The organism is Bacteriovorax sp. PP10, from assembly GCF_035013165.1.
Lineage (GTDB): Bacteria > Bdellovibrionota > Bacteriovoracia > Bacteriovoracales > Bacteriovoracaceae > Bacteriovorax > Bacteriovorax antarcticus.
On the sequence record NZ_JAYGJQ010000001.1, the window covers coordinates 1,841,915 to 1,899,053 of the forward strand.

General features: G+C 38.6%; 56 protein-coding genes (2 of these 56 cut by a window edge). 23 read left to right on the plus strand and 33 right to left on the minus strand.

Annotation, left to right across the window (positions count from 1 at the left end; translation table 11 throughout):
- The 5 genes from SHI21_RS09045 to apaG form a co-directional block, all read right to left on the minus strand.
- A protein-coding gene (locus SHI21_RS09045) for a hypothetical protein (protein WP_323576036.1) crosses the window boundary here: on the minus strand, positions 1 to 1,148 show its 5' portion. 43 nt of this gene lie to the left of the window's left edge; 1,148 of the gene's 1,191 nt are visible here — the first part of the coding sequence; the start codon lies at positions 1,146 to 1,148; its stop codon lies beyond the left edge, outside the window.
- A 50-nt stretch (positions 1,149 to 1,198) separates the two neighbouring features.
- A complete protein-coding gene (locus SHI21_RS09050) occupies positions 1,199 to 1,942 on the minus strand; it encodes an amino acid ABC transporter ATP-binding protein (protein WP_323576037.1) in 744 nt (247 codons plus the stop codon).
- Positions 1,942 to 2,634 carry an amino acid ABC transporter permease gene (locus tag SHI21_RS09055; protein ID WP_323576038.1) on the minus strand — a complete coding sequence of 231 codons (693 nt, stop codon included), beginning with the start codon at positions 2,632 to 2,634 and terminating at the stop codon, positions 1,942 to 1,944. Before SHI21_RS09055 ends, SHI21_RS09050 begins: the two co-directional genes overlap by 1 nt.
- 5 nt (positions 2,635 to 2,639) lie before the next feature.
- Positions 2,640 to 3,419 (minus strand): ABC transporter substrate-binding protein, encoded by a 780-nt coding sequence (locus SHI21_RS09060; RefSeq protein WP_323576039.1) that lies wholly within the window; start codon positions 3,417 to 3,419, stop codon positions 2,640 to 2,642.
- Between the two features lie 65 nt (positions 3,420 to 3,484).
- Entirely contained in the window at positions 3,485 to 3,925 is a 441-nt protein-coding gene (gene apaG, locus SHI21_RS09065) for a Co2+/Mg2+ efflux protein ApaG (RefSeq protein ID WP_323576041.1), read from the minus strand.
- 202 nt (positions 3,926 to 4,127) lie between these two features.
- Between apaG and SHI21_RS09070 the strand changes: the two genes are divergently transcribed.
- A complete protein-coding gene (locus SHI21_RS09070; RefSeq protein ID WP_323576044.1) occupies positions 4,128 to 4,478 on the plus strand; it encodes a high-potential iron-sulfur protein in 351 nt (116 codons plus the stop codon).
- A 42-nt stretch (positions 4,479 to 4,520) separates the two neighbouring features.
- Here the strand turns inward: SHI21_RS09070 and SHI21_RS09075 are convergent, their stop codons facing one another.
- From SHI21_RS09075 to SHI21_RS09085, 3 genes are read right to left on the minus strand one after another with little or no spacing between them, the layout of a single operon-like run.
- On the minus strand, positions 4,521 to 5,171 hold the full coding sequence (locus SHI21_RS09075; protein WP_323576045.1) for a tRNA-uridine aminocarboxypropyltransferase: 651 nt from the start codon (positions 5,169 to 5,171) through the stop codon (positions 4,521 to 4,523).
- 6 nt (positions 5,172 to 5,177) lie between these two features.
- The gene (locus SHI21_RS09080) at positions 5,178 to 5,777 is read right to left on the minus strand and encodes a hypothetical protein (protein ID WP_323576046.1); all 600 of its coding nucleotides are present in this window, start codon (positions 5,775 to 5,777) and stop codon (positions 5,178 to 5,180) included.
- 4 nt (positions 5,778 to 5,781) lie between these two features.
- Positions 5,782 to 6,612: an endonuclease I family protein gene (locus tag SHI21_RS09085; protein WP_323576047.1), complete on the minus strand. Its 831-nt coding sequence runs from the start codon at positions 6,610 to 6,612 to the stop codon at positions 5,782 to 5,784.
- Between the two features lie 185 nt (positions 6,613 to 6,797).
- Between SHI21_RS09085 and SHI21_RS09090 the strand changes: the two genes are divergently transcribed.
- From SHI21_RS09090 to SHI21_RS09100, 3 genes are all read left to right on the plus strand, one after another.
- Positions 6,798 to 7,814: a 3-oxoacyl-ACP synthase III family protein gene (locus SHI21_RS09090; RefSeq protein ID WP_323576048.1), complete on the plus strand. Its 1,017-nt coding sequence runs from the start codon at positions 6,798 to 6,800 to the stop codon at positions 7,812 to 7,814.
- Between the two features lie 156 nt (positions 7,815 to 7,970).
- A complete protein-coding gene (locus SHI21_RS09095; RefSeq protein WP_323576049.1) occupies positions 7,971 to 9,269 on the plus strand; it encodes a S8 family peptidase in 1,299 nt (432 codons plus the stop codon).
- Between the two features lie 66 nt (positions 9,270 to 9,335).
- A complete protein-coding gene (locus SHI21_RS09100) occupies positions 9,336 to 10,175 on the plus strand; it encodes an RluA family pseudouridine synthase (protein ID WP_323576050.1) in 840 nt (279 codons plus the stop codon).
- Here the strand turns inward: SHI21_RS09100 and SHI21_RS09105 are convergent.
- The gene (locus SHI21_RS09105; protein ID WP_323576051.1) at positions 10,144 to 11,466 is read right to left on the minus strand and encodes an MATE family efflux transporter; all 1,323 of its coding nucleotides are present in this window, start codon (positions 11,464 to 11,466) and stop codon (positions 10,144 to 10,146) included. The genes SHI21_RS09100 and SHI21_RS09105 overlap by 32 nt on opposite strands.
- An 81-nt stretch (positions 11,467 to 11,547) precedes the next feature.
- On the opposite strand from SHI21_RS09105, the gene SHI21_RS09110 reads away from it, so the two are divergent.
- Complete coding sequence (locus tag SHI21_RS09110) at positions 11,548 to 12,351, plus strand: hypothetical protein (RefSeq protein WP_323576052.1); 804 nt, start codon at positions 11,548 to 11,550, stop codon at positions 12,349 to 12,351.
- On the opposite strand, the gene SHI21_RS09115 is transcribed toward SHI21_RS09110, so the two are convergent.
- Together SHI21_RS09115 and SHI21_RS09120 are read right to left on the minus strand one after the other, a co-directional pair.
- Positions 12,344 to 13,759 carry a cryptochrome/photolyase family protein gene (locus SHI21_RS09115; RefSeq protein WP_323576053.1) on the minus strand — a complete coding sequence of 472 codons (1,416 nt, stop codon included), beginning with the start codon at positions 13,757 to 13,759 and terminating at the stop codon, positions 12,344 to 12,346. The two genes, SHI21_RS09110 and SHI21_RS09115, sit on opposite strands and share 8 nt — an antisense overlap.
- A 3-nt stretch (positions 13,760 to 13,762) precedes the next feature.
- The gene (locus tag SHI21_RS09120; protein ID WP_323576054.1) at positions 13,763 to 14,683 is read right to left on the minus strand and encodes a TIGR01777 family oxidoreductase; all 921 of its coding nucleotides are present in this window, start codon (positions 14,681 to 14,683) and stop codon (positions 13,763 to 13,765) included.
- A 144-nt stretch (positions 14,684 to 14,827) separates the two neighbouring features.
- Between SHI21_RS09120 and SHI21_RS09125 the strand changes: the two genes are divergently transcribed.
- Positions 14,828 to 15,757, plus strand: a complete 930-nt coding sequence (locus SHI21_RS09125) for a MerR family transcriptional regulator (RefSeq protein WP_323576055.1) — start codon at positions 14,828 to 14,830, stop codon at positions 15,755 to 15,757.
- On the opposite strand, the gene SHI21_RS09130 is transcribed toward SHI21_RS09125, so the two are convergent.
- Positions 15,754 to 16,236: a glutathione peroxidase gene (locus tag SHI21_RS09130; RefSeq protein WP_323576056.1), complete on the minus strand. Its 483-nt coding sequence runs from the start codon at positions 16,234 to 16,236 to the stop codon at positions 15,754 to 15,756. The genes SHI21_RS09125 and SHI21_RS09130 overlap by 4 nt on opposite strands.
- A gap of 93 nt (positions 16,237 to 16,329) precedes the next feature.
- Here SHI21_RS09130 and SHI21_RS09135 point away from each other — a divergent pair, with 93 nt between their 5' ends.
- Both SHI21_RS09135 and SHI21_RS09140 read left to right on the plus strand, forming a co-directional pair.
- Positions 16,330 to 17,052: an ABC transporter ATP-binding protein gene (locus SHI21_RS09135; RefSeq protein WP_323576057.1), complete on the plus strand. Its 723-nt coding sequence runs from the start codon at positions 16,330 to 16,332 to the stop codon at positions 17,050 to 17,052.
- Positions 17,052 to 17,864 carry a hypothetical protein gene (locus SHI21_RS09140; RefSeq protein WP_323576058.1) on the plus strand — a complete coding sequence of 271 codons (813 nt, stop codon included), beginning with the start codon at positions 17,052 to 17,054 and terminating at the stop codon, positions 17,862 to 17,864. The genes SHI21_RS09135 and SHI21_RS09140 overlap by 1 nt, the downstream gene beginning before the upstream one ends.
- On the opposite strand, the gene SHI21_RS09145 is transcribed toward SHI21_RS09140, so the two are convergent.
- Positions 17,781 to 18,878 (minus strand): hypothetical protein, encoded by a 1,098-nt coding sequence (locus SHI21_RS09145; protein ID WP_323576060.1) that lies wholly within the window; start codon positions 18,876 to 18,878, stop codon positions 17,781 to 17,783. The genes SHI21_RS09140 and SHI21_RS09145 overlap by 84 nt on opposite strands.
- 111 nt (positions 18,879 to 18,989) lie before the next feature.
- Here SHI21_RS09145 and SHI21_RS09150 point away from each other — a divergent pair, with 111 nt between their 5' ends.
- Both SHI21_RS09150 and SHI21_RS09155 read left to right on the plus strand, forming a co-directional pair.
- Positions 18,990 to 20,759, plus strand: coding sequence for a carbamoyltransferase family protein (locus SHI21_RS09150; protein WP_323576061.1), 1,770 nt, complete (start codon positions 18,990 to 18,992; stop codon positions 20,757 to 20,759).
- The gene (locus SHI21_RS09155; RefSeq protein WP_323576062.1) at positions 20,746 to 21,141 is read left to right on the plus strand and encodes an SxtJ family membrane protein; all 396 of its coding nucleotides are present in this window, start codon (positions 20,746 to 20,748) and stop codon (positions 21,139 to 21,141) included. Before SHI21_RS09150 ends, SHI21_RS09155 begins: the two co-directional genes overlap by 14 nt.
- Here the strand turns inward: SHI21_RS09155 and SHI21_RS09160 are convergent.
- From SHI21_RS09160 to SHI21_RS09185, 6 genes are read right to left on the minus strand one after another with little or no spacing between them, the layout of a single operon-like run.
- Entirely contained in the window at positions 21,138 to 21,290 is a 153-nt protein-coding gene (locus tag SHI21_RS09160) for a DUF5989 family protein (protein WP_323576063.1), read from the minus strand. The two genes, SHI21_RS09155 and SHI21_RS09160, sit on opposite strands and share 4 nt — an antisense overlap.
- 16 nt (positions 21,291 to 21,306) lie before the next feature.
- Complete coding sequence (locus SHI21_RS09165) at positions 21,307 to 22,563, minus strand: ABC transporter permease (protein WP_323576064.1); 1,257 nt, start codon at positions 22,561 to 22,563, stop codon at positions 21,307 to 21,309.
- A complete protein-coding gene (locus SHI21_RS09170) occupies positions 22,556 to 23,227 on the minus strand; it encodes an ABC transporter ATP-binding protein (protein ID WP_323576065.1) in 672 nt (223 codons plus the stop codon). Before SHI21_RS09170 ends, SHI21_RS09165 begins: the two co-directional genes overlap by 8 nt.
- A 16-nt stretch (positions 23,228 to 23,243) precedes the next feature.
- Positions 23,244 to 23,804 carry a ZrgA family zinc uptake protein gene (locus tag SHI21_RS09175; protein ID WP_323576266.1) on the minus strand — a complete coding sequence of 187 codons (561 nt, stop codon included), beginning with the start codon at positions 23,802 to 23,804 and terminating at the stop codon, positions 23,244 to 23,246.
- 5 nt (positions 23,805 to 23,809) lie between these two features.
- A complete protein-coding gene (locus tag SHI21_RS09180) occupies positions 23,810 to 24,274 on the minus strand; it encodes a DUF3299 domain-containing protein (RefSeq protein ID WP_323576066.1) in 465 nt (154 codons plus the stop codon).
- A gap of 4 nt (positions 24,275 to 24,278) precedes the next feature.
- A complete protein-coding gene (locus tag SHI21_RS09185; protein ID WP_323576067.1) occupies positions 24,279 to 24,725 on the minus strand; it encodes a Fur family transcriptional regulator in 447 nt (148 codons plus the stop codon).
- A 116-nt stretch (positions 24,726 to 24,841) separates the two neighbouring features.
- On the opposite strand from SHI21_RS09185, the gene SHI21_RS09190 reads away from it, so the two are divergent.
- Entirely contained in the window at positions 24,842 to 26,203 is a 1,362-nt protein-coding gene (locus SHI21_RS09190; RefSeq protein ID WP_323576068.1) for a response regulator, read from the plus strand.
- On the opposite strand, the gene SHI21_RS09195 is transcribed toward SHI21_RS09190, so the two are convergent.
- A complete protein-coding gene (locus SHI21_RS09195; protein WP_323576069.1) occupies positions 26,204 to 26,944 on the minus strand; it encodes a MipA/OmpV family protein in 741 nt (246 codons plus the stop codon).
- Between the two features lie 184 nt (positions 26,945 to 27,128).
- Between SHI21_RS09195 and SHI21_RS09200 the strand changes: the two genes are divergently transcribed.
- The 3 genes from SHI21_RS09200 to topB all read left to right on the plus strand — a co-directional run bounded on the left by SHI21_RS09200 (position 27,129) and on the right by topB (position 31,339).
- A complete protein-coding gene (locus SHI21_RS09200) occupies positions 27,129 to 28,007 on the plus strand; it encodes a M48 family metalloprotease (protein ID WP_323576070.1) in 879 nt (292 codons plus the stop codon).
- 218 nt (positions 28,008 to 28,225) lie between these two features.
- Positions 28,226 to 29,107, plus strand: coding sequence for a hypothetical protein (locus SHI21_RS09205; RefSeq protein WP_323576071.1), 882 nt, complete (start codon positions 28,226 to 28,228; stop codon positions 29,105 to 29,107).
- A 90-nt stretch (positions 29,108 to 29,197) separates the two neighbouring features.
- A complete protein-coding gene (gene topB / locus SHI21_RS09210; RefSeq protein ID WP_323576072.1) occupies positions 29,198 to 31,339 on the plus strand; it encodes a type IA DNA topoisomerase in 2,142 nt (713 codons plus the stop codon).
- A 1-nt stretch (position 31,340) separates the two neighbouring features.
- Here the strand turns inward: topB and SHI21_RS09215 are convergent, their stop codons facing one another.
- Positions 31,341 to 32,609 (minus strand): acetyl-CoA hydrolase/transferase family protein, encoded by a 1,269-nt coding sequence (locus SHI21_RS09215; RefSeq protein ID WP_323576073.1) that lies wholly within the window; start codon positions 32,607 to 32,609, stop codon positions 31,341 to 31,343.
- A gap of 270 nt (positions 32,610 to 32,879) precedes the next feature.
- On the opposite strand from SHI21_RS09215, the gene SHI21_RS09220 reads away from it, so the two are divergent.
- Positions 32,880 to 34,622, plus strand: coding sequence for a hypothetical protein (locus SHI21_RS09220; RefSeq protein ID WP_323576074.1), 1,743 nt, complete (start codon positions 32,880 to 32,882; stop codon positions 34,620 to 34,622).
- Positions 34,623 to 34,673: 51 nt separating this feature from the next.
- On the opposite strand, the gene SHI21_RS09225 is transcribed toward SHI21_RS09220, so the two are convergent.
- The 9 genes from SHI21_RS09225 to SHI21_RS09265 form a co-directional block, all read right to left on the minus strand.
- On the minus strand, positions 34,674 to 35,759 hold the full coding sequence (locus tag SHI21_RS09225) for an AgmX/PglI C-terminal domain-containing protein (RefSeq protein ID WP_323576075.1): 1,086 nt from the start codon (positions 35,757 to 35,759) through the stop codon (positions 34,674 to 34,676).
- A 29-nt stretch (positions 35,760 to 35,788) separates the two neighbouring features.
- Positions 35,789 to 36,214: an ExbD/TolR family protein gene (locus tag SHI21_RS09230; RefSeq protein WP_323576076.1), complete on the minus strand. Its 426-nt coding sequence runs from the start codon at positions 36,212 to 36,214 to the stop codon at positions 35,789 to 35,791.
- Between the two features lie 57 nt (positions 36,215 to 36,271).
- Positions 36,272 to 36,883 (minus strand): MotA/TolQ/ExbB proton channel family protein, encoded by a 612-nt coding sequence (locus tag SHI21_RS09235; RefSeq protein WP_323576077.1) that lies wholly within the window; start codon positions 36,881 to 36,883, stop codon positions 36,272 to 36,274.
- 69 nt (positions 36,884 to 36,952) lie between these two features.
- The gene (locus SHI21_RS09240; protein ID WP_323576079.1) at positions 36,953 to 37,864 is read right to left on the minus strand and encodes a tetratricopeptide repeat protein; all 912 of its coding nucleotides are present in this window, start codon (positions 37,862 to 37,864) and stop codon (positions 36,953 to 36,955) included.
- A 5-nt stretch (positions 37,865 to 37,869) separates the two neighbouring features.
- Complete coding sequence (locus SHI21_RS09245) at positions 37,870 to 40,842, minus strand: tetratricopeptide repeat protein (protein WP_323576080.1); 2,973 nt, start codon at positions 40,840 to 40,842, stop codon at positions 37,870 to 37,872.
- A 42-nt stretch (positions 40,843 to 40,884) separates the two neighbouring features.
- Positions 40,885 to 41,142: a hypothetical protein gene (locus tag SHI21_RS09250; protein ID WP_323576081.1), complete on the minus strand. Its 258-nt coding sequence runs from the start codon at positions 41,140 to 41,142 to the stop codon at positions 40,885 to 40,887.
- A gap of 11 nt (positions 41,143 to 41,153) precedes the next feature.
- Positions 41,154 to 42,593 (minus strand): outer membrane protein assembly factor BamD, encoded by a 1,440-nt coding sequence (locus tag SHI21_RS09255; RefSeq protein ID WP_323576082.1) that lies wholly within the window; start codon positions 42,591 to 42,593, stop codon positions 41,154 to 41,156.
- Between the two features lie 29 nt (positions 42,594 to 42,622).
- Positions 42,623 to 43,342 carry an outer membrane beta-barrel domain-containing protein gene (locus tag SHI21_RS09260; RefSeq protein WP_323576083.1) on the minus strand — a complete coding sequence of 240 codons (720 nt, stop codon included), beginning with the start codon at positions 43,340 to 43,342 and terminating at the stop codon, positions 42,623 to 42,625.
- On the minus strand, positions 43,342 to 44,673 hold the full coding sequence (locus SHI21_RS09265) for a vWA domain-containing protein (RefSeq protein WP_323576084.1): 1,332 nt from the start codon (positions 44,671 to 44,673) through the stop codon (positions 43,342 to 43,344). The genes SHI21_RS09260 and SHI21_RS09265 overlap by 1 nt, the downstream gene beginning before the upstream one ends.
- Positions 44,674 to 45,055: 382 nt before the next feature.
- Between SHI21_RS09265 and SHI21_RS09270 the strand changes: the two genes are divergently transcribed.
- The 7 genes from SHI21_RS09270 (at position 45,056) to SHI21_RS09300 (ending at position 51,712) form a co-directional block, all read left to right on the plus strand.
- A complete protein-coding gene (locus tag SHI21_RS09270; RefSeq protein WP_323576085.1) occupies positions 45,056 to 45,244 on the plus strand; it encodes a hypothetical protein in 189 nt (62 codons plus the stop codon).
- Positions 45,225 to 46,664, plus strand: a complete 1,440-nt coding sequence (locus SHI21_RS09275; protein WP_323576086.1) for a protein adenylyltransferase SelO — start codon at positions 45,225 to 45,227, stop codon at positions 46,662 to 46,664. The genes SHI21_RS09270 and SHI21_RS09275 overlap by 20 nt, the downstream gene beginning before the upstream one ends.
- Before the next feature lie 20 nt (positions 46,665 to 46,684).
- Positions 46,685 to 47,023, plus strand: coding sequence for a CoA-binding protein (locus tag SHI21_RS09280; RefSeq protein WP_323576087.1), 339 nt, complete (start codon positions 46,685 to 46,687; stop codon positions 47,021 to 47,023).
- Positions 47,024 to 47,122: 99 nt separating this feature from the next.
- Positions 47,123 to 48,301, plus strand: a complete 1,179-nt coding sequence (locus tag SHI21_RS09285; RefSeq protein ID WP_323576088.1) for a hypothetical protein — start codon at positions 47,123 to 47,125, stop codon at positions 48,299 to 48,301.
- A gap of 85 nt (positions 48,302 to 48,386) precedes the next feature.
- Positions 48,387 to 49,547: a hypothetical protein gene (locus SHI21_RS09290; RefSeq protein ID WP_323576089.1), complete on the plus strand. Its 1,161-nt coding sequence runs from the start codon at positions 48,387 to 48,389 to the stop codon at positions 49,545 to 49,547.
- A 63-nt stretch (positions 49,548 to 49,610) separates the two neighbouring features.
- Positions 49,611 to 49,883, plus strand: a complete 273-nt coding sequence (locus tag SHI21_RS09295) for a hypothetical protein (RefSeq protein ID WP_323576090.1) — start codon at positions 49,611 to 49,613, stop codon at positions 49,881 to 49,883.
- A 140-nt stretch (positions 49,884 to 50,023) separates the two neighbouring features.
- Complete coding sequence (locus SHI21_RS09300; protein ID WP_323576091.1) at positions 50,024 to 51,712, plus strand: methyl-accepting chemotaxis protein; 1,689 nt, start codon at positions 50,024 to 50,026, stop codon at positions 51,710 to 51,712.
- On the opposite strand, the gene SHI21_RS09305 is transcribed toward SHI21_RS09300, so the two are convergent.
- Both SHI21_RS09305 and SHI21_RS09310 read right to left on the minus strand, forming a co-directional pair.
- Positions 51,709 to 53,049, minus strand: a complete 1,341-nt coding sequence (locus SHI21_RS09305; RefSeq protein WP_323576092.1) for a bacteriohemerythrin — start codon at positions 53,047 to 53,049, stop codon at positions 51,709 to 51,711. The genes SHI21_RS09300 and SHI21_RS09305 overlap by 4 nt on opposite strands.
- Before the next feature lie 199 nt (positions 53,050 to 53,248).
- A complete protein-coding gene (locus SHI21_RS09310; protein WP_323576094.1) occupies positions 53,249 to 55,111 on the minus strand; it encodes a hypothetical protein in 1,863 nt (620 codons plus the stop codon).
- A gap of 200 nt (positions 55,112 to 55,311) precedes the next feature.
- Between SHI21_RS09310 and SHI21_RS09315 the strand changes: the two genes are divergently transcribed.
- Complete coding sequence (locus SHI21_RS09315) at positions 55,312 to 57,054, plus strand: DUF6178 family protein (protein WP_323576095.1); 1,743 nt, start codon at positions 55,312 to 55,314, stop codon at positions 57,052 to 57,054.
- Here the strand turns inward: SHI21_RS09315 and SHI21_RS09320 are convergent.
- Positions 57,051 to 57,139, minus strand: the final stretch of a protein-coding gene (locus SHI21_RS09320; RefSeq protein ID WP_323576096.1) for a hypothetical protein. It continues 292 nt past the right edge of the window; only the last 89 of its 381 coding nucleotides appear in the window; its start codon lies off the right edge, out of view; it ends in the stop codon at positions 57,051 to 57,053. The two genes, SHI21_RS09315 and SHI21_RS09320, sit on opposite strands and share 4 nt — an antisense overlap.

A 57,139-nucleotide genomic window follows, 5' to 3' on the forward strand; every position in this document is an offset into this window, starting at 1 on the left:
CTTCCAGTCGAGTTCTGAAACGGTCCAAAGTGATTATAGGCCCATCCACTATAAAAGTGTGGAGTCACACAACGCTGCTCAAATGGTTTTAATTTTCCATTCACTAAGTTTGATGGATGAGTCGCACTAGACTTTGTTGTGTTCACTTGAATCGCAAATGTCTGAATCATTTTATGGATCCCACAGAAAGCATTAAAGCTTTGAAGTGAGCTTCCTAAAACCTTAATTAAATCATTTTGAGAGGCCTTCTGATTAACCTGGCATGAGACTTTATTCGCATGAAGTTCGTTCCACGCTCTGATACATGGTTGAACATTTCCAGCTGAGTTCGGAGTGAATTGAAACATTCCAATATTTAATCTTGAAACGGCAGGTTGCTCTTTATCATCGTAAAACTCAACACCGGCAGGTTTTCTATAACCGGTAGGTGAGTTGCTAGCGGCCACATTTTTAGATGCAGTTGAATCAGCAGACCCTAGAGACTCCGAGTAAGCAAGGCATGAAAAGAACTTCGTCCATGTCCCAAGTAATTCTACTTTTGCACCTTGGTCACCATTTAAAACTTCCTGACGTAGTTGATTCACTGACGTTGAAAAGCGGTTGAGTTTATCAATCGTGGCCTGCGAGGGAACTTTTTTAATCGTTGATCCTAAACTTTTTGCAGACGACTCACAAAGTGGGTGTCTGATTAATGAAGTTGGAAAATAGCTGTCATCATTCGAGCTTGTTCCATATGAACTTCCAATGAACCCAACTTTCGCCGGAACATCGTTTAGCATAAGAGCACTGTAGTAGCTGATCTGATCGGCAAAATACGTGTGAGCATCGTTATCATCAAAACATTTATCAACGTTATCAGCATTCACCATCTCTCTGCTTTTTCCTGAGAGTTCATCATCACTTCTGAATGTATCAACTTTCGGTCCTACTTCGGCCGAACTATTTAAGTATTCATCTGCAGGAAGTTCATCACCAAAATCAAGCGTCGGAGTGATCGCCGGACTTGTCACTACTGGAGCAGTTGGAGTTGATGGTTCAACTGGTTTTGTTGGCGTCGTTGGAGTCGTGGGTTTTTTAGACCCCATGGCATTGGCCTGAGATGAAATAAACGACGAGCAGAGAATTGCTAGAATAAGTGTTGTTTTCATAGCTAGTGTTTCGGCACTAGAATGAAAAAATTAAGAGCTAAGTTTTAGAGCTAAAGGCGTCTAATAAAATCAATAGTTCGCTTTTCTTTAGGGGAATTAAAAACCTCTTGTGGAGTTCCTTGCTCAACTATTAATCCCTTATCCATGAAGATGACTCGGTCACTGACTTCGCGGGCAAAGTCCATTTCGTGAGTCACGATAATCATCGTCATACCGGTATGAGCGAGGTCTTTCATAACTTTTAAAACTTCACCAACCAGTTCCGGGTCAAGAGCACTCGTGGCCTCATCAAAAAGCATAATGTCCGGCTTCATCGCAAGAGCGCGCGCAATCGCCACACGTTGTTGCTGACCACCAGATAGATCGCGTGGATAAGCATTAATTTTTTCTAGGAGTCCGACGTTTTTTAATAATTCATGAGCGCGGGCAAGAGCTTCAGACTTTGTTACACCTAATGCTTCCAGAGGAGCAAGAGTGATATTCTCTAAAACAGTCAGATGAGGAAATAAATTAAAACTTTGAAAAACCATTCCAATTTTTGTGCGGTAAAGATCGAGAACTTTCTCTTTTGATTTCGGGTTTAACACCTGACCTTCAAAATTAATTTCACCACTGGTTGGAACTTCCAGATAGTTTATACAACGAAGAAATGTTGATTTTCCCGAGCCAGATGGCCCGATGATCACCACAACTTCACCTTTAGTTACACTGGTAGAAATATCTTTTAAAACTTCGTTCTCACCAAATTTTTTCGACAGGTGAGAGATCGTTAAAATCACTTCATTGGATTTCATTAAACACCTCCTTTAAGCTCAAGGCGTTTTTCAATTCTGCTGGCAATAAAACTTAATACCATCACAATAATTAAATACCCAACTGCTGCCCAAATATAAACTTCCCAGACGCGCAGGTATTTTGAACCAAGTCTCTGAGTCATATAAAGAAGTTCACCAAGAGAAATAACTGATACGAGCGAAGTCTCTTTCGTTAAAGCAGAAAGCTCATTGACGATTGGTGGAATAATTCTTCTGTAAGTTTGCGGGATAATAATTTTATACATGGTCTGATGGCGGGATAATCCCAAAGCGCGGGCCGCTTCAGTTTGTCCTTTAGGAATTGAGAGAATTCCTGCGCGATAAATTTCTGCCAGATAAGCCGCACTGTTAAGTGATAAAGCCAAAACTCCGGCCGAGAATGAATCTAAAACCATGTTGATTTGATAAGCTTCAAAAATTGTCGGAAGTGCAAAGTAGATGAAAAGGATTTGCAGCAGAAGAGGAGTTCCTCTGAACAAGGTAATATAAAAAAGTGAAATCCAGTTTAAGATTTTATACTGGGAAATTCTTAGCAGCGCTAAAACCATTCCCAGGATTAAACCTAGCGTGCCACTTAAAAATGTAAGTTTTAAAGTGACACCCATACCTTCGATCAAACGAGGGATAACAACAATTTTAGAAAAGGCCCAAAACCCTAATTCAGCTTCCACCTAGATTATAGCGCCGGAGGAGCTGACTTCAGCCATTCTTTGTAAATCTTTGCGTACGATCCATTTGCTTTAATCGTCTTTACTGCACTCTCAAGTGCTTTAAAAAGTTTTGCATCTGATTTTTTTACCGCGATACCAATTGGCTCTGGCTTCATGGCAATTCCAGAAACGACAAATGTTTTTGAATCTAGTCCTGTGTAGTATTTTCCAACAGCTTCATCTGTGACAATTACGTCAGCTTGATTTGCTTTAAGAGCACTGAATGTATCTGTTGCTCCCGGGAAAGTTTTGATTTCTTTAATTTTTACTCCCGCTTTTTTCATTGCTTCAACAGCATTGAAAGAAGTGGTGTCAACCTGAACGGCCACAACTCTTCCGTTAAGCTCTTTTTCATTCGTCACAGCTTTTGCAGAAGTTTTAACAACAAAAACTTGTCCCATTGAAATATAAGGAACGAAGTTTACCTGTGCAGCTCTCTCTGGCGTGATGTTCATTGAAGACATAATAACGTCGTAACGATTTGATTGAAGGCCTGCGAGAATTCCATCCCAAGGCATAACGATGAATTCAGCTTTAACTTTTAACTCAGCAGCAAGGGCGCGTGCCAGGTCAACGTCTAGGCCAATGATCTTTCCTTCGACTGATTCGAATTCCATTGGAGGGTAAGTTGTATCAACGGCAATGCGAAGCTTACCAGCTTTAACAACTGCGTCTAAATCAAGTGCAAAAGATGATTGTGCAAAAGCACTAAGCAATAGAACCGTAGCAACTAATAAACTTTTCATTGTTTTCTCCATAAATTAACAAAATCTAATTTATGGTAACGAAAAGTCGTATGAGTTGAAAAGCTTTATTGAATGACTGATGGCCCTGGACTCATATCTCTTGGTGGTCTGAAGAAGAATACTGGGACTGTGACCCAGAAACGCTCTCCAAACTGATCGATCATTTGATATTTCCCGCGCATGTTCCCATACGGAGAGTGAAGTGGACAAAAACTTGTGTATTCGTAGAATTCACCTGGAGCAAGCATTGGCTGCTCGCCAACAACTCCTGAACCTTGAACGTCGTAAGTTTTTCCATTTCCATCTTTGATTTTCCAATGACGGTGGATAACGCGACAAGCGGTCTGACTGTTGTTCGTGATTTTGATTTTGTAAGCGTAAAAGTACTGGTTGCTCTCTGGAGCAGATCTCTCAGGAACGTAGCTTGGAAAAACTTCGATTAAGATGTCTTGAGTCGTTTCAAAATAGTATTCGTTTGGCCCGATAGCTTCAGTCTGCTGTTCCATTTGATCCCCGGTAAATTTATACTTCGTAGTATCAGAGATTAATTAGTTTTTAAAGCGTCATAATTCTTTTTCTGTTTGAAGGCCAGAACCGTTGTTTGATGCCAACTACTTAAAATAACTCGGATTTTTGACCAGTAGAGGTGTTTCCTGTTAATGTAAGGGTATCAAAATTTCGAAAAGTTTTCTTAAAAGTGGAGTTTATATGACAGAAGAAAAAAATCTCAATCGTCGCTCATTTTTCGGAATGGTCGTAGCAGCAGCTACAATTGTTCCTTTCGTACTAAAATCTGTGAAGGCAGAGGCAGCAGCATGCCCGGCAACTGCACCAGCTGGAAAAGCTGTAGCTGTAGAAGGTGTGGGAATGGCAAAAGGCCTGGACTACGTTGCTGATGCGAAGTCATCAAAAAATGCTAAGCATAAGGCCGGTGATACTTGCGCAAACTGCAAGTACTACAATGATAAAAAAGCTGATGGTGGATATGCACCATGTACTATGATGGGAATGAAATTCGTAACAAATTGCGGATGGTGTAAGTCTCACTTAACGAAATAATTTAATATTGACCGAAAAACAGTCCACTGGACTGTTTTTCGGTCAATCCTTTTTTTTGTCTAAATAATTGGTCTGATAAACTTCTCGTCCCATCTTTTTAATCTGAAAATCTACCATCTTTTGAAATGATAAAATCGCAGCACTGGTATCAAGTGTGGGCTCTAGGTATTGCAAGGCCATTGTACTTGCTTCTAGTGTTGAAAGTGACTGATCACTTGGAGCTTTTCTGATTCTGTAGTCAGAAGTTGTTTCAGGAGCAAGTTTAATTGAGGGAAGTGTATGAAGGTTGTGTGAAAGCATAAAAATCTTTTTTGCTTTTCTCCACGTTCCATCTAGAAGAATCAAGTGAGTGATTTGTGCTTTAGGTGCATCCGCATTTAAAACAGTGGCCTCATCTCCAGGGTAGAGAAGAGCACACTCATTGTTTGGATCACATAAAAGAGTGTTAAGTATTAAATCACTCGTGAAGTTCTCACCCACAAGCACAGTCATCTCTTTAAAACTTTTTTTCATAATGCGAACAGTGTTCAGCGGGTGTTTGCTTTCACTTGGATGTTGAAGAACAATCAGGTGAACATTGTTAGGGATCACTTTTAAAGTGTCACAAAGGCATCTCGATTTTAGAAAGTCACAATCCTGACAAAATGATCGACTCTCACTCGTGAAGTTGTATTCGATATTAAGTTGTTCCATAAAATCCTATCTTTTATTTTTTAGTTTGGTTTGAATGCAGTTAAGTAATTTCGAGTTCACAATACGGTGCTGCTTCTGGCATTTGGCCATGACAACATTAACGAACTTCATGCACTTTGCTTCGTCGCCACCATAGGCCGGGTCTTTTCTGTGTTTCATACAGTAGAAGGCCAGGTTCTGATTGATTTCAATCAGACGCTCATCAGCTTTAGAAGTTGATTGCGTGTTTCTTAAAACCGGAGTGAGTTCTTCTTTCGGGTTTGAGCGTATTTCTTTGGTCAGCGGCTTTGCCTGATAATTGATTTTTTCATCGACCACAATTTCTTCGCGCCCATCTTCCAGAGGTGGGACCTGTTGCACTGGTACTGAGGGAATCGGGGCCACTTGCTGAACAGGTGGCTGCTGAACTCGTCTTCTGGTTGGCACCTCAATCTGAGGAGGGACAGCAGAGACCGGAGCTTTTTTTAAGTAATAAGATCCACCACGCTCAATCATTTCAAAAGCACGGTTAGTGTCTTCTGAGTAAGTTTTTGGCGGTGTTTTTTTCTCGTTGCCAGCACAACTGACAACGAGAATAAGAAATAAGTAGTGAGAGTATTTTTTCATTTTTTTATAAGCGACTTATCAATTCCGGGTAATCTACAAATGGGTTTCTATTTCCTTGAAGTTTCATAATGCGCTCATTGCGTTCTAATTCTTCTTTATCAACTGGATCTTCTTCGTTCCAGATTTTTAAGTATTTCGCCTGAGTTGCATCTATGTTCATTTTATACCGAGTTGAGAAATAATAAATGGCACGGGCCACATTTCCTTTATGTTCAATAGGCGGCTCAAATGATCGGATACTCGGGTTATCAATTGCAAAACCAAGTTTTGAATCCTGGCATTGAGCATGAGTGATTTTTCCTTCAACATCAGCAAACGGATTATTGCTTCTAGTAGAGTTGGCCCTCATGTCAGCTGGAAACAAGTGGTGAAGGTCGGACTTTTGAAGCTCACCTGGGAATTCTTTAGTGAACTTGCTCTGAGGCCATGTGTGTTCACAATTAATGTAATTTGCATTGGGGATTTTGTTTGGCCCGACCCCTTTCGTTTCATCAACCGTGATGTTGCAGTAAACTTCTTTAAGGGCGTAACGGTTTTCCCCAAGTGTTTCCAGGAATAAATTCCCGAACATGATCTTGCGGGCCTCAGTGTAGGTCTGATCTCTTCTTTGACTTGTGCATGTTTCATTTGTTGGGCAGGCATCGGCGAGAGTGTCGTAGGCATCATCATGGATGACATGAAATTTGTCAGAAAGGTTGAAGATTTCGTTTTTTAAATCATTGCTGCTGGCTTTCGAGTCCTGAAATTTAGCAATAGTCGACTGCGGATAGTAAGTAAGTGCCGCTAAACTTTCAAGGGAAGTTATTAGCAAGCAAAGTGCTAGCATCGTCTTCATAATTCAACATCCTTTTTAAATGTATTTAGACTAAAGTGCTTCGTTTCTTAAATATATTTTAATTGTGAACAATATTATTTCAGTCGGCAATGTTTTTTCATTGGAGGGAAATGATCAGGATTCTATTTGTATATTTACAGGATTTGATTAAAATTAAGTTACAAACATTTTCAGAGGACTAATTAATGACGAAATTTAGAAGTGAGATCACCGGTGTAGGCTCTTACGTTCCACCAAAAGTTTTTACCAATTTTGACTTGGAAAAAATGATGGAGACCACGGACGAATGGATTCAGCAAAGAACGGGGATCGTTCAACGTCATTGGGTAGATGAAAATACATCGACGTCTGATCTTGCTTTGCAAGCTTGTTTGAACGCTCTTAAAAATGCCAATATGGAGACTAAAGATATCGATATGATTATCTTCGCAACTCTAAGCCCGGATCACGATTTCCCGGGAACAGGGTGTTTTCTCCAGGCAAAACTTGGAATTCCAGAAATTACTGTCCTGGATATTCGTCAACAGTGTACGGGATTTCTTTACGGGATCAGTATCGCTGATAAATTCATTTTAAGCGGAAGCCATAAAAACATTCTGGTTGTCGGTGCAGAAGTGCATTCAAAAGGATTGGATAAAACTCCTAACGGAAGAAACGTTGGTGTCTTATTCGGTGATGGTGCCGGAGCTGTTGTGGTGTCTCGCCGTGAACTAGTTAATGAAAAAACTGATTCGAGAATTATCAATACGCATCTATATGCAGATGGAAATTTTGCCAAAGAACTTTGGATTCCAGCTCCAGGAAACGCTCTTGGAAGCGAGAGAATCTCTCATCAGATGTTAGAAGAAGGAATGCACTATCCTCAAATGAACGGTAAAACTGTTTTCGTTCACGCAACAAAGAGAATGGCAGAGTGTCTGCGACATTCATGTAGTGAAGCAGGTGTGACTTTAGATGAGGTCGATGTATTTTTATTCCATCAGGCCAATATGAGAATCAATTCAAAGGTTGCTGAGATGTTAGGGATTCCTGAATCAAAGGTCTTCAATACCATTCAACATTACGGGAACACGACAGCTGCAACGATTCCATTAGGGATGGACGATGCCATGAAAGCTGGTGTTCTGAAAAAAGGAATGTTGGTTGCTTCAGCTGCATTCGGAGCTGGATTCACATGGGCAAGTGCTGTCTGGAGACAATAACTAACTAAAGTAAAAAACTATCAAACCACCGACGTAAAAGCTCGGTGGTTTTTCTTATCTCAAGCCTAACAATTCCTATCACTCCTATAAAAGTTATTGCTAATCACTTTGAATTCGCGCGAACATATTTTTAAAACATAAATCAAGGATGATTATATGAATTCAAAATTGTTGTCAGTTTCTCTCTTGTCACTTTTTATTTCTTTCACAGCTCAAGCAACTCCATTCAACGGCTACATTGTTAAAGTAAAAGAAGGATCAAATTTTTTATCTTCTAAGGCCGTATCAAGTTACGGACAAATTACGAAAACAGCTGCAACGAATTTCGGAACGTTCGCTCGTCTGGAAACAAGTAAAGGGCTGTCAGATAAAGCGATGCAATCACTTGCTAACAATCCTGAAATTGAATATATCGAACCAAACTATATTATCTCTCTTCATAGCAATAGCAAAAAAGTGGGAACTCCAACTGATGCTATGTTTGCTAAGCAATGGGGTCTGCTAAACACTGGTAAAAATGGCGGTGGAATTTTCTCTCCAGGTGTTGCTGGTGAAGATATCAACGTGGCAAAAGCGTGGGACATCACTCAAGGGGCAATTGGGGATAAAACAATTAGAATTGCTGTCATCGATACAGGTGTTGATTACACTCACCCTGATTTAAAATCACAAATCGAAGTCAACGTTGCTGAACTTAATGGTAAAGCAGGTGTTGATGATGACGGAAACGGATTTATTGACGATGTTTACGGATACGACTTCGCTAATAAAGATGGTGACCCAATGGATGGTCATGGGCACGGAACTCACTGTGCTGGTGTGATTGGAGCAAGTCACAACTCTGTTGGTATCGCAGGTGTGATGAGCAACGTAAAAATTGTTCCGATTAAATTTTTAACAGACGCTGGTTCTGGTGAAACAATCGATGCGATCAGCGCGATTGATTACGCGATTAAAAGAGGCGTAAACGTTATGTCGAATTCATGGGGTGGCGGAGAAAAAGAGCAGTCTCTATTAGACGCTATCACTGCAGCTGAAACAGCAGGTATTACTTTCGTTGCTGCTGCTGGAAATGAATCAAGCAATAACGATTCAACGGCAAGTTACCCAGCGAACTACGATGTTTCAAACGTGATCTCAGTTGGTTCTTATACAGCAGCGGGAGCAAAATCAAGCTTCTCTAACTACGGTGTAAAATCAGTTCACGTGACAGCACCTGGTTCATCAATCCTTTCAACTTACAAGAACGGTGGATACGCAAGTCTTTCAGGGACTTCAATGGCCACTCCACATATCGCGGGAGTTATTGGGCTATTATTATCGAAAGAGCCTAATTTAACACCAGCTCAGATCAGAGAAAGACTTGTTAATACGTCAGTTAAGACTGATAAATTAAAATCGGCGTCGCTATCTGGCGGGCGCGTAGACGCTTTCCGTGCACTAACGAATAAGTAGTCAATAGACATTAATTTTGCTAAAAAGGCCTAAGTTTACTTAGGCCTTTTTTTTTGGGAAATCACAGTGACGACTGATACAACGAAGCCATTTACATTGAAAAAAAGCGTGCAAGAGGGTGATCCTCTGGTGCTGATTGATTTTTTAGAAAAACATACAAAACTATCAAAGAGTGTTTTGAAAAAAGTTTTAAATAATGGTGGAGTCTGGTTTAGAAAATTAAGTTCATCAAAACGATTGCGTGTAAGAAGAGCGACTGCTCCACTAACACTTGAGTCCCATGTTGAATTTTTCTTTGACCCTCGTTATGTGAATTTAGAGGTGCCGGACTCACGTGAAGTTTTCGCCAGCAAAGAGTGGGGACTTTGGTACAAGCCACCAGGAGTTCTTTCACAAGGAACAGACTTCGGTGATCACGGAAGTATCCTGAGACAAATTGAAAAGACGAAAGGGAAAGCTTACCTGATTCATAGACTAGATCGTGAAGCTCATGGACTTATGCTTTTTGCTTACACTCACCATGCTGCAGGAACATTTTCTAAGTTATGGCAGGATAATAAGGTAGAGAAGTTTTATAAAGTTGAAGTGGTTGGAAATATCCAGGCAAAGTATCCGGATGGCGGCGATATTCATTTTAAAATTGATGGGAAAGATGCTCATTCAACTTTTAAAATCACAGAGCAAAAAGAGCACACGGCCATTTTATTAGTTCAGATTCATACAGGACGCCTTCACCAGATCAGACGTCACTTTGAAGAATTAGGGTATCCAGTTCTTGGAGACCCAAAATACGGAACAGGAAATAAAAACAGCGACGGGATAAGACTGATGTCTTATCAGTTAAAGTTCACTGATCCATTATCTAAGAAAGCAATTAATTTTGAATTGTCAGACGTAGTTTTTTAATTCGGTTTTGATAAAACGCGATTAATAAAACACACATACATGTCAGACCAATAGCAAGACCAACCCACAATCCACGGGCCTCCATATTTCTTTGGTACGCAAGATAAACTCCGAAAGGAAGTCCTAATACCCAATAAGAAATAAGGCCTAACACCATTGGAATTCTGGTTTCATTTAATCCTCTCATCACTCCTGACAAAACCACCTGAAGACCATCTGGAAGCTGGAAGAGTCCAACCCAGAATAAAAGAGCTCCACCGTAAACAATCACGGCCTCATCAGTTGTCGCGAGTCCCATAACTAAATGAGGAATCGTTAAATAAAGACAAGCAAAGAAAACCTGAATGAAAATCGTTAATGTCATAGCTCCACGGCATAGACGAACAATTCCCTCGATAGATTTTTTACCAAACTGTTCACCAACTAAAACTGAAATCGCACTTCCGAGTGCCATAGGCACCATGAAAGTCAGAGAGGTGATGTTCATAACCAGGTTTTGAGAAGCAGAAGCAATTAAGCTCATTCCACCAACTAAAACAGTAACGGTTGCAAAGATTAAAACTTCGCACAAGATAGTGAAGGAGATAGGAAGGCCTAGTCTTAGAATTTTTTTAATTGTTTCCGGATTTCGTCTCATTTCAAAAGGCGTAACTGATTTCATATAAAAGAAAATAGAAATAGCCATTAAGAAGCGGCAAATCGTTGTCGCAATCGCAGAACCTTCAATTCCAAATCCTTTGAAGTTAGTAGTTCCAAACATCAAGAGGATATTTAAAAGAACGTTCACGATGTTAAAAAACCAGATGATTGAATTGGGAATATAAATCTTCCCCTGAGCTTGCAGGTATTCTTTTGAGGCCTGGAAGACAAAAGCAGGAAATAGTGAGAAAGAAGTCCATTTTAAAAACAGCACCACATGAGGGACGATTTCTGGATTGAGTTTAAAGTAACCAATATAGAATTCTGAGAAAAACAAAGCTGTTCCCAGAGTCATTGCGATCACTAGACTTACGAGATAAGCGTTATATAAGAAAGTCGGGTCTGATTTCCCTTCACCTTTTAATTGTGAGGCCAGAGGTCCGGTGCAAAAAAGAACTCCAATCCCTACCATTAAGAATGGTGCAAAAATCATTGCGGCCACACCAATAGAAGCGACAGCTAGGCTTGAGTAGCGTCCTGCAACGATGATATCTCCTACACCAAAAAACATCTGACCGATTTGGCCTGCGATGATGGGCAGAGAGAAGATGAGTATTTCTTTAGCGGTTTTAATATTATTTTTGAATGACATAAGGGATTAGTTTACAAACTTTATTAAACTATAGAAAATGAAATCATTAAAAAAGTTCCCAATGAAAAAGCACGGATGTTTATGGCCGCTATTGAAAAAATTGATATCAATTCTTCTGACTCAACAAAAAAGGGATGGGCCGCAATTGTCGAAAACGTATTTAGACGCTTCTCAACAGTAGGTTTCGCGCTATTTCTTATCCCAATTGTTTGCGTTTTCATTTTCTGTATTGCTGTGGCACTAACTCCTGGAATCATGTTATTTCAATGGGCCTCGCTCCAGATGGTTGATACTTCATTTGCTTTAAAAGCTTTTTGCTATGGTCTATGTGGTGGTGGAGCTTTCATTTCGTTTATTCTAACGCTGATCTTTATTGTTCCCATTATGAATCTTCCTTGCCGCCCTTTCGTGAAATCCTATAGAGGCGCATGGTTTTCAATTGAATCGATTCCCTGGTTTTATCATAATGCCCTAACTTATTTAGTCCGCTACACAGTTCTAGATTTTATTACGCCATCACCACTAAACATTTTATTTTTTAGAATGATGGGAATGAAAATCGGAAAGGGTGTTCTCTTGAACACTTCTAATATTTCTGACCCATGTTTAATCAAGCTTGGGGATTACGTCACAATTGGCGGATCGGCCTATATGATGGCCCATTATGGAATGAAGGGATTTTTAATTATCGACAAACTCGTGATCAAAAGAGGAGCGATGGTTGGTCTTTCAGCAAAACTTCTTGGTGGTGTAACGATCGGTGAAAAAGCAGTTGTTGCTCCAAACGTGGCCGTTCTTCCTAAAACAATCATTAAAGATGGTGAGAAGTTTGGTTTAAATATAGCTGCTAGTCCTTCTTCTCATCCTGAAGCCGCTGCTACTTAACAGCTTTATACATCGCTAAAGCGCGGTCTCGTTGTTGTTTATAACCAACAATCGGGGCCGGATAATCTTTACCTACAAAACATTTTGCTTCTACTTGCTCAAAGATTTCAGTGTCGTGAGGAGAGTGAATGGTCTTGTTTGAAAATCTGGAAAGTTCAGGACACCACTGTCTGATATAAATTCCTTCGGGATCAAATTTTTCAGACTGATTATAGGGATTAAAAATTCTAAAGTAGGGTTGAGCATCAACACCAGTTGAAGCACTCCATTGCCATCCCCCATTGTTGGCGGCCATATCGTAGTCGAGAAGTTTTTCAGCAAAGTATCTCTCACCTAAGCGCCAGTCGATTAAAAGAGTTTTCGTGAGAAATGAGGCCACAACCATACGCAGACGATTATGCATCATCCCTGTCGTATTTAAACATCTCATGGCCGCATCGACGAGAGGATAGCCTGTCTGGCCATCACACCACGCTTGGAAATCTTTTTTTGAACCCAACCATTTGATGTTGTCATATTCCGGGCGAAAACAGTGTTTATCCACGCGAGGGTAGGCATCAAGAATTACCTGATAGAAATCTCGCCAGATAATTTCAGAAAGCCATGTCTCATATCCTGAATTTCTTTTTTCTACAGCAAGTCGGATCATATCTCTGACTGAGAGATTCCCCATTCTGATATAACTTGAAAGATTTGATGTCTGCTCAAGCGCCGGAACATCGCGGGCCTCTTTGTAGTTTTCAATGAATTCTCTAAAAGTATTTAATCGTTTGAGTGCTTCTTTGCTCCCACCAGTTAGAACACAAGGTGTTTCTAAAAAAGCGATTTCGTGAAGCCAATCGTGATCAATAATATTTTTAGAATTTTTTATAGGGTAGAGTTTTTTCAAATTACATTTGTATTCAGGAATAAATTCTTCCTGTGCACGAAAAGTCTCTAGCCATTTATTTTTATAGGGTGTGAAAACCTTATAAATTTCACCTGAGCCGTTTAAAATTTCATTTTTTTCAAAGAAGACGTGATCTTTAAAAGTATAAACTGCCTTTTTTTGAGCAAGAAGAATTTGCTCAATCTCAGAGTCGCGCTTTTTGGCATAAGGTTCATAGTCGCGATTAAAAAAGAGTCCATCAATTTTATATTCAGCGATCAGTTTAGGAATTTCTTCAACAGGATTTCCAAAACGGACAATTAAGCTTGAACTATATTTTTGCAGCTGAGTTTCCATCTCCCTAAGAGAGTCCATAATTATGGACACTCTTGGGTCATTTTTGTTGTGAAGCTTTTCTAATATAAGTTCATCAAAAATAAAGGCGACAATGGTTTCATCTGCATTTTTAAGTGCTTCTGACAGGGCAAAGTGATCGTGAAGCCGTAAGTCTCTTCTGACCCAACATAAGGCACGTTTCATTGATTATCTCGTCTCAAAAATTTTATTCATTGCTGATTCAATTGTTTCATACTGAAGTGTGATGCCTTCTTCCGGAAGTCTTTTAGAAATGACTTTCTGTGAATCTAAAATCACTGAAGACATTTCTCCAAAAGCAATTTTAAGTGCAGCTGCCGGAACCGGAATTAACGTTGGTTTGTGAAGTACTTTTCCCAGGGCCTTAGTGAAATGGAAGTTGTCAGTAGGATGTGGGGCAGCGGCATTATAAACTCCAGACATTTTTGGATCTGTTGCTGCTTTTGTGTAAATGTTGACTAAATCGTCCAAATGAATCCAGCTCATATATTGATTTCCGTTTCCGATCGGTCCACCTAATCCAAGCTTAAAAGGAGGCAGCATTTTTGTCAGCGCTCCTCCATTTTTTTCTAAAACAACAGCAGTTCTAATAATGACGATGCGTTTTACTTTTGTAAGTGTATAAGCGGCAGCTTCCCAATCTTTGCAAAGTTCAGCGAGAAAGTTTTTCCCAGTTTTTGAATCTTCGTTAAGGCAATCAGTTAGACCTACGGGATAAATTCCCACAGCACTTGCTGAAATAAAAAAATCAAGAGGAGCTGTTAAGTTATGATTTAATAAATTGGTAAGATTTTTGGTCGACTCGACTCTCGAAGTATGAAGTTTAATCTTTTGCTCATTACTCCAGCGTTTTGCTGAAATATTTTCACCCATAAGATTAATCACTCCATTTATTCCGGAGATGCTTTCAATGGGAGGAGCAACACTGGTATCTTTCCATTCAAAAGCAGTGACTCTTGAATTTTTAAAAACATCTGGAAGATTTTCACGACTTCTTGTGAGGATATTTAATTCATGCCCGCTGTCTAATAGTTTTTTTGCCAATGCACTTCCGACAAATCCTGTAGCACCTGTGATTAAAATTTTCATTTGTTTGACTCCTGTTCAACTGGAAACTTAAATCATTATAAGTTTATGTTTTGTTTTTACTAGCAGGTTGATGCTATAATCTCTGAGACATTACATAGACGCGAAGGAATGATAAATTTGAGCAGTACTACTTATACAATTCAGATGGCGTCAAAAATTTCAGGAGTGGGGGTTCACACCATCCGCGCCTGGGAAAAACGATACAAGGCCCTTGTTCCTGTTCGTGATGCTTCTGGACATAGAACTTATTCTAAAACAGATGTTGAAAAACTTATGTTGCTTAGCGAGCTATGCTTGCTTGGGTATACTATTTCAAAAGTGGCGGGTCTCACGATTCCTGAACTTAAAGATTTACTTAAGGATCTCGGGAAAACAGAGGCGAGTTTTGAAGCAACAGATTTTAACCTGATCAATGACACTAAGCTCACTATAGACCCAGCTCAGTCACTTCCCATTTTAAATTTTGCTTTAAAAAGTTACAAACTCGATGTCATCTCACAAGAGTTGGGAAAATTAAAAATCCTTTTATCTCCAAAAGATTTTGCGCTTGAAATTCTTGTACCTCTTTCTCATTCACTAGCAGAGGCCCATTCAAGTGGTGTTTTTACTTCTTCGCAAGAGCAGGCGACGCGCTCCCTTTTAAAATTTCATATGGGTTATAATCTTTATCACCCTCACGATAAGAAAGATAAAATCAACATCAATGTGATTGTCAGTGGAATGGAAGGGGATTTAAACGATCTCGCTTTGGGGTCAGTTGGACTTCTTTGCGGCCATTACGGTCTTCACTATACTTATTTGGGTGCTGATATTACTTATGAGGCCTTAAGCGATACAGTGAAATCACTGGAGGCCAATGTGGTGATCGTAGGCCCGTCAAATGTTCACAATCAATTAGGAAAATCTCATTTCCAAAATTACATTGAAAAACTCTCTGGAAAATTAAATCCATCAACTGAACTGGTTGTCGCTGGGAAATCTGAACTTGATTTGGATAAAATCCCATCAAAGCGCCTGGTTATTTTAAAAACTCTAAGCGCAGTTGATGAATATCTCTCTCATAAAAATCACTAAAGTATTTTCTTAATATCTTTTAAAATTGAAAGCGGCTTATCTGTCGGAGCATATCTCTTGATTGGTTTTCCATCTTTACCAATGAGGAATTTTGTAAAATTCCATTTGATGGCCTTAAGTCCAAGCAGACCAGGAAGAGAGTCTTTTAAATAAGTATAAACTGGAGCAGTCGTTGATCCGTTGACATCTACTTTGGCAAAAATAGGGAAGCTGACATCATAAGTAAGAGAGCAAAAAGATTTAATCTCTTCAGCGTCCCCAGGCTCCTGAGCACCAAATTGATTACAAGGGAATGCCAGGATCTCAAGACCTGAGTCTTTGTATTCTTTGTAGATTTGCTCTAGCTCGGTGTACTGCGAAGTGAATCCACATTTAGAAGCAACGTTAACGATTAAAAGTGTCTTACCCTCATACTCTTTTAATGAGTGAGTGGCGCCGTTAATATCAATGACGTTAAAATCATATAAACTTTTGCTCATAAAATCTCCTTTATAGGCATTAATTTTCTTTAAAAAATCGTAGGGGAAGAATAACATAGAAGCTAGTATTTTTTCTCTTATACAGAGGTTTTAATGGATATTATTCAAATTAAGGATATTTCAAAATCGTACGGCCCAGACTTCGCTTTGACAGACATCAGTCTTAATATTCAAAGAGGAAAGGTTTTTTCTCTTCTTGGACCCAACGGAGCTGGTAAAACGACTTTAGTTAAACTTATGCTTAATCTTATGCACACTGATTCAGGATCAATTGAAATCAATGGCCTGAATGTTAACGATAAAAATTCAAGAATGGGCGTGGCCTTCATTCCAGAAAAATTCAGCTTCTTTCCTTTCTACACAGCAAGAGGAGTTTTAGAATTCTTCGGAAAAATGAAAGGCATCGAAGGGGTTGAACTTACAGCTCAAGTGAACTCTGCTTTAGAAGAACTTCAAATCAGCGACCTTGCTAACAGAAAACTTTCTAAAATGTCTAAAGGGCAAATGCAGAGAGTGGGGTTAGCTAGCATTCTTATCGGTAACAATGACCTGATCGTTTTAGATGAACCTTTTTCAGGATTAGACCCAATCGGGATCAGAGACTTGAAAGAAATCATCAAAAAATTAAAAGAACAAGGTAAGACAATGTTCATTAACTCACACATCCTTCTGGAAATGGAGCAGATTTGTGATGAGATTGCTATTTTAAACAAAGGTAAACTTCTCTTTGCGGGATCAGTTGCTTCCGTTTTAGAAAAAGAAAAATCACTGGATGATTTTTTCTACAGAACCGTTAATGAAGGGAGAGCACAATAATGAAAGCTCAATACAAAGCACTTATCGTTGATACCGTTTTAAAAGAAATCAGAAGTAAAACGTTGATTTTCATTTTCGTGGCGACGACATTATCTATTTTACTGGCAAACCTTATTATTGGCGCTGTATCGACTCAAATGGGTGGAGACCAGGCCTTAAGCATGACGGGTGTTAATATCCTTTCATTAAACTTCAGAATTATTAACAGTATCAATTTTATCGTTGCTGCGATTTTTGGTGTGAGTGTTTTTAGATCTGATTTTGAAAACAACATAATTTATCAATACCTGTCGTTTCCAATTAGCCGTATTGAATACTTCTTCGTAAGAGTATTAGGGACTTGGTTACTTGTACTTGCTTATTATGCTTACTCTTATATTTTATCGGCGCTTTTGTTTTCTTATTCATTTAAGAAAATCATTTTTACCACAGGACATTTGTACAGCTTTTTAGTTCTAAGTATTTACTTGTTATTGGTTATTTTTATTTCAATCTTCTTTTCACTATTGCTTAACAAGATCGGAGCCTTATTTGCGACGTTTGCAAGTTGTTTAGCGGCAGCAGCAGCTTATTCAAGTCTAAGCACAGTTCCATACAATGAATTGTTTTTAAATTTCAGTGGATTTAAATTAGCTGGGATTTTGGTTTATTTCCTTTTTCCAAGAGCGTCTTTTTTAGACAGTATTTCTTCTAGTTTATTGATTGGGGAGCCGATTGCAGTGAGTGTATTACCGCAAATTCTTCACCTTATCGTAATCAGTGGAGTTTATGTTTGGTTGGCGAGCTATTTTGTTAAGAGGAAGGACTTTTAGTAAAATATCTAATTCAAGTTGGTGTCCTTTGGGATTTAGATGAAGGTCTTTTAAAAGATATTTCTCATCGTCAGTTACAAAGGGCATAACGACGAAAGGGACTTTGTTTTTTTTCAGTTCTGTTTGTAGGTCTTCCAGTCTTCCAGGTAGTGGCCAGTGAAAGTTATAATTGATGGCCACCAAGAAATTCCCTTCAGGAAATTTCTTTTTATACTCTTCAAACATTTTTAAATAGACCTTCGCTAGAATGACTGTGTGTTGGTAGCGAGGACGAGGTAAAATAGGGAAGAGGTTATTAATCCATTTTACATAATTCATTACCTGAAAAATTCTGGTTAAAAAGCGTGTGTTAAAATTTCCCTGATAAGTTGCAACTCCTTTATCATTTAAGTTGTAGTAAGGACTTTTTCCTTCTGACCATTGAATATAGTCTTTAAATCCAATGACTCTTTCGATAAGAAAATCATAATGATTATAGATAAATGTTCCTCTCGACTCATGGATCGTCTTTTCCCATGGAAGAAATTCCATCATTGCCAATGTATTATTTGGCCCTGCCCCCCTGATGCCCCAATTATAGGGGCGAGTGCCGGGGATTTTTTGTGATAGCAGAACTGGAAGCGTGTTTTCAATTGAAACACCATCACCGAATGTATTTGAGTCACCGGCAACTATAAGATGCTCACTAGGTTGTTTTGGAATGAACTCTGCTGGGATTTTTCTCAATCCTAACTCTGCACTTTCATATGTGACATCAAAGGTCACTTCATTACCCACTTTTGAGATATGTCGAGTCGTCGTAAATGGGGAAAAAGTATTAATTGAATATTCGATACTGAGACCATAGTCACGAGGGAGCGGTGGCTGTTGGGTGTAAAAAGAATTTTCAATTGTGTAGCCGCGGACTGTATATGTAGAGTGGTTCTCAATAATAGGCAGTTTGGAAGGTGAATTTTCCTGCGCGAATGAAACGTAGCTCAATAAAAGAGAAAAAAGTAGAGTCAGGTATTGCATAAAATAATTTTAAATAGAATTGATGAAAATGTATACTGAGTTTTTATTTATTGTAAGTTGCAATTATGAGTAATAGACTTAAAAGATTACAACTCTTCGATAGAAAATTATATGTATACACTGGGCATTTCATGTTTCTACCACGACGCTGCGGCCGCTTTACTTAAAGACGGCCAAATCATTGCGGCCGCAGAAGAAGAACGCTTCACCAGAAAAAAGCATGACAGCTCTTTCCCTGAACACTCAATCAATTACTGCTTAAACGAAGCCAATATAAAGCTGACTGACATACACTCAATCGTCTTCTATGACAAACCCATCTTGAAGTTCGATCGCTTACTTGAAACTTATTTCACCAGTGCTCCATCAGGACTGCCGTCTTTTCTAAGAGCAATCCCTTTATGGATAAAAGAAAAAATCTATTTCAAAAAGCTTTTAAAAGACGGACTAAAAAAGTTTACGACTGGAAAACACCCACCATTATTTTTCAGTGAGCATCATCTTTCACACGCAGCTTCGGCCTTTTTCCCATCTCCTTATGAAAGCGCAGCTATCCTTTGCATTGACGGAGTCGGAGAGTGGGCAAGCACCAGCGCCTGGGTAGGACATAGAAACGACATTAAACCATTATTTGAAATCCAATACCCACATTCATTGGGTCTGCTTTACTCAACATTCACAGGCTTTCTGGGATTCAAAGTAAACTCTGGCGAATATAAAATGATGGGTCTTGCTCCTTACGGAAAACCAATCTTTAAGGATTTAATCCTAAAAGAAGTCATCGCTATTTTTGAAGATGGAAGTTTCCAGCTTAATTTAAAATATTTCAATTTCACTTCAGAAACTGGAATGTACACGGAAGACTTTGTTGAACTTTTCAACAATCCCCCGAGAAGAAGCAATGATCCTATTACTCAATTTCACAAAGACCTGGCGGCTTCAATTCAAGCAGTCACTGAAGAAGTAGTGATTCATCTTGCTCGTGCCGTAAAAAAAATGACGAATCAAAAAAATCTCGTCATGGCCGGAGGAGTGGCATTGAACTGTGTGGCCAACGGTGCACTCATAAAATCCGGTCTCTTTGACAAGATCTGGGTTCAGCCAGCTTCAGGTGATTCAGGAGGCGCACTTGGTTGTGCTCTGGCCTATTACCATTACCATTTAAAACACGAGCGAGTTGTTTTAGAAAATGCTCAACAAGGCTCACTTCTAGGCCCGGCATTTACCTCTCTCGAAATTAAGCGCATGTTGAATAAATATAATTTTAAGTTTACGGAATTTCAAACCTCAATGGAGTTGGATGAAGTTTTAGTAAGAGATCACCTGACAAAAGATAAAGTCGTAGGATTTTTTCAAGGCCGTATGGAATTTGGTCCTCGTGCCTTAGGATGCAGATCAATTATTGGAGATGCAAGAAGCCCAGATATGCAGTCTGTAATGAATTTAAAAATTAAACAACGAGAGTCATTCAGACCTTTCGCTCCTATCGTTTTGAAAGAAGATGTAGAAGAGTATTTTGACTGGAAAAAAAGCGATGAGAGTCCTTATATGCTTTTTACTACGCAAACAAAAACTAAAAACCTTCCAGCGATCACTCACGTAGATGGTTCAGCAAGACTTCAAGTGGTAGATCGAAATATCCATACTCGTTTACATGAACTTCTGATTGCTTTTAAGAAGGCCACTGGTTGCTCTGTCCTTATCAATACTTCATTTAATGTCAGAGGTGAGCCTGTCGTATGCACGCCTTTAGAAGCATTAAAGTGTTTTATGACCACAGATATGGATACACTTATTTTAGAAAATGTTCTGATTGTAAAAACGAATCAACCCCAATCTGTTTTAGATACTAAATGGGAGAGCGCTTATGCAGAAGACTAGAAAAGCACCTTCTAAAAAAGACTTAAGAGTTTTTGCATTAATTGTTGCAGGCGGTTTTTTATTAATTGGTTGGGGAATCCCAGCTTTAAAGAACCATCCGATGAATCCTTATCCTGTAAGTGTTTCAGCAGCCGTTTTTATCTTAGGCATGTTAGTTCCAAATTCTCTTATCAAACCAAGAGAGTATTGGATAAAAATCGGCAATGTTCTGGGGAGAATCAACAGTACGATTCTCTTTACACTCGTTTTTTTCTTAGTGTTTACTCCTATCGCACTTCTTTTTAGACTCTTTGGCAGAGACAGACTCCATACTCATTTCAGATCAGTCAAATCTACAATGGTCATGAAACAAGAAATTTCGCCTTTCAACGAACCTTTCTAAAAGAATGTATAAACGAATGGTGCAACGGCAGTTCCTTGAGCATAAATAATCAAGGCACCAAATAAAATCAAAAATACGAGGATTGGTAAGAGCCACCATTTTTTATGGCGGCCCAGGAATTTAAATAGATCTTTAAAAGTTTCAAACATAAATAAAGTTTAAAGATTATAGTTTAATAGTCAACCCATCTTGAAGCGAATTTAAGTAAGCTTTTATCGCTGGAATTAATCCGGCAAGAGTTCCTACAACGTAAATTGCACCAAGGTACATCCACTCTGTTTTTGATAGAGCTTCGATTGGTAAATACACTGAAAAGTTTGACTCAAGCCATGGAGAAACGAAGTATAAAAGTCCGTACATTGATAGCACACCTAAAATACATCCCATTAAAACCAGGAAGCTTGATTCGTAAATCAGAAGTAAGAAAATATGGCGGGCACTTGCTCCAAGTGATCTTAAAATCGCCATCTCACGTCTTCTTTCATTGATAGAAGTATAAAGTGAAATAAGAATACTCATTACACCTACTAAAAGAACGCATAAACTTACTAAGAAAAGAATCTGTTCAACATAACCAATCGTCTCCCACATTTCTTGTAATGAAAGAGCAGGGATGATGGCCATAACCGGCTCAGCTTCGTATTGATCAATGTTTCTTCTCATACGCAAAACTGCGATACGCGACTTTAGTTTCACCATAAAAGAAGTCAGCTGAGTCACTTCGATGTTTTCTTTTTTGAATCGATCAGGATTAATCGCTTCTCCACTTGGCATACCTGTCTCCCATCCAAAGTGGATCGCTTCCATCCCTTGAAGAGTGATGTAGACCCCAGTATCAATCGGAGTTTGAGTAGGAGAGATGATCCCTACAATTTTAAAAGGTGTATTGTCGTGAGAAAGAATCGATTCAGCAGAAAGACCGTGAGAGATAACAATCGGGTCTCCAACTTTATGCTTATACTTTTTTGCGACTTCAGATCCAATCACAACATCGAATGTATCAGTAGGGACGCGTCCACCTTCAGAAATTTCGACTTTGCGATCTCCTCTGAAGCGGTAGTGTTCATAAAAGTTCTCATCAGTCGCGACAACTCTGAAACCTCTGTATGCATCCCCTAATGAAATAGGAATGGTCCATTCCACCTGTGGATTGGCCTTAATATCATTATATGTCGATATTTTGATGTTGTTGACGGCACCACCAATATGAAAAACAGTATAAAGAAGCAGCTGTAACGGGCCACCTTTTGCACCAACGATTAAATCCGTTTTACTAATAGTATTAGTAAATCCATCGCGGGCACCGTTTCTGATACGCTCAATTCCTAAAAACAATGTCACTGACAATGCAATCGAGAGAACGCAAAGAAAGCTGGTGAATTTTCTATTTTTAATTGATTTATAAGTTAAAAAATTAATCATGGTGGTTGATCTCAGGAAGGGAAATTGTTCTGGAGAAGTAAGACTTTAAACGTTCGTCATGAGAAACAAAGATAAGTGTAAACTTTTTCTTTTCCCAAACGCTCATTAGAAGTTCCATAAATTCGCGTGTATTTTTTTCATCGAGAGCACTTGTGGGCTCATCAGCGATAATCATTTCAGGATTACCGATAAGAGCTCGTGCTGCAGCCACTCTTTGCTGTTGCCCGATTGAGAGGTCTGTGACTTTTTTGTTGATGTGTTCACGAAGCCCAAGGGAGTCGATTAATTCCTCAGCTTGTTTATCGTAATCTTCCAGCGCTCTCTTCTTATTAATCAAACAAGGAAGAACGATATTCTCCTTTACTGTCAGATAAGGAATTAGATTAAAAATCTGGAAGATGTATCCGATTTTTTCTCCACGAAGGTGATCGCGTTTTGATTGCGTGAGTTTCGTCAGGTCTTGCCCCAACACTGTCACTTCACCAGAATTTGCTTTTAAAACACCGGCGGTAAGATTGAGTAGGGTACTCTTCCCGTGACCTGAAGGGCCGTAGAGGAAAACCCTCTCGCCACTTTCAATATCAAGCTGGTCAATATTAATGACCAGCTTGTGAGATTGATTATAAGAAAAAAGACACTTTTTAAGACTGATAGCTTTCGTCATTTTGTACTTCTAAAATTTATAGTTTAACTTCTTCAACTGCTTTAGCATTAATAGACTTAACTTCTGATCCAACTAGATCAATAGAGAGTTTTTTAATGTGTGGGTAGCTCTTCTTTAATGAAACAACAACAGTTTGACCTTTTAAATCTTGAGTACAGATGATTTTAGCTTTTGCTTCAACATCACTGTGGATTCCAGATTCTTTTCTCTCACCTTTTTTTAATTTCGCTTGAGCTTCTTTTGTCTCTTCTTCGTCAATTTCTTGTTTGAAAGAAACTTCAGATGATGTGCATCCTAGTTTTTTATCAAGAACAAATAATTTTGTTAAAAGATCTTTAGTCCAAAGAGATTCGGCATCATTAAAGGCCTTTTTTTCTTTAGCTGTAGAAGGCGTATATTCAAAACCAAAAAATGATTCTGCTGGCCCATCAAGGTCTAAGTCAATCGTTTTTCCTTCGACTGCCATTCCTAATTTGATGGCCCCATGCTCATGAGCGCCAAGACCTTTTGCATGATCATGGTGACTTGCTGCTAGAGCAACTGAAGATAGTAGTAGTGTTGAGAGAATTAAGGACATTTTTTTCACGGGTGAACTCCTTTTGGTGCCGCGGTAGGCGGCGGTGTAAAATCTTTTAGTTCTCTGATTTTGATTCCTTCCATTTTAAAAGAAGATTCAAGGTCAGCATTCGCTTCCACAGCGAGCGTTCCCGTAAGCTCGATAGGATAGAATGAAGGCTTAATTTTTGCGCCTTTTTTCATTTTTACCAGGACAAGTTGATTAGCTGGTGGAGGTGGTACGTGCATACATGCAGGCACGTATGGCATGAATAAAAACTCCACCACTTCCTTAGCTTCGTAATCAAGCGGCATCATAAACCCTTTGATGCTGATTTCTTTACCTAAGATTTTTTGTAGTTCTGGTTTGATAACATTTTTTTTAGTTTTAGTGTCGAAGTCTAATGACTTTAGTGTTTCCCAAGGGACTTCAGCAGCGAAGAGAGTGTTTGTCATGATGACAACAAATAAGGCAGCAATAAATTTTTTCATGATTTTATCCTTTAGAACAAGACTCGCATACTGCGAAGAACTCCAGTCTGTGTTGAATATCTCTGTAACCTTTCTTTTGAAGATTCGTTTCGATTTTTTCCATTAAACACTCATGAAAAGATTCGATCTTTTTACAAATTTTACAAATGATGTGGTGATGGTGGTGGTGAGGATCGTTAAACTCGAAATGGGCCATGTCTTTTTCAAGAAATGACGTATTCACTAACTGGACTTCGACAAATTGATTTAGGCAGCGGTAGATCGTGGCCTGGTCGCAAGAATTTTTTGGCAATTTTTTCAGGATTTCTTCTGCTGAAAACGGACCATGTTCTTTTAGTAAGAGACCCAAAATACTTTTTCTCGGGGCCGTCACTGACAGTCCTTTGTCTTTAAGAAGTTTGATGCACAAAGCATCTCTTTCTAGGTCTTTTTTTGGATTTAATATCCCCATATGCACCTCAATATTAGGTTTATACTATAGGGAAGTGCGGGAGTTTGCAAGTTAGTTGCAAAAACATATTTTACCCATTTCAACACTTTTTTTAGTTTTGGTTTAATATTAACGGTATGGAATTAAAGATACTTTTAGTCGAACCAAATGAATCAGTAGGCGATGTAATAGCGAAGAACCTCGAACGAGAGTTCGGGGCCAAAATTGTCCATTTTAAGAGTGGGTCAGAAGCTATTGAGTCTGTGAAAAAAGGCGATTATTACGATCTTTATGTCGTTAGGAATAGTTCTCTGGAAACAGTAGAACACCCAATTGAGCAGATTGCAGCGCTCTTTTTAAACGTCATTTACGATAACTCTTTAACAACTCCGCTGATTGTTATCGGGGAATTCGAGCACACTTACAAAAAATATGCGATGGTTTCAGACCGTCTACGTATTGAAGAGTTAAATCGTCTGGTGCTTAAAGCGCTTAATCTAAAAAAAGAAGATTTCAGTCACATGAAACTTCCGGATTACGTTTCTTTTCAAACTAAATATTTTTATCTTATGACTTTATGTCCATGTGATGTCTACATTAAGCTGGTGAAAAAAACCGGTGATGAGTACGTAAAACGCCTGCACTTTGGCGAGAGTTTTACTAAGGACGATTTACATAAGTATGAAGACCTGGGACTGCAGGAATTTTATATCTTAAAAGAAGAGCGTGAGCTTTTCATGAATGGACTCTTAACTCAATCTCTAAGAAATTTACGTGCACCACACACGATGGATGAAGCTGTTGTGATGACAGGTGACTCTTTCGTCATTAGTAGTGAGTTGATTAAATCTCTGGGAATCAGCACGACTTGTATCGCGATGGTTGATCAGACTGTTCATCAAATGAGGGCGCAGATTACAAAGACTGATAAGTTGGGAAGTCTTCTTCGCAAACTTTTAGATAATCAATTAAGTTATTCATACCGCCGCTCTTACCTTATATGTCTTATGGCCCACGCACTTATGCCCAAGATGGAATGGGGAAGCAGTGACCAGCAGGCAAGTTTGTTAGAAAAAATTTCGATGGTGAGTTTTTTCCACGATATTTACTTAGAAGATGAAAAGCTTTTAAAGATCATGGATCTTGAAGGACTTCGTAAAGCAAACCTTTCTCCGAGAGAGCGCGACTCTGTTTTAAATCATGCCAACAAAGCAGCTCTTCTTGCTCAAACTTACCCAAGACTTCCTCAGGGTGTCGACATCATTATTAAGCAACACCATGGTGTTTCAAATGGTGTAGGTTTTCCAGAGGCCTTAACTGCAGGTATTTCTCCGATGGCCGTATTTTTTGTGGTTGTTGAAGACTTCGCCACATGTATTTTAGAGCACAACGATTTAGACAATTTCACGAATATTCTGAAATATCTAAAACAGCGCTATCAATTGCCGACCTATAGAAAGATCGTGGCGGAAATTGAAAATCTTGTAACGAAGAAATAATTATAGTTTATAGCTGTAAGAAAGAATCCCACCAAATTCAAATCTTGATCCTTTCATCGTCGGTGATTGACTCACTTCTTTTGGAAGAATTTTTGAACTTATGACAGTGACGATTGAAGATCGTTCTGAAATTTGGATGATAGGCATGATGGCCATACCCGGAAGAAAATAATTATTCAAATGATACTCGCGTCTTGAAGCTGTGACTTCGTGTGATCTTACTCCATAGTAGTACTCAGCGTACTTATCATCTAACCAATCTAAACTAAGAGCTGCACGCAGGATCAATGTTTCTGAAACAGGGAAGAATTTTGCATAATTCGCAGTCGCTATATATCCTTTCGAGCGTCCGTTAATATCGTGAGAAAGAGTGAATCCATAATTAGCAAATTTAGCACTTGCCCCGACAAAGACTGAGTCTTTTCTTGGAGTCATTCCCAGTCCGTGATAGCGGTCGCCATCTCGTTTTATGAAAGCACTGACATTCGCCGTATGATCTCCAAAAGCGAGTACAGAAATTCCTTGAACTCCCAATGAAAATCTTCCATAGCTGGCCTGGATAATAGGAATTGGTCTTACTACATAACTCTTATCCATATTTTCATAAGTGTTTCCAACGCGTAGATTTTTTCTAAAGGCGACACCTGCACCAAGAGATGCATTCCATGCACGTTGATCTTCAGCGAGTGCTGTAAAAGAAAGAAGTATTGAAGCGAACATTAGAAGAATATTTTTTGTCATGGCATAGATGATAGGTGAGTTTTTAAAAAAACTAAAGTGAGCTGAGAGAAAACTAAAGTAATTTAGTCAGCGGTGTAAACAGATTCTCTGCAAGAATTTGACAGATTTATTTTGTCTCAAATTATCAAGATCGTGTGAGGATTGTTTATGCGATTTTAATTTCATACACGTTACGGAGGACATAATGAAAAAATCTATCTTGGCCCTTACAGTATTATCAATGTCACTTTCATCAGTTACTTTTGCTTGTGATAGCAAAGGACACACTGGATTCTTACCAGAAAACAATTTAAACATTTCAGTTGGCGATAAAATGGCCGGTGATATGACTGAAGAAAAATTCAATGCAATCACGACAAGAGTGTCTGATGTGTACGCTCCAATCATTAAAGAAATGGGTGGAAATCTTGTTATGAACAATAACTGGGCAAACGGAACGGTAAACGCTTCAGCTCAACAGACAGGATCTACATGGCAAGTAAACATGTACGGTGGTCTTGCTCGCCATAAGCTTACAACTGACGATGGTTTCATGATGGTTGTTTGTCATGAACTTGGTCACCACATTGGTGGAGCTCCAAGATACGGAAGAAATACTGACTGGGCCTCAAACGAAGGACAAGCAGACTATTTCGCAGGTTTAAAATGTATGAGAAGAGTTCTTCAAAACGACGATAACATCGCTATCGTTGCTGGAATGACAATCGATGCAGAAGCTACAAAGCAATGTGAGTCGATCTATAAATCAGCTTCTGAAGTAGCTCTTTGCCAACGTGTTTCTATGGCAGGAAAGTCTCTTGGACAACTTCTTGGATCACTTGGTGGAAGCTCAAACGTAAACTTCAATACACCTGATAGAAAAACTGTAAGACAAACAAATGATGCTCACCCTGCAGCTCAATGTCGTCTTGATACATACTTCGCTGGAATGCTTTGTGATAAATCAATCCTAGAAGACGTTTCAAAAACAGATGCAATCCCAGGAACATGTATTAAAAAAGATGGATACGCTCAAGGTGTTCGTCCTCTTTGCTGGTACAAACCAGGTTCTAACGAGATCTAATTTGATCTAAAAATAACTTTTTTCGCTAAAACTTAGCGCCAAAAATTTGACAACGGGACTCCTTCAAGGGGTCCCGTTTTCGTTTTTCCCCAATGAAAAAATATTTCTGAGAGATCCCGTCAAGAAATGTCAGGTAATGAAAGATTAATTTATTTTTCAACACGTAATTAAATAGCAAGAATTAACACATTCCTAATATTTGTTACGGAGGACTTTATATGACAAAAGGGATTTTAGTTGCTTTGATGGCGACAACTTTGACTTTCTCTCAGGCTTTCTCTTGCGATTCACTAGCTAATAGTGGATTTGCTCCAGAAAATAATCGTAGAATTGAAGTAGGTGATAAAGCTTCTAACAACATGACGAAGGAAATGTTCCTTGCAGCTGTTGGTAGAGTGTCTTCTGTGTACGAGCCAATCGTTGCAGAAAAAGGCGGAAAGCTTATCATGAACAACAGATGGGATGACGCTACAGTTAACGCGTCTGCTCAACAGTCAGGAAAAAACTGGCAAGTAAACATGTACGGAGGTCTTGCACGTCACCCTCTAGTTACTGTTGATGGATTCATGATGGTAGTATGTCATGAACTAGGTCACCACATTGGTGGAGCTCCTAGAAAAGGTGGATTCGGATCTGCATGGGCATCAAACGAAGGTCAAGCTGACTACTTCGCTGGTCTAAAATGTATGAGAAGAGTTCTTGAAAACGATGACAACATTGCAATCGTTTCAAAAATGGAAATTGACGCTGAAGCGACTACAAAATGTGAATCTATCTACAAATCAGCTTCTGATATCGCTCTTTGCGAAAGAATCTCGATGGCAGGTAAATCACTAGCTATGCTTCTTGGTGACCTAGGTGGAAACTCAAACGTAAAGTTCACAACTCCAGATACGTCTAAAGTTGCTAGAACTAACGACAACCACCCAGCAGCACAATGTCGTCTAGACACTTACTTCCAAGGATCTCTTTGTGATAAAGCGATCTCTGACGATGTAGATGGAAAAGATGCACTAAAAGGTGTTTGTTTAAAGAGAGATGGATACGAATTAGGTATGCGCCCTCTTTGCTGGTACAAGCCAACTGCAGCTGAACTATAATTTTTTAAATTAGAAAATTAATAAAAAGGGCCAGATTTATTCTGGCCCTTTTTTTTTGCCTACGTGTATAGCTTCTTCTAATATATGAAGATGAAAACCTTAATTCTCACAGAAAAACCATCAGTCGCTCGTGACTTTGCTCTCGCTCTAGGCGGAGGCAGTGCTGGTCAAGACGGTTTTATTGAAAATGAGAATTACGTTATCACTTGGGCCATTGGTCATCTATTAGCTCCCTTTGATCCTGAGGATTACGATCCGAAATATAAAAAGTGGAACTTGAACACTCTTCCTATTTTACCTGAAGAGTTTAAATTCAAGGCCCAGCCAAAAACTAAAAAACAACTTGATGTGATTAAGCGTTTATTAAAGCGAACGGACCTTGATCGTCTGATTGTCGCTACCGATGCTGGACGCGAAGGAGAGTTGATTGCTCGTTTGATTCTAAATGATGGGAAATCAAAACTTAAAGCTTTCCGTTTCTGGACATCAGCTGCTCTTACGAAAGATGTAATTCATACTGAACTTAAAAATATTAAACCGCTAAAAGATTACGATCGTCTTTTTATCGCTGGTCGAGCTCGTCAAAAGGCCGATTGGTTAGTAGGGATGAATCTTTCTAGGTTAGCTACGCTTAAGTTGAATGATCTATTTTCAGTGGGACGAGTTCAGACGGCTGTTTTATCCATGTTAGTTGAAAGAAGAAAGGCGATTGATGCCTTTGTTCCCGTTGATTATTTCGAGTTCAAAGCAAAGTTTAAATTCAAGCATGGCGATGTCTCGGCTTATTGGTTCGATCCAAAGAAGAAAGAAGATCTAAAGAGAAAAGATACACGCGCCGAGTTTGATGAACTTTTAAAAAATCTTCATCAGAAAGACGCTGTCATTAAGGTTTTAAACCAAACTGAAAAGACGTCGTATCCACAGGGATTATACTCACTGACAGAGCTTCAACGTCAGGGAAACATTCTCTACGGTTTTTCAGCGACAAAAACGCTGGAAATTGCCCAGACTCTTTATGAGAAGTATAAGTGCCTGTCTTATCCTCGTACTGACTCAAAAGTTATGGCCGTATCGTCTTTTGATATGGTGAAAGGTCTGGTTTACAAATTTAAAGAACTTTATCCTGAACATTTTGAAAAGTTCGCTGCTTTTAAAGTCAGCGCTAAAAATAAAACTGTGTTTGATGATTCAAGACTTACGGATCACCACGGTTTAATTCCACTAAAAGATTTTAATGGTGATGAGAATTCTCCTGAAGGAAAAATCTATCATTTAGTTTTAAAACGCTTCATTACAAACTTCTTAGAAAACCACCGCTATCTTGAAACAGATGTGCAGATTGAATGTGAAAAAAATCAGTTCATGACTCGCGGGAAAAAGATCTTAGAGATGGGGTTTAAAGTTTTAGAAGGATCAGATCGTGAAGAACTGCTTCCTGAATTAGCATTAAATGAAGTTGGGATTTTAAAGAGTGGGGAAGTTGAATCAAAAAAGACTAAACCTCCATTTGAATACACTGAAGCCTCACTTCTTTATGATATGACGAATCCAGCAAAGCTTGTGACTGAGTCTGATTTGAAAAAGATCTTCAGGACTGAAATTGGTCTTGGGACACAGGCAACACGTGCTCAGATTATTGAAACTCTATTAAAGAGAGATTACGTTAATCGCTCTGGTAAAAACCTGAATGCAACTGACAAAGGAATGCTTCTTGTAGACCGTCTCAATGACATGCCTACGACGAAAGGACTAACAAGCGTCTCTCAGACAGCAAAACTTGAGCAGTCTCTTCAAAGCATGGCAGAAGGTGAGACAGACGATTTAGCGTTTATGGATAACATCAACGATTTCATCAATAGCGCTACTCTAGAGTGGAAAGCAACTGAAGGGATCGCAAGAGATGTAACAAATCCTAAATCTTATGGTGGAAAAACTTACGGGCCGAAAGTTGAAGCGCAAGTTTCAAATCTCGGGCCTTGTCCGGTTTGTGGTGCTGAAATAAAAGATTTCCCGAAATCATATAGCTGCTCTCGCTGGAAAGAAGGGTGTGGATTCACAATCTGGAAAGTGGTAGCGAAGAAGAAGCTGTCTGAGTCTCAAGTGAAGAAACTCATGAAAGAAAAGAAAACGGATGTGATTAAAGGCTTTAAGTCTAAAGCTGGGAAACCATTCGATGCCATCCTTGTTATGAACAAAGACGGCAAAGTTGAATTTGAGTTTTTACCTAGATAATTTAATTAAATAATTCATAAGCTTGTTTTTGAAGCTCTTCACGGTGCTCTGGGGCCGCGATATTAATCATGGCCAGTGCACGCTCTGATAATGTCTTTCCATATAAATGGGCCACACCATGCTCGGTGACAACGTAGTGTACGTGAGCTCTAGTTGTGACAACTCCCGCACCAGGTTTTAAGAATGGAACAATTTTAGTGGCACCTTTTACAGTCATTGATGGAAGAGCAATAATTGGTTTTCCACCTTTTGAAAGAGCTGCCCCTCTCATAAAGTCCATCTGCCCGCCAATACCAGAATAAATTTTTGATCCGATAGAATCAGCACAAACTTGTCCTGTGAGATCGACTTCAATGGCACTATTGATGGCCGTCACTTTTGGATTTTGAGCAATGACGTGGGCACTATTTGTGTAAGCACAGTCGAGTAAAAGAACTGATGGATTATCATCAATGAAGTCGTAAACTCTTTGTGAGCCAATAACAAAACTTGAAACAATTTTTCCTGGGTGCTTTTTCTTAAAAACATTATTAATCACACCACGATGGTAGAGTTCGATTACACCATCAGAAAACATTTCAGTGTGAACACCAAGATCTTTGTGGTTCGATAAACTTTTCAATACAGCATTTGGAATCGCACCAATTCCCAGTTGGAGAGTGGCACCATCTTCAATCAAAGAAGCGATATTGTGACCAATCTGCATTTCACAAGGAGTGCTTTCTCTCACTTCTACACAGTGAATAGGTTCATCTACTTCTATGTAAGAGTGAATTTTAGAAATATGAATCAAAGAGTCCCCGAAGGTGCGAGGCATCTGCTTATTGACTTGCGCGATGATCACTTTAGCAGTTCTCACCGCAGAAATTGAGACGTCGACGGAAGGACCTAAAGTACACATTCCATGAACATCAGGAGGAGAAACTTGAATGATGGCCACATCAAGATTGATGATGCCGTTATAAAACATCAAAGGTATTTCACTTAAGAAAATAGGTATGTAGAGAGCGGAAAGATTTTTTGCTTCTTTCCTCATGTTGGCACCGTTGAAAAAATTGTGAACATGAAAACTATCTTTATACTCTTCGCGCGCGTAGGCCGCACTCCCTTCTGTGTGGATTTGATAAGTTTTAACACCGCGAAGTTCGGGAGCGCGATCGACCATTGCTTTTAATAATAATTGAGCAGCTGAAACTCCTGAGTGAAGAAAGACACTGTCGCCAGATTTAATAACTGAGACACATTCTAAAGCGTTCGAAACCAGGGCCATAATTTATCCTCGTAAAAATAATTCATGACTTCATTCTAATGATTAATGAGGGCGAGGGAACTGATTTGGAACAGGTTGTAAAAAAAATTATATTCGACAGAATTCGCTGTAATTGAAAAATGCCACACTTTAGTCAGCACTATCTGCGTCTTGTTTCTTTATTAATAATAACTTAAATATTTGCGTTATTTGTATTCCTAAAGCCTTGAGTATTGCCAGACCATTTTGCTTTGTTAATGATTGTGTCGTTATTTATATAAGGAGATACCAATGAAAATGACTAAAATTTCAGTAATGGTGATTGCTGCTTTCATTAGCACTTCAGTCTTTGCTGGTCTGACAGGGCCAAAGCTTAAAACACGTGCAGACGTTATCGTTCTTCCAGATGATTCAGTTGTATTAGCTGATCCATTCATCGATGCAGACGCTTCAACACAATCTGGAGAAGGGCCACTTCTTCAACTTTTAAACCCACGCATCTATCAAACGATTGCAATTTACAAATCTGTAAGTGAAAACATCAATTCAAAATTTGCAGCAAGACAAAGTGCTATCAATGCTATTTTAAATCAGCTGCTAGATAAGAGAACGAACCTTCGCTTTTACGGACTACCTTCAGCTGAAGAAATGAATAAGTATTGTTTCGCTGGAAGACCTATCTATACAATTCCTTCTGGAGCTAAAGTAGAGCAGGCCGCTTGTACAAGAGGAAACGATACATTCATCGTGAAGCCACTTTTCTTAAAGTTGAGCCTTCGTGACCAAGCAATGCTTTTAATTCATGAAAGATTAACAACAATTGCAGATGATCGTGGATGGATTAACTTTGTAGCAATTGCAAAGTACACAACAGGATTAAATACTTACTTAAACCTTTATAATGATCAGGTAAAAAGAATTTACCGTGAACTAACGGATGATGAGCAAAAGAAGTTAACTAACTTTTATGCTTCAATCGTAGAGATTGAAAATAGAAATGAAGGTTATGGAGCTCCATCTGCAACTTTCAACTGGCTTGTGCATAAAAATGGTGGGGGATTATATCACCCAAGAGCTATCGTAAGTGAGAGTGCTTTTATTTCTTTAAACACAACGATTTTTGAAGAGTCTGAGTTAGGTGACAATTCAAAAGTCATCAATGTGAATGCTGTAAACACTTATAATCCAGGTAGATATTCTCCAAATATTACAAGTCTTATAGGATTTCCTCTTAAATTAGGAGCAAACTCAGTATTAGAAAACGTTTCATTTAATTATCAACCAGCTTCTGATTACAGCAAAAGAGTTATCAGAATTGGAGAAAATTCAAAAATCCAAAATACAAACTTTGCTGAACTAAGAAATGAAATTACGATTGGTAATAGCGTAACAGTAAAGAATTCTAAGCTTTATCAGTATAATACTTACCTTGGTAACGATGTTGTAATTACTGATTCAGAAATTATTATGCCGACTTTTACACTTGGAAATGGAGTTGTAATTCAAAACTCAAAAATTAATTACAATTCTAAATCTGTGAAAATAAACAGTAATGAACAGTTAATTAATCAATCTATTGTAGAAGCAGATATGAATAAATTTCTTCCTGTAGGAGTTGTACCTAAACCGATTTCTCAATCTCTTAAAGTTCCAAATTTTAAATGTGTCCTTGGTGATAAGTTAGAGAAAAAGAGCTTTGGATGGGAAGCAAACCATATTGATTCTGCAGGTAATGGAGCTAAGATTACTGGATGGGGAACTTATAATGGTCGCAATGGTCTTAAAAAAGAATACGAATACAATTATTCTGATGTTGTGATTAACGTGAACTACTCTAACTTTCAAAGATCAACAGTGCCTGTAACTTTTTTAAGTGAGCAAGGACAGTTTGTGGTTGGTGATTATTTAAAACCTCAAGTTGCGTTTGATTACGGGGCACAAAACGTATGTGTGTCTCAGGCCATTGGAAATGTTTTATCAAATTCTGGATATAACACGAGTAATGGTAGAGCAGTTTCGACACTTTCACTTTAATAAATTGTTTCAAATGAATAAAAAAAGGCCCGCTTTAAGCGGGCCTCTTGATTAGATCTTAGTACTTTCAGAGAAGAAATTCAGCGGCTGTCTTACGTCAACCAGACCACCACCCTTAGGCTTTGGAAAGTCGATGATTCGTAAGATATTCGACATACAAGAAACCCCTTTAGGAGAAAATTGTGTCGCTGCTGTCTTAATGTTAACCGTAGAAACTTTTCCATCACCCTCGATTCTAAAATTCAGGTCTACAATCCCTTTAATTTTTTCTGAGTGCTCTTGAAGCTCCTGTTGGTAACAAAATTTAAATTGCGGTAAATACTCTTGTAAAATCTTTCTTAACAATTCAGGTTCAATCGATCCCATGACGACTGTATCTGCTTGCACGAAAGCGGTATCAATACCTTTTTTATTCGCAAGTCCACGAGTCGTTGTTGAGCGGTCGTAGTTTCCGACAGCGTCTTTTCCTAGTAGATGTCCTGAACCATCACCGATTCCGGCAGGGGCACGATAGTCACCAGTTAAATTAGAACCCTTGTTTCCAATACCGGTACCACTTGTTAATCCGCGACTTCCCTCAGTCCCGGCACCTGCAGCGATCGTCATGGTCGCACTATTTCCCATTAGTGCCTTAAGTCCCTTTCCTTTGAACTCATATCCTTTGGCAGCTGAATCACCCAGGCCTGTGGCCCCGGCAACGTTAGGACTCGATAGAGGTCCTTTTTTCGCTGAACCCGCTTTAGACTTCTGAACTTTCTGGTCCAGTGCCTGTTTTGGGTCTCCGGTTTTTCCGGACTCATTAGTTGTCACGACTTTAACCCCAGGGTCAGTCATCGTTGCAACTTTTGCTGCTTCAATTTTTTCAGCTATCTTCTTTTCTCTTTTATACGACTCTGGAGGCGTAATAAAATTCATCTTAATAGAAGCCAGCTTTTCTTTTTCAACCACCGGCACGACGTGCTCAGGAGTTTTTATAATGAAGATCGCAGCGTGAAGAAAGAGACTGGCCATGATCGCTTTTTTAATGAAATCATGATTCGACTTATCTTTGTGATAATGTCGTGCCGGTAACACTAACTTCGCGGCAATCTTGCCTCGATGTTCGTTAACTTTTATCGGTCTTAGTGTTGGTATCATCAGCGCACCCACATATTATACAGTCCAAATTAGTTCTTTTTGCCTTCTTCTGCCGCGATTGAGAAGTTCTTTGCACCAGCGACTTTCGCCATGTCCATCAACTCAACTGCACGTCCAAGGTTTGCTCCAGTATCACCCTCTAAAATAACTGAATCAGTTTTTAGAGTTTTTAGATCACTGGCGATCTGTCTTGTAATGTCTGCCGGTAAAACTTTTTTACCTTGAACGGCCACATTCCCATCTTTTCCAAGCGAGATAACCAGGATCTCAGCTTCTTTTTTCTCATTCGTTAGTGCAGTCTTTGGTAGTTCAATGTCCATTCCCGATTCAAGGGCGGCCGTTGAAGAAACCATGAATACAATCAGAAGAACAAGCATGACGTCGATTAGGGGAGTCATGTTGATTTCTGCTACGATATCTGAATCATCGTCATCATTTCCTATTTTCATTGACATAAATTAGCTCCTGAACATTTAGATTTAATTCCAACCACAACAAGAAACATTGGCCAATTAGCGTTTCAGTGAATTAAACTGATCGGCCATATCACCTAAATTATTTTTAAATTCTTTAGCTGTAGCTGACACTCTAACGTTTAAATAGTTGTAGAACATAACCGCGATAACCGCGACCAAGATCCCTGAACCCGTAGCAATTAGTGCTTCTGAAATTGAACCGGCAACAACTGCGAACCCTGCTTTACCAGATGATCCGATTTGTTTAAACGATTCCATGATCCCCCAAACCGTACCGAATAGACCTACGAAGGGAGCAGATGAAGCGATTGTACCAAGCATCCACATATTCTTTTTAAGTTCTGTGTTTGTTTCATCAAGACGTCTGTGAAGTCTTTGCTCATAATCTTCACGTGAAAGAGCTTCATCAAAGATTGCATAGTGAGCTTTAGCGATAACTTCAGGACAGTTCTTATATAAGAATTCCATTTCGTTTAGTTTTTGAGACTGAACGATGCGAGTTGCTTCGTTTAGATAGTGTTTTGCTTCCTTATTAAACTTCGTCAATGCTAGGATTTTATGGATTGTGATAATCCAGATCCCGATTGAGAACGCTAATAACGGATACATGATAAATCCACCCTGCTTAAAAAGTTCAATAAGATGCATACGTACTCCTTTAGACATAATTCACTAGAACATGTGCTCTAGATTTGGGATTAATATGAAAGAGAAATTTTACTTCTTGGTAGCGACAGTTGCTTCTTTAGGCATATCTTTTATCTTTTGATTCACTTCATCTAGGATCAATTCATTTCTTTTGTTGTACTCGGGAGCATAAAGTCTTTTTTCCAAGATAGTCTTTGCTTCGACCAGACGATTTTTCTTCATCAGGTTGTAAGCGTAGAGTCCTACGATATCTGCTCTGTTCAAGTAGTCACGTTGGATACGAGAGATATATTGGTACGACTTATCCATGTCGTTTAGTCTAAAGTGAATTAAAGCTAGAGAGTAGAGAAGATCGATATCTTCGTTATTCTTTGCTTCAAGTCTTTTTAAAATTTCAAGTGCCTTCGCATTTTCATTGAACTCAATATACAGTTGCGCCATGTTGAAGTCCGGAGTGAAGTAGCTTGGTACAATTGTATTCGACTTTTTAAATGCATCGTAAGCTTCGTTGTAACGTTTAAACGTTAAGTGGATCAATCCAAGGTTGTTGGAAATAACCGCTTCCGCCAGCTTCTTCTGGTTATCGTTAAAGTCTTTGTTACCAGCTCTCGTCGCTTCTAATCCAAGCTCATAGTAAAAGATGGCCTTAGTGTAATCTTTCGAAAGAGAGTAACAAGTCCCCAATGCATTCCAATAGAATGGATTAGACTTGTTCTGTTGCATTTTCTCTTCAAGAATCCCTTCACCCTTTGTCACTTTTTGTTGGTGACAAGAAATCAGCGATAAAGAAATAAAGTCACGCTTAGGAGAGTCCATCGCCGCCAGGCGATTAGAGTTGTATCTCATGAACGATTCTTCAGCTAACAGGTCGTATTGATCCTTCTGGATCTGGTTATTAAAGCTTGGCCCTGCACAGCTCGCAAGCATTGCAGTAACCAAGATTGAAAGAGAGATGTTTGTTAATTTTGACATATTTTTCATACTCATTATTGTCCTGCAACTACTCTGTTATTACTTGTTGTCCCAATATCCAAAGTGCTAGAGAAGAGAATTGCCGAGTGAAAATTAAGTGCGTTTACCAATGAATTATTTTTTTCTAACCCGACTATATCATTTTTCTGAACTTCAAAAAAATAATTATTTTTCTCTAAAAATGCCACTTTTTCTCTATCAACTTGTAACCCTTTAGCGATCAGTGACTCAGTAACTTGGCGCATCCCTGATTTAAACCCCTGTAAATAACGTTCGTCTACCCCTTTAGGCATGTAATTTCTCACGGCTTTTTCCAATGAAAAATAAGGCTTTCCAAGGACATTTCGAATCATGATCACTTCTTGAGGGCTAGAATTCTTAGATAGTGCTACGGCCTCGTTATTAAGCTCTCCAATCATTGCAAAATACTGCTCTAATTCCAGGTTGAACTTATCTTCATTGAACTTTTCTTCAGACGTAAATTCGAACTTCATATCGTGAGCTTTTTTAGCGAAGTCTAGTACGTATTCATACTGAGTTTTCACAGCAGTTAAGTCCATTACTGACGTTAAAGAATCGATGTCTTTTTTCATAGCAATTGGGTTCTGGTAGAATTTATACTTTACGTATTTATCCATCATTTTTACCAGACCTACGTTTACTGAGTTCGCTTTGAAGTAAGTAATCGCGTCCTGGTATCTGTCAGCGTAAATTAAGCGTTCCATATTTTCTGTCTGAGTTCTCGAGATTAGTTTTTCGCTTAAGTCACATTTCTTAAATTCATCTTCAACCTTGATAAGGTTTGAGATATTTGTTTTGTGGATAATGGTGTTCTCGTTAATTAACTGGTAAAAGTCTTCTTTGTTCTTGTAGATATCTTTACAAAATTTTCTAGCAGTGATTAGAGCAAGTTCATTTGAAACTTCGAAATCCTGAAGAAGTCTGTATCCTTTTGCCAGAACAAATAGAGAGCTTGTTACTTTGATTAAATCTTTGTTGTCATACAGGTCTAAACTCTTCTTTAACCACTTGTATGAAAGCTTCACATTGTTTTGCTCAAGAGTTAAAGCAGCGATCGCGTAAGCAGCTTCCGCTTTTGTTCTCTTTGGGTATTGTTTTGAATCGTAGATCGACTCGTAACCTTTAACCGCTTCTTTCACGAGACCTTTTTTCTCAAGGGCCTGGTATTTGTTAAACAGAAGATCTCCTAATACCGCAATTGAGTTCTGGATATATTCGCTGCTGAAGCTTAGGTAACCTTTTTCAATTTTCCCAATCCAGAAAGCAAGTTTATCTGTGTTTTTAGCTTTGATGTATGAATCTAAAATCTGAGTTAACATCTCACGGTGAATCTTGTCATCACTTTGGTAGTTCATTTTATAAACCATCAAAATGTTAACTGCTTTCTTAATGCGTCCAAGTTCAAAATACTTGTTAAATAATTTCTGGTAAATCGCTTGTGACTTATCAGATTGAGGGTAGAAGATAACAAAGTTTTTGAAAGCGAAGATTGTGTATTCGTCTTCTTTCGCTTTTGGAAGTTTTGCGTATTCAATTGTTGCAAGCATTGCATCTAATGCTTTTCTTGTTGTTTCGTCTTTATCTTTTGTAAGTTTCGCGTTCATGATTGCACGAACGTAGTACTTAAGAGCAACCTGGTAGTCTTGAGCTGAAAGGGCCGTTTCCCCTTGGTAGTAACGGTATAGTTTCTTCTTAGGACGGTCTAAGCTCGAAAGAATATCAAAGTAGCGCATAATTTTCTTGTAATCATCTTTACTGTAAACAACCGGGTCCTTTGACTTGTCTTTGATTAAGTTGATTTGCATGAAACCTGCAACTTCCTTAATTTTATTTTGGGCCATGAATAAATCGTCAGCGTCCAATTTGTTTTTCTTATGAAGATCAAGAATGCTGTTAGCTGTTTCAAAGTATTGTTCGTCTTTTTTACTCTCACGGTAAACGTCAAGTTGAGTTAAACGAACTTTCATTTCTCCGTTAGCATCTTTTCTCTTTTTTGTATCTCTTAGAGCTGCTTTTAAAACTTCATCTGTCATCTGGAAGTTACTTTTGTTCATTGAAGATAGAGCAAGAGTAAGTAGGTGAGGAGCAGAAGGACTAGCGTTTAATTCAAAGAACTCAACCCCTTCATAAGTAGCGTCGGCCTGAACAAAGAAAATCCCGATAGCATTGTAAACTTGCTCTTTCATTGAAACGTATTTTTTATTTTTAGTTGTTTCAAAAGATAACTTCATAAGCTCCAGAGCTTTTTTGAAATTTCTTTCTTTCAGGTGACACCATCCAGCGTTATATAAATGCTTCCCGTACCATTCGTCTTCCTGGTTTTTTAAAACGTCAGAATAGTAACCAACGGCTTCGTGGTATCTTTTGTTGTTATAGTAGTATTCAGCAAGAGCAGTCTTTGCGTTGTACATAGTTTTTGATTCACCAGTACTGCGAGAGATTGCCAGCTTTAAGAATTTTTCTGTTTCAGCACTTGTCCCGTAGTCACGAGAGTTGATCGCTAGAGCGTAGTAGATCTCAGCGATGCGTGCATATTTTGGGTATTGGGTAACAATCGACAGCGCATATGATTGAGCTGTTTTATATTGATCTTGAGAAGCTTTGAAAAAAGATTCTTTCCCATTTTTAATAACGGCAGTTGATTCTGCTTTAAGCAGGTTTAAGTTTTCCTTTTCTTTAATCAGTTTAATTTTTTCTGAGTAAAGTTCAAACATACGGTGTTTTAATTCCGGCCCTGAATAACGATTACCCTTGATAGTTTTAATTTCACTATCAATAAGCACCATTAATTTTTTCCAGCGTTCCTGGTCAAAACTAGGAGACGCCATCTGAGGAGCTGGTGCCGGCATTGGCTCAACAACTTTCGCTGGAGCAGCTGCCTTATTTTCTACGTTTTGAAGCGCAGGAGTTTCGGCAAATACATTATTTGCCGAAAGAATTGAAACAAGTAGAATGATTTTTTTCATGATAGACCTCAACAGGTGATAGCAGGTGAAAGACTTTGATCATTAACGAAGGTTTTCTATTTCTCTTCTATTTTCAAAGTCGAAGTTGTTTTTTTCTAAAAGTGATCTCTTAAATGACTGGCGCTCACGTTCGTTTACAGTTAAATCACCTGGCGCCATGATCTGACCTTTAATTTCTAAGGCCCCTAAGTCAATCGCTTCATACTCTTTATATTTGTAGACAACATTTTTCTTTTCATCCTGGGCCTGAAGCCCAGTTGTGAAAAGAATTGTTAAAATTGATAGTGCTAATATTTTCATAAAATCCCCAATTATTTATTTGCAACCTTAGTCGTATCTTTACAAGAACTCTGTAATCCGAAAGAGTAGTCTCCTAACTCATCCGCCCAGAAAGAACCGTTAAAGTCGAAAAAGTACTGGTTTGATTTTCTATTAACGTTTGAATCCGATCCACGTTGTCTTGGTGCTTCAGCAAGGGCCTTAGCGTTGTAGATCTCGTCACGTTTTTTAGATAACAGTTCCAGTTTCAGGTTGAACATTGAGAAGCTGTGCTTGTGAATTTCGTTAATAAACGTAAAGATCTCTTTCTTGATGTAGAAGTTAATCTTCGCGCTGATGAAACCAATTGTTGAACCAAGATTCGCTTCCAGGCCTTCAGTAAAGTCGTTTTTGTTTTTAAGGCGCTTTAATAACTGCAATTCGTCTTTTGCTGCTTTTAAGCTTGCTAAATCCAGGTTGAACTTTACTTGTTTTCTAGTCTGAGTGATCAGGTTTCTAATAAATGGGTTCAGGTTTTCTCTCGTTTCAGTATCAGCATAGTAAAGATCAAGGAAGTAAGTGTGAGAGGCCTTGTTCTTTCCTAGAATGTCTTTAAGAGCTTGAGCTTTTGGTTGGTAAACATCGTAGAAGTGGTCAACAACTTTAAGCGAGTCATCCCAAAGGCAAAGGTTGTAGTAAGAAAGCGCCATTAATACTTCAGCTTCTGGGAAGAAATAACTTTGAAGTAGAGGAGCTTTGTAAGTAACAGTTAAACCAAGAGCACGGTTATAGTCTTTTAAGTAGTAGTTTGCCCAAGCTTGATCCATTAGGATGTATGGCCATTTGTATGAACGTTTATCAATTTGTTCATAAATCACTAGAGCTTCATCGTATTTCTTTTCTTCGATCTTGACTCTTGCAGTTCTGATAATACATGTTTCTTTAAGGTAGTTGTAATATCTTTTTAATTTCTCACCGTTGGCACTTGATTCCAGTGCTGTCGATTTATTTACACAAGACTGATAAAGATTGAGAGCTTCGATATTTTTTCTTTCTAAGTTTCTGATTGTCCCTTTGATAAGGGCCGCTTCGCCAGAGAACTGGTGAGTCTCAGGAATGCGAGATAAAATTTCGTAAGCTTTTGCGTTTTGATCTTTATTAAAAAGTCTTGTTCCAAGTATGAGAGAAATTGAAGGAATGTTAAATCCCTCAAGACGCTTTTCATCCAGGTTTAAAACGGCCATTGTTCCGGTTTTAATAACCAGAGTTTCAATGTCAGCTTCCAACTCAGCATCAATCTCAGTGTTGTTTTCAAGGTAAGTGTTGATATAGGGAATCGCGCTGAAGTAATAATTCCCTTCGATCAGTTCGTGCGCGATTTTTTTATCGCGAGTTTTCGACTTATCTTTTTGATAAAGTTCATACGCACCTTTAGCGGAAGCGGAAGCATCAGCGGCAACAAAAAGGGCGATTAATAATGCTATGTATTTCATATGACCTCTGTCCAAATATAATGGTGAAATTAGAACGAAACCCCAATCGTGATCACAGCATCCATGTTGCTTCTCATTTTAGAAGCAGGAGTGTTGTTGTTGATCGTAGGCCCTGGCGCTTTATAATTATTCATGATCAGGTCGGCCCCGATGTGAATATTTTTTGTCGCGTGAAGGCTTAATCCCGTTTTTGCGATTACTGAAGTGTACTTCTCAGTTGAGTAAGTGTTGGCAGAAAGAGGGTTGGCAACCGATGTTGCGTTCGACTTAGTATTCAACTTCCCAATCCCTAGTCCAAATGACCAGTCAAAGTAGAAGATCTTGTTAAACGTATTGATCTTTCCGTAGAACGGTGACCATTTCGCAAGAACTCCCATGTTGCTTTCTGTTTGTCTGATGAATGGAATCGCTCCATTTAATTTTTTTAAATTTTCAAATGCGTCGTTATCTTTGTTGCTGTACTTTGTGTACATTAATTCAATACCAAGCTCTTCTGTGAAGAAGTAACCAGCATTAGTATGAATCATTGAAGTATCTTGAAAGTTCGAAGAAAGTCCTGTCCCGTAACCGATGTTAGCGTAAACAGTGTTTGCTTTCTTGTGAACTTTGTTTTGAAGAACATAAACTTTTTTATCTGGATCTAACCACATAAAGTCGTATAAATCCTTCTCATCAGCCCTAAGCGCGGGTGCGCTTAGGGTGAATGAAACTAGAGACAATGCTATAATATTTCTGTAATTAACTTTCATTAAATGGCTCCTAATACAGTCGCTTTAACTTTGTAGCGAACTTCAACTTTTGAACCTTCAGCAGGAAGTGCGTTAGCATCAAATTTGATCGAACGAGATGATGCATTGAAGGTATACCCAGAATTAACTTTAACTCCACTTACTAGTACTTCGATCTGGTTTTGGTAAGGAGATTCGTTTAGAGCGAAACTATCCATCAAGTTAACAATCGTTCCACCCATATCTAGTAATACGTTGGCGAAATCTTTTTTAATGTCACTTGTTGTACCGGCCGTAGCTGTTGAGATCTCAGCATAACGTTTACCGATTGTTTCCCAATTTGCCGCTGAACTATTTTTCAACGCTACAATTGAATAGGCCTTAACCATACCTTTGTTTGTTTTTAGCGCTTGAAGTTTTGTAAGATACTCAGAAACTTTTTTGTCTGATTGGTCTTCTTCATCTGACAGATAAACCACAACCAAGAAAGCATCTGGTCTTAAAAAACTTGAAGCATAACGATCCATAAACGCTGCAGATGTTTTTAACCCTTGCTCAACTCCAGAACCTTTAATCCCAACGTTTACTAACTTCTTAAAGTTAGCGATAAAAGTTGCTTTGTTCTTTTTAGCTGCAGTAGAAGTTAATAGAGCACTATCACCAACCATTTTTCCGTTTCTTGATGAAGTCCCGTCTGTTGTTGTGATCGCCATTTTAAAATCGATGTCTTTAACTAAGAACTGATCGATGAACGATTGAAAATTTCTTCCTAATGAATCCTGTTCATCTGCCATTGATCCAGAGTCATCAATAACCCATAGGATGTCTACGTCGCCTTTTTTCCCAGTGTTTTGAGTAAAGATTTCTGAACGATCATTTAAAATAATCGCTGGTTCAGTCGGAGGTGTTACTACTGGAGGAGTAACAACTGGAGGAACGACTACCACTGGAGGAGTAACCACTGGAGGATTGACAACAACTGGCGGATCGACAACCACTGGAGGATTGACTACGACAGGAGGATCAACAACCACAGGAGGATTGACGACAACTGGAGGATCAACAATAACTGGAGGTACAACTACAACAGGAGGAGTAACAACCGGAGGGTTAGTAGTTCCACCACCTCCGCCAGTATTGCCGCCGTTATCACCAGTGTTCCCACCACCTGTGCCACCGCCGTCTCCACCAGGAACTAAACCACCGCCGTTTCCGCCGCCAGTATCAGTACCCGTTGCAATTTCAGAAAGACCTTGTTTTTCGTAGAACTCACTTTGCTTACACGCACCAAAGACCAGAAAGCATAGGACAAGAAGCATGTGCTTTTTGCCTTTCGAAAGATTTTCTAACATGAACGTCCCCATCTAACGTCAAAGATTCTATCTTTTACGAAACACCTATTTTGATCTCAACAGACGTGCAGCTTCTGAATACGAACAACTTCAAAAAGGGTGGAATGTAGGTAAGTCCGATTATAGCGATTTAAGTGACGAGAACTCGGCAAGCTCAAGTTTTAGATAGAATATCCGACAAGATTATATCAATATTCATAACTTATTTGCGCAAATTTTTGGAAAAATCGTGATAAAATTACTTTAAGAGACTTCCCGAAAAGTGCCATTAAAGATTGTCACCGGTATTTGAGGAAGTTGTTTTAGCAGCGAAATGTAATTGAAGGTTGTGAAAAAGGAGATTCGTATGTGCCTTATATGTGTAGAGTTTAACAAAAAGAGAATGACTCGTTCAGAAGTTAAAAAAGCTTTACCCGAGATGGTTATGTTTGCTAAAACAGAGGAAGAACGAAATCATTTTAAAAAATTGCAATCTTTAGGTGACTCTAATAACGAACAGGACCTAGAGGATTTTGCGAATCAACATTTAGACACATCTGTAGTAAGTAAATATGGGAAAAAAATTAGCTGATCTTCATTTCACCAATAGGCTTTATAAGTCTGCACCTTTTCTTTTTGCAAAAGTAAATCCGACTGCGCTTAGTAATCCAAAACTATTGCATGTGAACACTCAAATGCTTCATAGACTCGGTCTTGACGAGTCCATGATAGGGAATCCCTCTTTTTTGCGTTTTTTAAATGGCGATCTTGATTTCGAAGGACTCTTCTTCGGAGCAAGTTTTTACTCCGGCCATCAATTCGGCCATTACGTTCCACGCTTAGGTGATGGACGTGCTATCACCATCGCTGAAATTAAGAATGATTATAACGAACACTTCGAGCTGCAATTAAAAGGCTCAGGACTGACTCCATTTTCGCGAATGGGGGATGGTAAGGCCGTTGTGAGATCGAGCATCCGTGAGTACCTTGCAAGCGCTCATATGAAGGCCTTAAGTATTCCTACGACTGAAGCGCTGGCGATTATTACCGGAGCTGATGATGTTTACAGAGAAGAAGTTGAAAAGAGCTCTATTGTTTTAAGAGTGGCAGAAAGTTTTCTGCGCTTCGGGCACTTCCAGTATTTTGCTCACACCAATCAATTAGAAGAATTAAAGACACTGGTTGAATTTGCCATTGAAAATTATTTTAGTGCCTATAAAGATCATCCAAATCGTTATGTTTTATTTTTCCAGGATATTGTGAAGAGGACAGCAAAGCTTTTTGCCGGCTGGCAGTCAGTAGGATTTTGTCACGGGGTTTTAAATACCGACAACATGTCTATCTTAGGCCTGACTCTGGATTACGGCCCTTATGGATTTATCAATCACTTCGATCAGGATCATGTGTGCAATCACTCGGATCACGAAGGACGATACAGTCTTGGCAATCAGCCTTCGATTGGAATGTGGAATTTACAGATGTTAGGAATTGCTCTTGAGAGTTTAATTCCGGAAGTTGATAGAAAGAGAACGCTTGAAACATACCCTCAGATTTTCTTAGTTGAATACAGAAGACTGCTTTTAGAAAAATGTGGTCTTTATAAACAACAGGCGGAAGATGAAGATTTCCTGCGTACAATGTTGAATATGCTGGTGTTCACTGAACTTGATTACACTCAGTTTTTCAGAGGTCTTTCTCGTTATGAAAAAGATTCTAAAAAAATAGCAGGGATTGAGACTCCAGAAAATCTAATCAATTGGCTTGATAGCTATGATGCCCGCTTGAATCTCGAAGAGACAACGCAGGCAGATCGCCATGCGAAAATGCTTTTAGTGAATCCTAAATTTATTCTAAGAAACTATCTTGCTCAAATGGCCATTGATGATTTATCTCTGGTGCCAAAAATGTATGAAGTCATGACGAATCCATTTACCGAATGGAGTGAAGTCGAGGAGTGGGCAGCGCCTGCTCCATTAAAATATAGAAATCTCTCAGTGAGTTGCTCTTCGTAAATTAAACCAAGGAAGTGTTTATGAAAGTTTTAGTATTTGGTTATTCAGAAAATCCAGATCGCTATTCTTATATGGCGGCCGAGCTTTTGAAAGATTATAAACATGAAACGATTACGATTAATCCACGTCAGGAAGAGGAACTAAAAAAAATTAATACGGACTATCATACCCTGACTTTATACGTGAATCCCACGATCTCTGATAAATACCAGGACATGCTCTTAAAATCGAAACCTAAGCGGGTTATTTTTAATCCTGGGACGGAAAATCCCGTACTGCAGAAGAAGTTCGAGACCATGGGGGCCGAGGTCGTCATTGGCTGTACACTCGTCATGCTAAGAACCAACCAGTTTAATTGAGTATTATAACTGATCAGATCACTCTCGTTATTTATTCTTGCTCAGAATCAAGATTGGCCTTTTAATTAGTGTAATAAACTTTTTCACTTGGTGAGGTCTATGAAATTAACTGGTTTAATAATGTGTCTTATTTTGAGTTCTCAAACTAGCTTTGCCCAAAGTAAGGGACCAAAAAAACAATTTCATGTGAACACGGCCGTTCGCCATAAGATGAATGACATCTCTGGAACCATCAGACAACTTGGGCCATATATTGCTTCTGAGCAGGAATTCGTCAAAGAGAAAAATAAGAAGTTCATTCAAAAAAATCTTTTAGAGCTAACAGAGTTATTTAAAAATATTAAATCTCATCCGGTTATCGCCACTCAAGGTCTTTCTATCAACCAGACTGTTATGACTGAACAGTTAGAGCAGACGGTGAACCTTTTTAAGACGGATAAAAGATCGCAGGCGAGAGCTAAGTTTACGGCCGCCCTTAATCTTTGTGTGAATTGCCATACGCAATCCCCGGGACAGGCACTGCCAAAACTTTTCCAGGATAAAGACATCAATAAAATGAAACTTACGAGTTTTGAAAAAGCAGAGCTTTATTACATTGGGCGCGACTATGAAAAGGCGATGCCATTGTATGATCAGTTTTTAATGAAGAGTAAAAAAACAGATGACGATGAGTTTATTTTAAAAGCTCTTGAGCGCGAACTTATCTATTTTGTGAAAATTAGAAAAAGTTTTGCTGAAGGGAAAGCGCAATTCGATAAATACTTAAAGGCCGGATTATTTAACGAAAAAATCCAGGAAGAAGTAAATGAGTGGAGCAGAACTTTAGGTGGCAAGAGTTTATGGGAAAATTATCACCCGGAAACAGCACGCGAAGAAGAAATGGAAAAATTCATGAAAGGCTTTATCGCTGATGATGAAGAAGGTCCGATTTTTACTGTAACGAATTCATCAGAAGTTTACGATTTGAATTTATCGACGATTCTACTTGATTATTACAATTCTCACCCAGAGACAAAACTAGGTGGAAAGATCCTTTATTGGCTGGCGATTTTAGATAAACGTATCAATGACGATTTATTTTTCTCAGTCGGGGATTACTATTTACTGTCATGTATGGAAAAATATAATAAGGATCCGATTGCGAAGGAATGTTTTGATGCCTACCAAGAGGACCTGGAGATTAACTACATCTCTAAAGACAGAAAGACTTTTCCTCCGGAAGTTATCGAAAGATTAAATTCGCTTAAAAAATTAATTAACTACGTCGACGCTGAATAAAAAGCGAGGGGCGATATCTTATTCTTTAAAACTGTTTAGTAGAATAATGGATGACTAATCCAAATATAAATTTAAGGTGAAATTAATGTCAAAAAAACTGCTTTTACTGTCTTTCATTAGTTTCCAGATTTTCCAGGCCAGTACTGGTTTTAGTGCAGACACTAAGACAGAGGCCAAGCAGATTATGGATGGTGTCTATGAATCATTTGTAAAAGTTGTGCCTTATGTTTATTCGGATGAAAAGAAACTCGAAGGCTTGCGTACTGATGCCGATCAAAAAGAAAGACTTTTAAAAAACCTGACAGATATTTCTGAATTTTTTAAGAGTGCCCGCCACGTTGAATACTTTCAGCGCCCGGGATTCAGACCCAGCCTGGAAACGATCAATCACCATATGAGTGATACGATCAATGCTGTGAAGGGAAACAATTATATCTTCGCTCAAAAACGTTTAAAGGCCCTGACTGCATTATGTATCTCATGCCATTCTCAGCTTTCAGAAAGTGCTGCTGAAAACACTTTTGGTAATGCTATCAAGAAGGTGAAGAGAGATAACTTTGATTCTGATTTTGCCTATGGAAATTACTTATTTTTAGTCCGCCGTTTTAGTGAGTCTGAAAAGTACTTTGATCTTGCCATTGAACAATCTCTTAAAGATCAAACAGAAGAAGAGTTGTATCCATCACTTCGTCGCTTGATTTCAATTAATACAAAAATTGAATTGAATCCTAAAAAGGCCAATCAGTTTATTGATCGTTATATCTCTAATCCAAAACTTCCACCGCTGGCGAAACATACTCTTCAGACATGGAAGAAATCTTTAGGGAAGTGGAAGAATTTTAATACTAAAAAAATTAAATCAATTGATGGCTTTATTAAAACTTACCTGGCACCTCTTGAAGTAGAGAAGGGAGAAACGGCCGGTGGGGAAAATGATGTTACACTTTTAGTTGGTTCAGGAGTCCTTTCAAAATACTTAAACGACTCACCAAAAACCAAACTTGCTCCAGAAATTCTGTACTGGTTATCAATTGCAGAGAGACGTTTAAGTAACACTTATTTCTTTTCACTAAGTGATCTCTATTTAAAAGACTGCGTGAAACTTTACCCGAAATCAAAGTACGCCCGTAAATGTTTCAACGAATATGCTGAAAATATCGAATTTGGTTACAGCGGCTCAGGAGGGACGGATATTCCCATCGAGGAAAAACAGGAACTTGAGCGCTTGAAAGGCTTCTTGAAGTAACTTTTTCTTGATGTTTTTGCTCCGCCTGATTAAGATGAAAAAAACAAATTAAAGGACACTGTAATGAGCGAAGAAACTAAAACTGAGAATACTGAACACGCTACTGGCCATGCTGCTGCTGTAGCTCAAGAAATGCCGAAGGAACCTGAAACAACGCCTGAAGGGCTTAAGATTTATCCCACTTCATTTCTCCCACAAAAGTCTCATATGGAGCCTTCTCGTATCCCGACAGCTAAGATGTCTGGATTTGAAATTGAAGTTTCTCACGTTATCATTTTCTTCATTCTGACTATTGGACTTTTCTACAGCATGTGGAAGAGACCTAACAAAAGATAATAAAAATGAAGGCAGCTTAGGCTGCCTTTTTTATTTACTCTTATCAGATAAAATTCTCTGAGCAATATCATTATTAAAAAAATTGTAACTATGCCTTGATCGCAACTAAAGTTATTTAAAAAAAGTAACGGAGCAAAGTTGTGAATTGGTTTCATCGAATTGGACTTAGAGAAAAAGTTCTATGCACAGTTGTATTCACTTGTATTATTTGTGGAGGAATTTCATTAGGTGTAGGGATTATTTTTAATGGTCTGGAGTTTAGAGATGGGCTGATAAAGAAATCCCAGACTATTCACTCGCGAATCAATGTAGCGAGCCACTACGTCGCCGGCCAGGGCGGTTTAGGGCCGATGATTGAGCGTTACACAAAAAAATACAAATCTCCTGCCGAGCTTACTGAAGAAGATAAAAACATCATTCTTCAACAAGTGCCTATCTATGCAGCGATGAAAATTGGTGAGAATGATTCTGAAAGTGAACATTATTCTTTTAGAGTCTTTTCTGATGAACCTAGAAATAAGGATCATCACGCAACAATTGAAGAAATGAAAATTTTTAATAAGTTTCAACAAGATCCTAAATTAGAGGAATACATTTTAGAAAACTTCAAAACAGTGGCCGTTTATCGGCCAGTGAGAATCAGAAAAAAATTTGGATGTATGACTTGTCATGGAGATCCTAAAACTAGTCCATGGGGAAATGGCGAAGATATTCTAGGGCACAAGATGGAAAACTGGCCAGAGGGGAAACTCCACGGGGTCTTTGCCGTTTCCAATGATATTTCTATCATTAAAGGATTAGATAAAGGTTTTTCTTCCACGTCTTATCTTGGAATGTATATTACCATGGGCGCTTTAGTGGCCATCTTTTTTGCTGTTTTAATAGTGAGAACCCCCTTGGCGATACTCAAGGAAGTCACTAAGAGTTTAGATCAATCAAAGACATGTGTAACAGATGCTTCCGTTCAAATAGGGGAAGCGTCAGCTGATTTATCACATGCTTCTTTACAGCAGTCGGCATCACTAAAAAATACAACTATTTCAATCAATAATATGCATGACCGAATTGCAAAAAATATTTTGAATGCGAAGGCCGCGGCGTCAGCGTCTGATAAGTCTCAAGTCGCAGCGGAAGCCGGTAAGAGTGTTATTCAAAAAATGATAACTTCGATGAAAGATATCAATTTAAGTAATAATGAAATTATAGAACAAATCAAAACTTCAAACTCCGATCTCACTGCTATTATCAGCATAATTAATGAAATTGAAACGAAAACTAAGGTCATTAATGAAATTGTTTTTCAAACCAAGCTTCTTTCATTTAATGCTTCTGTTGAAGCGGCCCGTAGTGGAGAGCATGGGAAAGGTTTTGCTGTTGTCGCAGAGGAAATCGGGAATCTTGCACAGATGAGTGGTAAAGCTTCTTTGGAAATTTCAGACTTGCTGGACGAGAGCACTGTTAAAGTAAAAAAAATTGTTGAAGAGACAAAATTTAAAGTAGAAGAGCTGGTAGATCGTGGAAATGAAAAAATTAATAGTGGCGTAAATACCGCTTATGAATGTGGAAGTGTACTGGAAGAGATTTTTCAAAATATCAATACAGTCTCTAGGATTGCTCAAGATATTCACTCTGCAGGAGTCGAGCAGGCATTGGGAATTAAAGAAATAACGAAAGCACTTGATGAACTTCAGACAGTGACAATAAAGAATCAGCAAACAGGAGAAGAGGCAGCGGATGCTGCCTCTAAACTATCTTCTGAATCGCGTGCTTTAAATATCATTGTCGGAGAGTTGAATGGAACGATTTACGGCAAGGAGATCAAGACTTAGCTGGCCATATCTTCTTTGTAATGGGCAGCATACTGCATATCTACACCCATGATGTGGCTGATAAGCCAGTTTCGTAAAAAAGAAATGAGTTTTTGATCATCAAGGGTGCCGTTTTCAATTTGTTCGCCATATTTTGCCACCTGATCTAGTAACTTTTCATGGATTTTTTTATGAGATGAAAATTGCGGATAATGAATAGACTGCATGAATTTTTCTTCGTGAGAAAAATGCTCACGCGTATAGGCCGCCAGATCTTTGAAGGCATTAAAAAGAGTGATCTTATTTTTCTTCTCATATTGAGATTCAAGATTCACAACCAAGAAGTTGATTTTATCAACCAGAATTTTATGTTCGTCATCCATCGTATTTACACCTAGCATGTATTTCTCACTCCAGATGAACTGCTGCAGTCTAATTTTCTTATTTTTATCTTTTGGCAGAAGAAACTTCATGTCTTCTGTAATCCTGATTAGTTGTTTTGCCTGAGCTGCAAACGAGTGGGCGTGTTCTGTCGATTGGCTAGCAACCAGCCTGTTTCTATCAGCAACTTCCTGAAGATTACCAATCGCGTGATCGAGCTGTTCAACACCAATTGACTGCTCGTTGGTCGCGGTTGATATTTCTTTTACCATCGAAGTAATTTCAGTGATTTTATCGTTAATAGAAGAGAATATTGTTTCACAACTTTTTGCCTGAGTATAACCGGCCTCGCTTCTAATCGCCGTGGCACTAGTTAAGTCTTCAACTTTCTTTTTTGTGGCCTCTAATGCTTGATTAACTGAAGTTACACTTCTATCAACAATCTGTGCAATTTCAAGAGAAGAATTACCACTTACCTGAGCAAGTTTTCCAATCTCTTCCGCAACGACTGCGAACCCTTTTCCATGCTCTCCAGCACGTGCAGCTTCAACTGAGGCATTAAATGAAAGGAGCTTGGTTTGAAAAACAATTTCATTGATCAACTTGGTTTTATCAGCAATTTCCTGAATTACTAAAAGAGCATTAGATAACTCACTGATGCTTTCTTGCATTTGATTTTTAAAATGTTCGCTGCCTTCTTTAATTTCTAAGCTCGAAGTAACCATATTTTGAACGATGTTTTTTCCTTCATTTGCCATATTTTGCAGATGAACTGCATTCTCGCTTAATTCTTTAGCATTATCGCTGGTTCTCATGATCATTGAATTGATTTCATGACTTGCTGAGACCGTCGAGTTTAATGTATCAAGCTGCTCTTGCGATGAAGATAAAAGATCAGTGCTTACAGTGCTAACTTGCTCCGCTGAGCCGGTTAAATCAAAACTAATCGTTGTTACATCATCAAGATTGAGCTGCATTTTTTTGCGCTCTTTAATGAATTTAAAACAAAAGAAGAGTCCTATTATAAAAAAAATAATCAGGACCGTCAGGAGAATATGCATAGGGAAAATCCTTGTTAGTCATTAGCAATTTTGCTTAATTATCGTCTACAAAATCAAGTTCTGTAGAAGAGAATAACAAATGTGATTATTATCATGTTTTTGGAGGTGTCGAGTATTATACTTTAGAGCAATTTTTTGCCGCCAGAAGAGAGGATTCAATAATTTCTTTGTACTTGTCCGGGGTCATTCTCCTGTCTTTTAAAAGCTCAAGAAATTTTATTCTGCCTTTTTCTCCGACTTGAGCAAGACGTAGTAAAAACATATCCAATTTCTCTGCTCCACTAATTCCAATGGCCGTCACAATTTCCTTAAGACGGGCCGCAACTTGAGTGTCCCCAATGTATTTTAAAATTTTTGTTGCCGCATTTAATTCAGTCGCAGTGGCCTTTCCTGATTTTAAAATATTAAATACACTTCCCACATTGACCAGGTTTAGTCCCATACTGGCCATCGAAAGTCCGGCCAACATTCTTGCTTCTTTAAAATCGACTAAAGCATTTTTAGCTTCCGTTAAAGCAGTGGCATCAGAGTTTTTTGTCAGGTAGGCCGATTCAAGCTGATCCATTTCTTTGTAGTGATCAAGGGAGCGTTTAGAATTGTAACCAAGACTGACGAGTTCAACCGCACTTCCTGCAAGAGCAGAGTAACCTAAAATAGAGGCACCAGCAGTTCCGGCAGCAACACCTGCGGTAAGAGATCCCGTGACGAGGTAAGCACCAGCAACGGCCCCTACACCGGTTAATACCAAGGCCCCACCGATCACTGCACTTCCAATCATAAAGTATTTATCCATATTGGCATCGTCGATATCGTCTTTATTGATTTTATTGATTGAATCACACATAAGGCCTGCGTACTGTGGTTGGTGAAGCAGGACTTGCCCGGCAGCAAAAGGATTAATTCTGACCAGGTTTGAAATATCATCGTCATCGGATTTGATAATGTCTTTTCTAAGTGTGGCCTGATTCGCAATCGTTAAGGTATCACGTGCCTGATCCATCATTTTGCCTTCGGCCTCTTTGATTGATTTAGTCACATCTTCGAGTTTAATTTTTTTGTGAGGAGTGAATTGAAACTGAGAGGATTTTTTATCTTTGCTGGTTTCATCACTGTTAAAACGCTTGATCGAGCCCGAACGATCTTTCATGGTGCTTGTTAACAACAGGGCACCGGCATCTCTGGAAACTTCCTGAGTGTACTGATTGATATAGTTATCAAATTCCTTTTTTGCCTTTTCGTCTGAGAGGTTGGCAGAGTCATAAATATATCCGACATCTTTTTTAACTTCGACCTTTGCAAGTGTGTTATTTAATCGGTCAATAGAAGCATTAAGTGTGGATACTGCGGCTTCAGGAGACATTTTGTCAGAAGCTTTTTGATTTTTAGAAAATTCTATCAGTTCTTTTTTTAGTTCTGATTTAAGTAGCGGATCCATTTTCTGACAGACATCCGTATAAACCATCTGCGCCTTTGGAGTCTGTGATTTTCTCACACAAACATCATTGATTAATCCATCCAGCTCACTTGAAGAAAGACTTCCTGAACTCATAAACTCAGGATTAAATTTCTGTCTAAAACCCAGGAGGGACTTCGCGGTATTGGCCATAATCTTTTTGCTTAAAAGGTTTTGAAAATCCGGTTTCACCATTTTTTTCATGGCCTTCGCTACGTTATTATTGAAGTCCTCGTAAGACTTAAAAGCAGCAACGTTGGGAGGAAGACAAGGTGAGGCATCAAGATCAGACATGCCTTGAAAGCTCGATTGTAAAATGCGATCTTGCAGTTTTCTTTTTGCGTTTTTGTCTTTAACACATTTCTCAAAATGATCTTTGATCGCCAGATAATTTGTTAAAAGTTCTTGATGCTTTTTTAATTCAATGCCATCCGGAGAGTTTAAAAAACTTTTATTTTTTGGATCGCTCATCAGTTTATAAGTCGCATCGGCAAGTTCTTTTCCATGCTTCTCAATTAACTCCATACTGCCCACACCAATTTTTATGTCACGATGTTGAATAAGCAGATCGGAGAGGGGATTTTGTAATCCGGACGCAGCAAATCCCTCAAGCGGAAAGGCGAGATTAAAACAGAGAATAATTATAAGAAGTTGCCTCTGTAACATACGTCTTCCTCTTCGGTTTATTTCTTGAATTCCTCGAGGGCAGATGCTATAAATCACTCATGAGCGAAACACCAAAAAAACCTTATAAAAACGATCCTTTAACCCTTCTTATGAAAGAGTCCGATGCCTATAATCATCTGGACCAAATTGAAAAGTACGTCGAAGGTTCAAGTGACCTTTCGGTTTTACCTGTTCAACCAGTCTACCTGGCCCTAAGGAAATTACCTTTAGAGAAGGTGGCCGAGTACCTTCCTAAGTTTTCAAAAGAGCAACGCGAAGTCTTTATGGACATCGACTTGTGGCAAAAAGATGAAATTGATATTGAGCATTTCACTTTCTGGTTACAAGCATATTCCTTGGTCGAGTCGGATGAAGTTAAGCTGGACTTTGTAACGAGTGAGCAATTTCTATTATTCTTAAAAAGCAGATTCAATGTCTGGACCTTCGATGCAGAAGATCCAAACTATCCTGATCATGACAATTATTTTTTAACTGACGACAACATGCTGCTACTGGAGTTTGATGAAAACTTTCCGTACGTCGATGAAGCAAGAGCGCTTATCCGCCATTTATATTTTGAACTTGGTGTTGAAAACGCTTACACATTTTTATTCAAGATGGTTTCTGATTCTTTCTTGATTCTTCAAGAAGAGCAGTACCAGTTTAGAAAAGAGCGCATGCGCGATTTTGGTTTTGTCGATTATATGGACGCTCTGGAAACAGAAAATCCATTTATCAATATTGATTTCTTAAATCTTTTCATCAGAAAGAAAACTCCTGCGACTGGTGGGATTGATGAAGTCTCGAAGAATCAAAACCTGCACAACTCATCTTTGGTTGCTTTCAAGGATCACTTTAAAAAAGTTATCGATGAGCTTTTATTAGTCTCTGATCAAAAACGTGCAGACTTCCTGCAGTTTAACTTTGTTCGTTTAATTAACGCCCGTCTTGAGTCACAAGGGTCTTTGAAAAAAGGATCTATTGCGATGACAAGAACAGGAGCACAGACGAAGAATCTAGTTCTTCTGGGATTTAATTACATTAAGTCGACTGACCTTCTAGAGTCAGCTCCGGCCGAAGGGATTTTTACACTATTTAGTTTCAGCGACCTTTATAAAATTGGAAACTCTCTGATTAAGTTCAACCTGAAAGACTTGAAAAAAGCATTAAGTGCTAATGAGTTTGAAGGGGATAGAGAAACGTTCCTGGGCGATTACTGGAATGACTTTTTAGATAATGCTTTCGATGCTCCAACGAAGTTTCATTCTCCGAAAGATGATTCAGCGAAAACTATTATTGAATATGAAGAATACCAGATGTGGACTTACAAAACGAAGACATTGATTCAATTGCTTCCTTTTGCTAAAAAGTTTTATGAAACACTGGACGCTCTTAAAAAAGATAACCGTTTAATGGATAGTTATTATTTAAACTACACTGTGGATGATATCGATTTCGAAGCTCTACTGTTAAGTAACTTTGCAAACTTCTACTTAAGCTCTTTCAGTGAAACAAACTCACATGTTCCCAATGGTAAACTTGGGTTAACTGTGGATGAATATAAAACTTTTTCTCAAGGGATCATCTCGAGCGAAGAAGGGAAGTTTGTGTTAACTCCGGAGCTATTTAAAAAGATCCAGAAGTTTACTGAGAGTTATGGCCTGAATCAGGTTTTTGATTTTAATAATTACTTACAGGATTTATTAAAGTCACAACTGGAAGGTTATGACTTAGATCATATGGAAGAAGACGAGTTCAAGCACATTGGTGGACCGATTATTCTGAACATGAAAAAACACTAAGCAAAATGCGAATTCATTAATTGAGCAAGATTCTTCTGCAAAGGAGAGTCTAGCTTGATTAAGTCTCCCGATAATTTCTCTTTTA

What these genes read in the sequence shown, in the direction of transcription:
- SHI21_RS09050 (WP_323576037.1), bottom strand. Translation starts at nt 1,942, where the DNA reads ATGAAATCCAATGAAGTGATTTTAACGATCTCTCACCTGTCGAAAAAA.
- SHI21_RS09060 (WP_323576039.1), bottom strand. Translation starts at nt 3,419, where the DNA reads ATGAAAAGTTTATTAGTTGCTACGGTTCTATTGCTTAGTGCTTTTGCA.
- apaG (WP_323576041.1), bottom strand. Translation starts at nt 3,925, where the DNA reads ATGGAACAGCAGACTGAAGCTATCGGGCCAAACGAATACTATTTTGAA.
- SHI21_RS09070 (WP_323576044.1), top strand. Translation starts at nt 4,128, where the DNA reads ATGACAGAAGAAAAAAATCTCAATCGTCGCTCATTTTTCGGAATGGTC.
- SHI21_RS09075 (WP_323576045.1), bottom strand. Translation starts at nt 5,171, where the DNA reads ATGGAACAACTTAATATCGAATACAACTTCACGAGTGAGAGTCGATCA.
- SHI21_RS09080 (WP_323576046.1), bottom strand. Translation starts at nt 5,777, where the DNA reads ATGAAAAAATACTCTCACTACTTATTTCTTATTCTCGTTGTCAGTTGT.
- SHI21_RS09085 (WP_323576047.1), bottom strand. Translation starts at nt 6,612, where the DNA reads ATGAAGACGATGCTAGCACTTTGCTTGCTAATAACTTCCCTTGAAAGT.
- SHI21_RS09090 (WP_323576048.1), top strand. Translation starts at nt 6,798, where the DNA reads ATGACGAAATTTAGAAGTGAGATCACCGGTGTAGGCTCTTACGTTCCA.
- SHI21_RS09095 (WP_323576049.1), top strand. Translation starts at nt 7,971, where the DNA reads ATGAATTCAAAATTGTTGTCAGTTTCTCTCTTGTCACTTTTTATTTCT.
- SHI21_RS09105 (WP_323576051.1), bottom strand. Translation starts at nt 11,466, where the DNA reads ATGTCATTCAAAAATAATATTAAAACCGCTAAAGAAATACTCATCTTC.
- SHI21_RS09110 (WP_323576052.1), top strand. Translation starts at nt 11,548, where the DNA reads ATGGCCGCTATTGAAAAAATTGATATCAATTCTTCTGACTCAACAAAA.
- SHI21_RS09115 (WP_323576053.1), bottom strand. Translation starts at nt 13,759, where the DNA reads ATGAAACGTGCCTTATGTTGGGTCAGAAGAGACTTACGGCTTCACGAT.
- SHI21_RS09120 (WP_323576054.1), bottom strand. Translation starts at nt 14,683, where the DNA reads ATGAAAATTTTAATCACAGGTGCTACAGGATTTGTCGGAAGTGCATTG.
- SHI21_RS09125 (WP_323576055.1), top strand. Translation starts at nt 14,828, where the DNA reads ATGGCGTCAAAAATTTCAGGAGTGGGGGTTCACACCATCCGCGCCTGG.
- SHI21_RS09130 (WP_323576056.1), bottom strand. Translation starts at nt 16,236, where the DNA reads ATGAGCAAAAGTTTATATGATTTTAACGTCATTGATATTAACGGCGCC.
- SHI21_RS09135 (WP_323576057.1), top strand. Translation starts at nt 16,330, where the DNA reads ATGGATATTATTCAAATTAAGGATATTTCAAAATCGTACGGCCCAGAC.
- SHI21_RS09140 (WP_323576058.1), top strand. Translation starts at nt 17,052, where the DNA reads ATGAAAGCTCAATACAAAGCACTTATCGTTGATACCGTTTTAAAAGAA.
- SHI21_RS09145 (WP_323576060.1), bottom strand. Translation starts at nt 18,878, where the DNA reads ATGCAATACCTGACTCTACTTTTTTCTCTTTTATTGAGCTACGTTTCA.
- SHI21_RS09150 (WP_323576061.1), top strand. Translation starts at nt 18,990, where the DNA reads ATGTATACACTGGGCATTTCATGTTTCTACCACGACGCTGCGGCCGCT.
- SHI21_RS09155 (WP_323576062.1), top strand. Translation starts at nt 20,746, where the DNA reads ATGCAGAAGACTAGAAAAGCACCTTCTAAAAAAGACTTAAGAGTTTTT.
- SHI21_RS09160 (WP_323576063.1), bottom strand. Translation starts at nt 21,290, where the DNA reads ATGTTTGAAACTTTTAAAGATCTATTTAAATTCCTGGGCCGCCATAAA.
- SHI21_RS09165 (WP_323576064.1), bottom strand. Translation starts at nt 22,563, where the DNA reads ATGATTAATTTTTTAACTTATAAATCAATTAAAAATAGAAAATTCACC.
- SHI21_RS09170 (WP_323576065.1), bottom strand. Translation starts at nt 23,227, where the DNA reads ATGACGAAAGCTATCAGTCTTAAAAAGTGTCTTTTTTCTTATAATCAA.
- SHI21_RS09175 (WP_323576266.1), bottom strand. Translation starts at nt 23,804, where the DNA reads ATGTCCTTAATTCTCTCAACACTACTACTATCTTCAGTTGCTCTAGCA.
- SHI21_RS09180 (WP_323576066.1), bottom strand. Translation starts at nt 24,274, where the DNA reads ATGAAAAAATTTATTGCTGCCTTATTTGTTGTCATCATGACAAACACT.
- SHI21_RS09185 (WP_323576067.1), bottom strand. Translation starts at nt 24,725, where the DNA reads ATGGGGATATTAAATCCAAAAAAAGACCTAGAAAGAGATGCTTTGTGC.
- SHI21_RS09190 (WP_323576068.1), top strand. Translation starts at nt 24,842, where the DNA reads ATGGAATTAAAGATACTTTTAGTCGAACCAAATGAATCAGTAGGCGAT.
- SHI21_RS09195 (WP_323576069.1), bottom strand. Translation starts at nt 26,944, where the DNA reads ATGACAAAAAATATTCTTCTAATGTTCGCTTCAATACTTCTTTCTTTT.
- SHI21_RS09200 (WP_323576070.1), top strand. Translation starts at nt 27,129, where the DNA reads ATGAAAAAATCTATCTTGGCCCTTACAGTATTATCAATGTCACTTTCA.
- SHI21_RS09205 (WP_323576071.1), top strand. Translation starts at nt 28,226, where the DNA reads ATGACAAAAGGGATTTTAGTTGCTTTGATGGCGACAACTTTGACTTTC.
- topB (WP_323576072.1), top strand. Translation starts at nt 29,198, where the DNA reads ATGAAAACCTTAATTCTCACAGAAAAACCATCAGTCGCTCGTGACTTT.
- SHI21_RS09215 (WP_323576073.1), bottom strand. Translation starts at nt 32,609, where the DNA reads ATGGCCCTGGTTTCGAACGCTTTAGAATGTGTCTCAGTTATTAAATCT.
- SHI21_RS09220 (WP_323576074.1), top strand. Translation starts at nt 32,880, where the DNA reads ATGAAAATGACTAAAATTTCAGTAATGGTGATTGCTGCTTTCATTAGC.
- SHI21_RS09225 (WP_323576075.1), bottom strand. Translation starts at nt 35,759, where the DNA reads ATGATACCAACACTAAGACCGATAAAAGTTAACGAACATCGAGGCAAG.
- SHI21_RS09230 (WP_323576076.1), bottom strand. Translation starts at nt 36,214, where the DNA reads ATGTCAATGAAAATAGGAAATGATGACGATGATTCAGATATCGTAGCA.
- SHI21_RS09235 (WP_323576077.1), bottom strand. Translation starts at nt 36,883, where the DNA reads ATGCATCTTATTGAACTTTTTAAGCAGGGTGGATTTATCATGTATCCG.
- SHI21_RS09240 (WP_323576079.1), bottom strand. Translation starts at nt 37,864, where the DNA reads ATGAAAAATATGTCAAAATTAACAAACATCTCTCTTTCAATCTTGGTT.
- SHI21_RS09245 (WP_323576080.1), bottom strand. Translation starts at nt 40,842, where the DNA reads ATGAAAAAAATCATTCTACTTGTTTCAATTCTTTCGGCAAATAATGTA.
- SHI21_RS09250 (WP_323576081.1), bottom strand. Translation starts at nt 41,142, where the DNA reads ATGAAAATATTAGCACTATCAATTTTAACAATTCTTTTCACAACTGGG.
- SHI21_RS09255 (WP_323576082.1), bottom strand. Translation starts at nt 42,593, where the DNA reads ATGAAATACATAGCATTATTAATCGCCCTTTTTGTTGCCGCTGATGCT.
- SHI21_RS09260 (WP_323576083.1), bottom strand. Translation starts at nt 43,342, where the DNA reads ATGAAAGTTAATTACAGAAATATTATAGCATTGTCTCTAGTTTCATTC.
- SHI21_RS09265 (WP_323576084.1), bottom strand. Translation starts at nt 44,673, where the DNA reads ATGTTAGAAAATCTTTCGAAAGGCAAAAAGCACATGCTTCTTGTCCTA.
- SHI21_RS09270 (WP_323576085.1), top strand. Translation starts at nt 45,056, where the DNA reads ATGACTCGTTCAGAAGTTAAAAAAGCTTTACCCGAGATGGTTATGTTT.
- SHI21_RS09275 (WP_323576086.1), top strand. Translation starts at nt 45,225, where the DNA reads ATGGGAAAAAAATTAGCTGATCTTCATTTCACCAATAGGCTTTATAAG.
- SHI21_RS09280 (WP_323576087.1), top strand. Translation starts at nt 46,685, where the DNA reads ATGAAAGTTTTAGTATTTGGTTATTCAGAAAATCCAGATCGCTATTCT.
- SHI21_RS09285 (WP_323576088.1), top strand. Translation starts at nt 47,123, where the DNA reads ATGAAATTAACTGGTTTAATAATGTGTCTTATTTTGAGTTCTCAAACT.
- SHI21_RS09290 (WP_323576089.1), top strand. Translation starts at nt 48,387, where the DNA reads ATGTCAAAAAAACTGCTTTTACTGTCTTTCATTAGTTTCCAGATTTTC.
- SHI21_RS09295 (WP_323576090.1), top strand. Translation starts at nt 49,611, where the DNA reads ATGAGCGAAGAAACTAAAACTGAGAATACTGAACACGCTACTGGCCAT.
- SHI21_RS09305 (WP_323576092.1), bottom strand. Translation starts at nt 53,049, where the DNA reads ATGCAGCTCAATCTTGATGATGTAACAACGATTAGTTTTGATTTAACC.
- SHI21_RS09310 (WP_323576094.1), bottom strand. Translation starts at nt 55,111, where the DNA reads ATGGAGTTAATTGAGAAGCATGGAAAAGAACTTGCCGATGCGACTTAT.
- SHI21_RS09315 (WP_323576095.1), top strand. Translation starts at nt 55,312, where the DNA reads ATGAGCGAAACACCAAAAAAACCTTATAAAAACGATCCTTTAACCCTT.